51 protein-coding genes, 2 tRNA genes, 1 rRNA gene and 1 pseudogene (1 of these 55 only partly in view) are annotated in these 55,024 nt (G+C 73.5%); 18 read left to right on the forward strand and 37 right to left on the reverse strand.

The window, feature by feature from the left end; all coding sequences use genetic code 11:
* Positions 1–779, reverse strand: partial view of a glycogen/starch/alpha-glucan phosphorylase gene (locus SERN_RS13930; RefSeq protein ID WP_233251722.1) — the start only. Its footprint begins 1,696 nt before the window's first position; 779 of the gene's 2,475 nt are visible here — the first part of the coding sequence; it begins with the start codon at positions 777–779; the stop codon falls past the left edge of the window.
* Positions 780–1,029: 250 nt separating this feature from the next.
* Here SERN_RS13930 and SERN_RS13935 point away from each other — a divergent pair, with 250 nt between their 5' ends.
* Positions 1,030–1,917 carry a CPBP family glutamic-type intramembrane protease gene (locus tag SERN_RS13935; protein ID WP_408640876.1) on the forward strand — a complete coding sequence of 296 codons (888 nt, stop codon included), beginning with the start codon at positions 1,030–1,032 and terminating at the stop codon, positions 1,915–1,917.
* A gap of 37 nt (positions 1,918–1,954) precedes the next feature.
* Here the strand turns inward: SERN_RS13935 and SERN_RS13940 are convergent, their stop codons facing one another.
* From SERN_RS13940 to SERN_RS13960, 5 genes are all read right to left on the reverse strand, one after another.
* On the reverse strand, positions 1,955–3,019 hold the full coding sequence (locus SERN_RS13940) for a PHP domain-containing protein (RefSeq protein ID WP_135850761.1): 1,065 nt from the start codon (positions 3,017–3,019) through the stop codon (positions 1,955–1,957).
* A 15-nt stretch (positions 3,020–3,034) separates the two neighbouring features.
* Positions 3,035–3,436, reverse strand: coding sequence for an FKBP-type peptidyl-prolyl cis-trans isomerase (locus SERN_RS13945; RefSeq protein WP_135850762.1), 402 nt, complete (start codon positions 3,434–3,436; stop codon positions 3,035–3,037).
* A 53-nt stretch (positions 3,437–3,489) separates the two neighbouring features.
* On the reverse strand, positions 3,490–4,461 hold the full coding sequence (locus SERN_RS13950; RefSeq protein WP_135850763.1) for an acetylxylan esterase: 972 nt from the start codon (positions 4,459–4,461) through the stop codon (positions 3,490–3,492).
* A gap of 9 nt (positions 4,462–4,470) precedes the next feature.
* A complete protein-coding gene (locus SERN_RS13955; protein ID WP_135850764.1) occupies positions 4,471–5,199 on the reverse strand; it encodes a YitT family protein in 729 nt (242 codons plus the stop codon).
* Between the two features lie 115 nt (positions 5,200–5,314).
* Entirely contained in the window at positions 5,315–6,235 is a 921-nt protein-coding gene (locus SERN_RS13960; RefSeq protein WP_233251708.1) for a Bax inhibitor-1/YccA family protein, read from the reverse strand.
* A 313-nt stretch (positions 6,236–6,548) separates the two neighbouring features.
* Here SERN_RS13960 and SERN_RS13965 point away from each other — a divergent pair, with 313 nt between their 5' ends.
* From SERN_RS13965 to SERN_RS15895, 5 genes and pseudogenes are all read left to right on the forward strand, one after another.
* Complete coding sequence (locus tag SERN_RS13965; protein ID WP_135850766.1) at positions 6,549–7,487, forward strand: ABC transporter ATP-binding protein; 939 nt, start codon at positions 6,549–6,551, stop codon at positions 7,485–7,487.
* A complete protein-coding gene (locus SERN_RS13970) occupies positions 7,484–8,347 on the forward strand; it encodes an ABC transporter permease subunit (protein ID WP_135850767.1) in 864 nt (287 codons plus the stop codon). Before SERN_RS13965 ends, SERN_RS13970 begins: the two co-directional genes overlap by 4 nt.
* A gap of 14 nt (positions 8,348–8,361) precedes the next feature.
* Positions 8,362–9,717, forward strand: coding sequence for a sensor histidine kinase (locus SERN_RS13975; protein ID WP_135850768.1), 1,356 nt, complete (start codon positions 8,362–8,364; stop codon positions 9,715–9,717).
* A complete protein-coding gene (locus SERN_RS13980; RefSeq protein WP_135850769.1) occupies positions 9,714–10,385 on the forward strand; it encodes a response regulator in 672 nt (223 codons plus the stop codon). The genes SERN_RS13975 and SERN_RS13980 overlap by 4 nt, the downstream gene beginning before the upstream one ends.
* Before the next feature lie 75 nt (positions 10,386–10,460).
* A pseudogene (locus tag SERN_RS15895) lies at positions 10,461–10,844 on the forward strand (GNAT family N-acetyltransferase); the annotation flags it as partial.
* A gap of 71 nt (positions 10,845–10,915) precedes the next feature.
* Here SERN_RS15895 and SERN_RS13990 read toward each other — a convergent pair.
* From SERN_RS13990 to SERN_RS14000, 3 genes are all read right to left on the reverse strand, one after another.
* On the reverse strand, positions 10,916–12,805 hold the full coding sequence (locus SERN_RS13990; protein WP_233251709.1) for a bifunctional 3'-5' exonuclease/DNA polymerase: 1,890 nt from the start codon (positions 12,803–12,805) through the stop codon (positions 10,916–10,918).
* Positions 12,806–12,873: 68 nt separating this feature from the next.
* Positions 12,874–12,950, reverse strand: a tRNA-Leu gene (locus tag SERN_RS13995).
* 104 nt (positions 12,951–13,054) lie between these two features.
* Positions 13,055–14,461 carry an NAD(P)/FAD-dependent oxidoreductase gene (locus tag SERN_RS14000; protein WP_233251710.1) on the reverse strand — a complete coding sequence of 469 codons (1,407 nt, stop codon included), beginning with the start codon at positions 14,459–14,461 and terminating at the stop codon, positions 13,055–13,057.
* A gap of 149 nt (positions 14,462–14,610) precedes the next feature.
* On the opposite strand from SERN_RS14000, the gene SERN_RS14005 reads away from it, so the two are divergent.
* A complete protein-coding gene (locus SERN_RS14005; protein WP_135850771.1) occupies positions 14,611–14,883 on the forward strand; it encodes a DUF3072 domain-containing protein in 273 nt (90 codons plus the stop codon).
* Positions 14,884–14,925: 42 nt separating this feature from the next.
* On the opposite strand, the gene SERN_RS14010 is transcribed toward SERN_RS14005, so the two are convergent.
* Together SERN_RS14010 and SERN_RS14015 are read right to left on the reverse strand one after the other, a co-directional pair.
* Complete coding sequence (locus SERN_RS14010) at positions 14,926–15,426, reverse strand: aminoacyl-tRNA deacylase (protein ID WP_135850772.1); 501 nt, start codon at positions 15,424–15,426, stop codon at positions 14,926–14,928.
* 67 nt (positions 15,427–15,493) lie between these two features.
* Complete coding sequence (locus tag SERN_RS14015) at positions 15,494–16,441, reverse strand: Ppx/GppA phosphatase family protein (protein WP_269846160.1); 948 nt, start codon at positions 16,439–16,441, stop codon at positions 15,494–15,496.
* Positions 16,442–16,526: 85 nt separating this feature from the next.
* Between SERN_RS14015 and dinB the strand changes: the two genes are divergently transcribed.
* A complete protein-coding gene (gene dinB, locus SERN_RS14020; protein ID WP_233251711.1) occupies positions 16,527–17,786 on the forward strand; it encodes a DNA polymerase IV in 1,260 nt (419 codons plus the stop codon).
* Positions 17,787–17,820: 34 nt separating this feature from the next.
* Here dinB and SERN_RS14025 read toward each other — a convergent pair whose 3' ends face one another.
* The 9 genes from SERN_RS14025 to SERN_RS14065 form a co-directional block, all read right to left on the reverse strand.
* Positions 17,821–18,264 (reverse strand): DUF501 domain-containing protein, encoded by a 444-nt coding sequence (locus SERN_RS14025; protein WP_233251723.1) that lies wholly within the window; start codon positions 18,262–18,264, stop codon positions 17,821–17,823.
* 209 nt (positions 18,265–18,473) lie between these two features.
* Positions 18,474–19,229, reverse strand: a complete 756-nt coding sequence (locus SERN_RS14030) for an FtsB family cell division protein (RefSeq protein ID WP_135850775.1) — start codon at positions 19,227–19,229, stop codon at positions 18,474–18,476.
* Between the two features lie 182 nt (positions 19,230–19,411).
* Complete coding sequence (eno, locus tag SERN_RS14035; protein WP_135850776.1) at positions 19,412–20,689, reverse strand: phosphopyruvate hydratase; 1,278 nt, start codon at positions 20,687–20,689, stop codon at positions 19,412–19,414.
* Between the two features lie 179 nt (positions 20,690–20,868).
* Positions 20,869–21,615 carry a MazG family protein gene (locus tag SERN_RS14040; RefSeq protein WP_233251712.1) on the reverse strand — a complete coding sequence of 249 codons (747 nt, stop codon included), beginning with the start codon at positions 21,613–21,615 and terminating at the stop codon, positions 20,869–20,871.
* Entirely contained in the window at positions 21,612–22,283 is a 672-nt protein-coding gene (locus SERN_RS14045; protein WP_135850777.1) for a histidine phosphatase family protein, read from the reverse strand. The genes SERN_RS14040 and SERN_RS14045 overlap by 4 nt, the downstream gene beginning before the upstream one ends.
* Entirely contained in the window at positions 22,280–22,849 is a 570-nt protein-coding gene (locus tag SERN_RS14050) for a hypothetical protein (protein ID WP_135850778.1), read from the reverse strand. Before SERN_RS14050 ends, SERN_RS14045 begins: the two co-directional genes overlap by 4 nt.
* 39 nt (positions 22,850–22,888) lie before the next feature.
* A complete protein-coding gene (gene mfd / locus SERN_RS14055; RefSeq protein ID WP_135850779.1) occupies positions 22,889–26,584 on the reverse strand; it encodes a transcription-repair coupling factor in 3,696 nt (1,231 codons plus the stop codon).
* A gap of 167 nt (positions 26,585–26,751) precedes the next feature.
* The gene (gene pth, locus SERN_RS14060; protein ID WP_135850780.1) at positions 26,752–27,357 is read right to left on the reverse strand and encodes an aminoacyl-tRNA hydrolase; all 606 of its coding nucleotides are present in this window, start codon (positions 27,355–27,357) and stop codon (positions 26,752–26,754) included.
* 112 nt (positions 27,358–27,469) lie between these two features.
* The gene (locus tag SERN_RS14065) at positions 27,470–28,099 is read right to left on the reverse strand and encodes a 50S ribosomal protein L25/general stress protein Ctc (protein WP_135850781.1); all 630 of its coding nucleotides are present in this window, start codon (positions 28,097–28,099) and stop codon (positions 27,470–27,472) included.
* A gap of 304 nt (positions 28,100–28,403) precedes the next feature.
* On the opposite strand from SERN_RS14065, the gene SERN_RS14070 reads away from it, so the two are divergent.
* Entirely contained in the window at positions 28,404–28,991 is a 588-nt protein-coding gene (locus SERN_RS14070; protein WP_135850824.1) for a CYTH domain-containing protein, read from the forward strand.
* 18 nt (positions 28,992–29,009) lie between these two features.
* On the opposite strand, the gene SERN_RS14075 is transcribed toward SERN_RS14070, so the two are convergent.
* The 3 genes from SERN_RS14075 to SERN_RS14085 all read right to left on the reverse strand — a co-directional run bounded on the left by SERN_RS14075 (position 29,010) and on the right by SERN_RS14085 (position 31,715).
* Complete coding sequence (locus SERN_RS14075; RefSeq protein WP_135850782.1) at positions 29,010–29,990, reverse strand: ribose-phosphate diphosphokinase; 981 nt, start codon at positions 29,988–29,990, stop codon at positions 29,010–29,012.
* Positions 29,987–31,471, reverse strand: coding sequence for a bifunctional UDP-N-acetylglucosamine diphosphorylase/glucosamine-1-phosphate N-acetyltransferase GlmU (gene glmU / locus SERN_RS14080; RefSeq protein WP_233251714.1), 1,485 nt, complete (start codon positions 31,469–31,471; stop codon positions 29,987–29,989). The genes SERN_RS14075 and glmU overlap by 4 nt, the downstream gene beginning before the upstream one ends.
* Positions 31,472–31,643: 172 nt before the next feature.
* Positions 31,644–31,715, reverse strand: a tRNA-Gln gene (locus tag SERN_RS14085).
* Between the two features lie 174 nt (positions 31,716–31,889).
* Between SERN_RS14085 and SERN_RS14090 the strand changes: the two genes are divergently transcribed.
* The 4 genes from SERN_RS14090 (at position 31,890) to SERN_RS14105 (ending at position 35,491) form a co-directional block, all read left to right on the forward strand.
* Positions 31,890–32,486, forward strand: a complete 597-nt coding sequence (locus SERN_RS14090; protein WP_135850825.1) for a TetR/AcrR family transcriptional regulator — start codon at positions 31,890–31,892, stop codon at positions 32,484–32,486.
* Between the two features lie 70 nt (positions 32,487–32,556).
* The gene (locus tag SERN_RS14095) at positions 32,557–33,105 is read left to right on the forward strand and encodes a MarR family winged helix-turn-helix transcriptional regulator (protein WP_135850784.1); all 549 of its coding nucleotides are present in this window, start codon (positions 32,557–32,559) and stop codon (positions 33,103–33,105) included.
* Positions 33,102–33,662, forward strand: a complete 561-nt coding sequence (locus SERN_RS14100) for a gamma carbonic anhydrase family protein (RefSeq protein WP_199241622.1) — start codon at positions 33,102–33,104, stop codon at positions 33,660–33,662. The genes SERN_RS14095 and SERN_RS14100 overlap by 4 nt, the downstream gene beginning before the upstream one ends.
* A gap of 8 nt (positions 33,663–33,670) precedes the next feature.
* On the forward strand, positions 33,671–35,491 hold the full coding sequence (locus SERN_RS14105; RefSeq protein ID WP_135850785.1) for an ABC-F family ATP-binding cassette domain-containing protein: 1,821 nt from the start codon (positions 33,671–33,673) through the stop codon (positions 35,489–35,491).
* A 43-nt stretch (positions 35,492–35,534) separates the two neighbouring features.
* Here the strand turns inward: SERN_RS14105 and SERN_RS15900 are convergent, their stop codons facing one another.
* Positions 35,535–37,118 carry an FAD-dependent oxidoreductase gene (locus SERN_RS15900; protein WP_158292672.1) on the reverse strand — a complete coding sequence of 528 codons (1,584 nt, stop codon included), beginning with the start codon at positions 37,116–37,118 and terminating at the stop codon, positions 35,535–35,537.
* 84 nt (positions 37,119–37,202) lie between these two features.
* Here SERN_RS15900 and SERN_RS14115 point away from each other — a divergent pair, with 84 nt between their 5' ends.
* Positions 37,203–37,835: a helix-turn-helix domain-containing protein gene (locus SERN_RS14115; RefSeq protein ID WP_135850787.1), complete on the forward strand. Its 633-nt coding sequence runs from the start codon at positions 37,203–37,205 to the stop codon at positions 37,833–37,835.
* A 3-nt stretch (positions 37,836–37,838) separates the two neighbouring features.
* On the opposite strand, the gene rsmA is transcribed toward SERN_RS14115, so the two are convergent.
* From rsmA to SERN_RS14150, 7 genes are all read right to left on the reverse strand, one after another.
* Positions 37,839–38,717 carry a 16S rRNA (adenine(1518)-N(6)/adenine(1519)-N(6))-dimethyltransferase RsmA gene (gene rsmA, locus SERN_RS14120; RefSeq protein ID WP_135850827.1) on the reverse strand — a complete coding sequence of 293 codons (879 nt, stop codon included), beginning with the start codon at positions 38,715–38,717 and terminating at the stop codon, positions 37,839–37,841.
* Between the two features lie 147 nt (positions 38,718–38,864).
* Positions 38,865–40,190: a resuscitation-promoting factor gene (locus SERN_RS14125; protein WP_158292673.1), complete on the reverse strand. Its 1,326-nt coding sequence runs from the start codon at positions 40,188–40,190 to the stop codon at positions 38,865–38,867.
* A 251-nt stretch (positions 40,191–40,441) separates the two neighbouring features.
* Complete coding sequence (locus SERN_RS14130) at positions 40,442–41,530, reverse strand: G5 domain-containing protein (RefSeq protein WP_233251716.1); 1,089 nt, start codon at positions 41,528–41,530, stop codon at positions 40,442–40,444.
* A 137-nt stretch (positions 41,531–41,667) separates the two neighbouring features.
* Positions 41,668–42,582, reverse strand: coding sequence for a TatD family hydrolase (locus SERN_RS14135; RefSeq protein ID WP_135850789.1), 915 nt, complete (start codon positions 42,580–42,582; stop codon positions 41,668–41,670).
* Between the two features lie 2 nt (positions 42,583–42,584).
* Positions 42,585–44,417 carry a methionine--tRNA ligase gene (gene metG / locus SERN_RS14140; RefSeq protein ID WP_135850790.1) on the reverse strand — a complete coding sequence of 611 codons (1,833 nt, stop codon included), beginning with the start codon at positions 44,415–44,417 and terminating at the stop codon, positions 42,585–42,587.
* Positions 44,418–44,629: 212 nt separating this feature from the next.
* Positions 44,630–45,643 (reverse strand): hypothetical protein, encoded by a 1,014-nt coding sequence (locus tag SERN_RS14145; protein ID WP_135850791.1) that lies wholly within the window; start codon positions 45,641–45,643, stop codon positions 44,630–44,632.
* Positions 45,644–45,779: 136 nt separating this feature from the next.
* Positions 45,780–46,151 (reverse strand): DUF4406 domain-containing protein, encoded by a 372-nt coding sequence (locus tag SERN_RS14150; RefSeq protein WP_135850792.1) that lies wholly within the window; start codon positions 46,149–46,151, stop codon positions 45,780–45,782.
* A gap of 78 nt (positions 46,152–46,229) precedes the next feature.
* Between SERN_RS14150 and SERN_RS14155 the strand changes: the two genes are divergently transcribed.
* Positions 46,230–46,976, forward strand: coding sequence for a DeoR/GlpR family DNA-binding transcription regulator (locus SERN_RS14155; RefSeq protein ID WP_135850793.1), 747 nt, complete (start codon positions 46,230–46,232; stop codon positions 46,974–46,976).
* Positions 46,977–47,010: 34 nt separating this feature from the next.
* Here the strand turns inward: SERN_RS14155 and SERN_RS14160 are convergent, their stop codons facing one another.
* The 4 genes from SERN_RS14160 to SERN_RS14175 form a co-directional block, all read right to left on the reverse strand.
* On the reverse strand, positions 47,011–48,240 hold the full coding sequence (locus SERN_RS14160) for a PQQ-dependent sugar dehydrogenase (protein WP_135850794.1): 1,230 nt from the start codon (positions 48,238–48,240) through the stop codon (positions 47,011–47,013).
* A 60-nt stretch (positions 48,241–48,300) separates the two neighbouring features.
* On the reverse strand, positions 48,301–48,714 hold the full coding sequence (locus tag SERN_RS14165; protein WP_135850795.1) for a hypothetical protein: 414 nt from the start codon (positions 48,712–48,714) through the stop codon (positions 48,301–48,303).
* Between the two features lie 56 nt (positions 48,715–48,770).
* The gene (locus SERN_RS14170) at positions 48,771–49,325 is read right to left on the reverse strand and encodes a DinB family protein (RefSeq protein ID WP_135850796.1); all 555 of its coding nucleotides are present in this window, start codon (positions 49,323–49,325) and stop codon (positions 48,771–48,773) included.
* Between the two features lie 61 nt (positions 49,326–49,386).
* On the reverse strand, positions 49,387–50,574 hold the full coding sequence (locus SERN_RS14175; RefSeq protein ID WP_135850797.1) for an aminotransferase class I/II-fold pyridoxal phosphate-dependent enzyme: 1,188 nt from the start codon (positions 50,572–50,574) through the stop codon (positions 49,387–49,389).
* A gap of 71 nt (positions 50,575–50,645) precedes the next feature.
* On the opposite strand from SERN_RS14175, the gene SERN_RS14180 reads away from it, so the two are divergent.
* Positions 50,646–51,218 (forward strand): isochorismatase family protein, encoded by a 573-nt coding sequence (locus SERN_RS14180; RefSeq protein ID WP_135850798.1) that lies wholly within the window; start codon positions 50,646–50,648, stop codon positions 51,216–51,218.
* A gap of 7 nt (positions 51,219–51,225) precedes the next feature.
* Here SERN_RS14180 and rsmI read toward each other — a convergent pair whose 3' ends face one another.
* Positions 51,226–52,206, reverse strand: coding sequence for a 16S rRNA (cytidine(1402)-2'-O)-methyltransferase (rsmI, locus tag SERN_RS14185; protein WP_135850799.1), 981 nt, complete (start codon positions 52,204–52,206; stop codon positions 51,226–51,228).
* Between the two features lie 74 nt (positions 52,207–52,280).
* On the opposite strand from rsmI, the gene SERN_RS14190 reads away from it, so the two are divergent.
* Entirely contained in the window at positions 52,281–54,113 is a 1,833-nt protein-coding gene (locus tag SERN_RS14190; protein ID WP_158292674.1) for a dolichyl-phosphate-mannose--protein mannosyltransferase, read from the forward strand.
* A gap of 285 nt (positions 54,114–54,398) precedes the next feature.
* A complete protein-coding gene (locus tag SERN_RS14195) occupies positions 54,399–54,557 on the forward strand; it encodes a LuxR C-terminal-related transcriptional regulator (RefSeq protein WP_269846162.1) in 159 nt (52 codons plus the stop codon).
* Between the two features lie 181 nt (positions 54,558–54,738).
* On the opposite strand, the gene rrf is transcribed toward SERN_RS14195, so the two are convergent.
* A 5S ribosomal RNA gene (rrf, locus tag SERN_RS14200) occupies positions 54,739–54,856 on the reverse strand.
* Between the last annotated feature and the right edge of the window lie 168 nt (positions 54,857–55,024).

Raw genomic sequence — 55,024 nt, forward strand, 5'->3', positions numbered from 1 at the left:
TCGCCCGAGTTGAAGATCTTCAGGTCGAACGCGTCGGTGGCCTGGGCCCGCCAGAGGCGCAGGGTGTTGACGCGGCCGTTCTGGTAGCCGGGGACCATGTAGTTGTAGGGCACCGCGTTGACGTCCCAGGCCGGGATCCAGCGACGGCGCTCGACGCCGGCCTCGTCGGTGGTCGTCTCGACCGAGCCGCCGAACGAGATGAGGCGCGCGTTCTCGGGGTGCGGGAACTCCCACGGGGCGCCGAGCGCGAGCCAGGAGTCGGGCTGCTCGACCTGGCGGCCCTCCACGAACGTCTGGCGGAAGATGCCGTACTCGTAGCGGATGCCGTAGCCGATGCACGGCACGCTCATCGTGGCGAGCGAGTCGATGAAGCACGCGGCCAGGCGTCCGAGGCCACCGTTGCCGAGACCGGGCTCGACCTCCTGCGCGCGGAGGTCGGCGAGGTCGATCCCGCACTGCGCGAGGCCCTCGCCGACGATGTCGGTGAGGTCCGTGGCCAGCAGCGCGTTGCCGAGCTGCCGTCCCAGCAGGTACTCCGCCGAGAGGTAGGCGACGCCCTTGGCCTGGGTCTCGCGCTGACGGCGCAGCGTCTCCGACCAGCGGGCCATCAGGTAGTGGCGCACGGTGCGCGCGAGGGCGAGGTACTGGTCGTTGACCGTGGACCCCTGGAGCGAGACGCCCTGACCGAAGTTCAGCTCGCGCAGGAACTCGCGGACGAACCCGTCCACCGACGCCGGCGGCGAGTTCACGGTCGCGAGCGCGAGCGGGTGGGTGGCCACGAGGCCGGTGCTGGCGGGGGTCGGGGCGGCCCCGGTCACGGGGGCGCTCTCGGACACGGGGCTGCTGGTCTCGGACACGCAGTCACCGTAGCGAGTCTCGAGGGCCTTGGCACCTGGCCCACCAGCCCGCGAGATGTGGGGCAGGTCACGTTTTCGTTGGGGCTTGCAGCAAAACTTGCAGTCGATTTCCGTCCAGGTGTGACGCAGGTCACCTCGCGGTCGGGTCGGGATGACCGGGCAGACTGGGGGCATGAGCCCTCTCGCCCCCGACCTCGCGGCCGGCGGGAGCCTCCGTCGCCGTCACCCGTTCACCCTCGCGTCCGCCGGCACCCCGGTCACCCCCACGGGCCCGTGGGGCGTCGTCGCGATGGGCCTCGTGAGCGCGAGCGCCGTCGTCCTGCTCGTGCTCCTCGAGCGGCCGATCGGCTACGCCGTGCTGGTCGCCGGGGTCCTCCTGGCCGTCGTCGTGGACCGCGTGCTGGCCCGCACGCTCGCGATCGTGGCGCTCGCGCTCGTCGCCCTGTCCTCGATCTCGCTCGCCGCGGACCTGAGCAACGCGGGCATCGCACGGTTCGCCGTCGTGCTCGGATTCGCGGTGCTGGCACCCGCGCTGCTGGCGCGCCGGTACGTGGCGCGCGACGCCGTCGTCTTCCCCCTGCGCACGGGGCAGCCCTGGTCGCGGGCAGCGTGGCTCTACCTGATCTTCGTGGTCGTGGCCGGGTACCTGATCCTGCCCGCCTACTTCCTCGGTTCCGGGGCGTACCAGAACTGGCCCGAGATCACCTCGGCGGGCGAGATCGGTCGGCTGTTCTTCGGGGTCAACGCCGTCGGCATCTGGGACGAGCTGTTCTTCGTCTGCATCGTGTTCGCGCTCTACCGCCGGCACGTGCCGCTGTGGCTCGCCAACCTCATGCAGGCGGTCGTGTTCGTGTCGTTCCTGTGGGAGCTGGGCTACCGCTCGTGGGGGCCGCTCCTGACGATCCCGTTCGCGCTCATCCAGGGCTGGACGTTCGCGCTGACGAAGTCGCTGACCTACGTGGTCACGGTGCACCTGCTGTTCGACGCCGTCGTGTTCATGGTGCTCGTGCACGCGCACAACCCGCACCTGTTCGACATCTTCGTCACCGCGCCCTGGTAGGCGCGGGTCGCGGCTTCTCGCCCACGACGGCGGGGCGTCAGACCTCGCGCGTGCGCGTCCAGTGCAGCAGCCGCTCCAGCTCCCAGGTCGTGATGATCCTCTCGGCGGGCACCCCGCGTGCCGCGGCGCGCGAGTAGCCCAGCGCGAGCCAGTCGAGCTGACCCGGTGCGTGCGAGTCGGAGTCGATCGAGAACAGGCACTCGGCCTCGAGCGCCAGGTCGATGAGGTCCTCCGGCGGGTCGCGGCGCTCGGGACGGGCGTTGATCTCCACGGCCGTGCCGTACTCGCGGCACGCCTCGAAGACGATCTCGGCGTCGAACTGCGACGGCGGCCGCGTGCCCCGCGCCCCCTCGACCAGGCGTCCGGTGCAGTGCCCGAGGACGTCCAGGTGGGGGTTGGCGACGGCGCGCACCATCCGCCGCGTCATCGCGGCGGACTCCATGCGCAGCTCGGAGTGCACCGAGCCGACGACGACGTCCAGCTGCTCCAGCAGGTCGGGCTCCTGGTCGAGCCCGCCGTCGTCGAGGATGTCCACCTCGATCGCGGTCAGGACGCGGATGCCGACACCCTCGTCGGTCAGCGCCGCGTTGAGGTCCGCGATCTCCTCGATCTGGGCGCGGAGACGTTCGGGGCTGAGCCCGTTCGCGACGCGCAGCCGCGGCGAGTGGTCCGTGATCGCGACGTACTCGCGACCGAGCCGTGCGGCGGTGCGCACCATCTCCGCCAGGGGGCTGCCGCCGTCGGACGCGATCGTGTGGGTGTGGAGGTCGCCGCGCGCGTGCGCGAAGAGCGCGGCGCCGGCCTCGTCGTCCGGGCTCAGCGTGGGGGTGGCCTCCGCCCTGGCCTTGGCCAGCGCGTCGGGCACGCCGCCGCCGACGGCGGCGACGATGGCCTTGGCGGTCGAGGCGCCGATGTCCGGGATGCGGGTCCAGGCGGCCTGGCTCGTGCCGAGGTCGGCGACCCGGTCGGCCGGGAGCGCCTCGACGGCGTCGGCGGCCCTGCGGTACGCCTTGACGCGGTGGGTGTCGACCCGGGCGCGCTCGCGCCAGAAGGCGATCTCTCGCAGCGCCTCGACCGCCGAGCGGCCCGGGTCGTCACTCATGGTCGTGCTCGGGTCTCAGCGGGCGCCGAGGATGTCGACGACGAACACGAGCGTGTCCGTGCCGCCGATGCCGGCCGCGGGCATGCCGCGGTCGCCGTAGCCCAGGTGCGGCGGGATGGAGACCAGCACGCGGGAGCCGATCTGCTTGCCGACGAGCGCGTCGTCCCAGCCGGCGATGACCGCGCCGACGCCGATCGGGAACTGGATCGAGGAGCCGCGGTCGTAGGAGTTGTCGAACATCGCGCCGTTCCAGACCTGACCGTAGTAGTTCACGTCGATGGACTGGCCGGCCTGGACCTCCTCGCCCGTGCCCTGCTCCAGGACGACGACGGCGAGCTCCTGCGGCGCGGCGTTCTCGGGGAACTCGAGGACGGGCTTGTCGCCGAAGGTGCCGGAGGCGGAGGGAAGGTGGGACATGGTGTGCCTTTCGGGCGGGAACGGTTGCCGCTCCACCCTAGTTCGCACGGCCCTCAGCGCAGCAGGTCGGCCAGGAACGCGCGCTGGCGCGCCCAGCGCAGCTGCTCCCCGCCCTCGTGCCCGTTGAACCGGTAGACGTCGATCTCGCTGCCGGCCGGGTGCCCGTAGTGGTTGAACGCCGCGAACACCGTCGACGGCGGGCACGTGAGGTCCATCAGCGCGGCCGAGAACAGCCCGGGCGCGCTGGCCGTGCGACCCAGCGTGGCGACGTCGAGGTAGGACAGCGTGCGCATCACGCGAGCCTCCGCCCCGCGGTGGGTGCGGAGGTGGTCGGCGACCTCGCGGTAGGGGTAGGCGTCGGTCAGGACGACGGCGCGGGCCAGGTGGCTCATGAACGGCACGTCGGGCATCGCCGCGAGCAGTCCGGGGACGAGCCCCGCGACGGCGAGCGCCGTCGCCCCGCCCTGCGAACCGCCGAGGACGGCGACACGCTCCGGATCGACGCCGGCGACCGTTCGCACGGCGTCGACGGCGCGCACGCCGTCCGTGAACAGCCGGCGGTAGAAGTGGTCGTGGGGGTCGTCGATGCCGCGCGTCATGAACCCCCCGACGCCCCGGCCGGCGGGGGCAGGATCCGGCGTCGACCCGCCCGTGCCCCACGTCGAGCCCTGACCGCGGTTGTCCATCACGAGGTGGCCCCAGCCGGCCGCGGCCCACGCGAGGCGCTCGTGCGGCAGCCCGCGACCGCCGCCGTAGCCGACGTACTCGACGACGGCGGGGACGACGTCGTCACCGACGGGCCGCACGTACCAGCCCTTGATGCGGTGGCCGCCGAAGCCGGAGAAGGTCACGTCGTAGGCGTCGACGGCGCGCAGGCCGGTGTCCACGAGCGTCAGCTCGACGTCGACGTCGAACCCGCGCGCCTCGGCCAGCGTGCTCGACCAGAACTCCTCGAGGTCGTCCGGGACGTCGAGCTCCGGCCGGTAGCGCGCGAGCTGGTCCTCGGGAAGGTCGAAGTGGGCCACGCGACAACCCTAGGTGCCGAGGTAGCGCCCCGGCTTGTGGTTCAGCACCAGGACCAGGCTGAGGACGACGGCGCCCGCCGCCGACAGCAGGACCGTCTGCGGCGCGACGACCGTCAGGGCGAGCAGGACGACGGCGACGTCGAGCCCCATCTGCACGTAGCCGGCGCTCCAGCCGAGCCGCTCCTGCAGCGTGAGCGCGAGGATGTTGAACCCGCCCAGGCTGGCGCGGTGGCGGAACAGCATCAGCAGTCCGACGCCGGCGAGGAGGTTGCCCGTGAGGATCGCGTAGACGGGGTGCAGCGCGAGGCCGATCGTGTCGGCCAGGCCCGCGAACGGGTGGAGCGAGGCGAGCACGGCCGCGAGCGCCACGGCCGTCGCGCTGCGGGCCGTGAACCCCCAGCCCTTGGCCCGCAGGGCGAGCAGGAAGAAGGGGATGTTGACGGCGAAGAACAGCACCCCGAACGGGATCGGGAGCGCGTAGCTCAGCAGGAGCGCGAGCCCGGCCGTCCCGCCGGTCACGGCGTCGACGGCCTGCAGCAGGTTGAGGCCGAGCGAGGCGATGAACGCGCCCGTCAGGATCCCGAAGACGTCCTCGACCACGCTGTGGCGCAGCACGACGCCGGCCTCGGCGTAGGGCGAGGTCGCGGCGCGGGGGGTGGGGGCGCCGGGATCGGTCGGATCGGTGGGGAGGTCGACCGGGTCGGGGGTGGTGACCGGGTCGGAGGATGCGGTGGGCATGGCTCCAGCCTCGCACCCCCGTGTGTCCGGCGCGGGTCGGAACGACGACGGCCGGCCCCCGAGGGGACCGGCCGTCGTCGATCTGTCGTGCTGTCGCCCCGGGGGGCGAGGTGCGTCAGTCGCCGCGCAGGATGGCGAGGAGACGCAGGAACTCGAGGTACATCCACACCAGCGTGACCGCGAGGCCGAAGGCCGCCGACCAGGCGTAGCGCGCGGGGGCGCCGCGCATGACGCCCTTCTGGATGCCGTCGAAGTCGATGACGAGCGTGGCGGAGGCGAGGATGACGGCCGCGACGCCGATGAGGATGCCGAGCGGACCCTGACGCAGACCCCAGCCGTCGAGCACACCCGTGAACATCAGGACCAGGTTCACCAGCGAGAAGATCATGTAGCCCACCAGCGACACCATCACGATGCGCTGGAACTTGGGCGTGTTGCGGACCTTGCCGCTCTTGAAGAGCAGCAGGACGGCGGTGAACGTCGCGACGGTGGCCAGGACGGCCTGGACGACGATGCCGGGGTAGCGGGCCTCGAAGACGCTGCTGATCGCACCCATGAACAGGCCCTGGAAGGCGCCGTAGGCGAGGATCAGCGCGGGCGACGGCTCGCGCTTGAAGGAGTTGACGAGCCCGAGGACCAGGCCACCGATGAGGCCGATGATCATCAGGCCGACCTGGAGGCCGGGCATCCCGAGCGCGGCAGGCGCCCACCAGGAGAAGGCGCCGAACAGCACGATGGTGCCGAGCACGAGGCCGGTCTTCATGATGACGTCGTCGTAGGTCAGCCGACCGGTCTGCGCGGCCGAGGCCGCGGGCATCCGGTAGGAGTTCTCGAGCTGGTCGGCCCCGGGGACGGGCGGCAGCGTCTGCGTGCCCGACGGCGTGCCGTAGGACTGCTGGCCGTACGCGTTCGCCTGGCCGTAGCCCTGCTGCTGGCCGGCCTGCGGGACCGCGGGGACGCCGAGCGAGGCGCGCTGCTTGCGCGCCTTCTCACTCTCCCCGAAGTAGGGGTCGTTGCTGAAGTACGGGTTGCTCACGCGAGCGCTCCTCGGATGTGGGCAGAGACGGAATGCTGGAGACATCAGGTAGAACGCTCCAGATGGGTGCCATGTTCCCAGAGGTGGGGCCGCGAGAACAGCCGGGCCCCGCCGTCGGGACGGAAGCTCAGGGTCCGGAGGTGGTAGGCCTCCCTCCCGTGAGGGAACGTCTCATCCCTGCGGGTGAGAGCGGCGCGTCGAAGTTCCGCCCGTCGGCTGCGGCGCCGAGCACCCGGTCCCCGTAGCGTCGAGGCAAGACCGGTCCAGCACTCGTCGCCGACGCGGCGGACCACACCGAGAAGGAGACCACCCGATGATCGAGGCGGAGAACCTCAGCAAGCGGTACGGGGCGAAGGTCGCCGTCAACGGCATCTCGTTCCGCGTCGAGCCCGGCACCGTGACCGGGTTCCTCGGCCCGAACGGGGCCGGCAAGTCCACCACGATGCGCATGATCGTCGGGCTCGACGCCCCGACCTCCGGCCGCGTCACCGTCAACGGCAAGTCCTATGCGGACCACGCCGCGCCGCTCCACGAGGTCGGCGCGCTCCTGGAGGCCAAGGCCGTCCACACCGGCCGCAGCGCCCGCAACCACCTGCGCGCCCTCGCCGCCACCCACGGCATGGGTGACACGCGGGTCGACGAGGTCGTCGAGATGACCGGCCTCGGCGCCGTCGCGAGCAAGCGGGTCGGCGGCTTCTCGCTCGGCATGGGCCAGCGGCTCGGCATCGCCGCCGCGATGCTCGGCGACCCCCGCACCCTCATCCTCGACGAGCCGGTCAACGGCCTCGACCCGGAGGGCGTGAAGTGGGTGCGCACGATGGTGCGCTACCTGGCCGACGACGGTCGCACCGTCTTCCTGTCCTCGCACCTCATGAGCGAGATGGCGATCACCGCCGACCACCTCATCGTGATCGGCCGGGGCTCCATCATCACGAGCGGCCCGGTGCAGGACGTCATCGACGCCACCTCCGGCACCTCGGTCACGGTCCGCTCCCCCGGCGCCTCGCAGCTCGCCGAGCTGCTCGCGGGCGCCGGTGTCAGCATCACCGCCGCCGAGCCCGGCGTCATCACGGTGCGTGGGCTCGACGCCGCGACCATCGGCGAGACCGCCGCCCGGAACGGGGTCGCGCTCCACGAGCTCACCCCGGTCCGCGCCTCCCTCGAGGAGGCCTTCATGACCCTCACCGCCGGCGAGGTCGAGTACCACTCCGGCGGCACCGAGTCCGCCACCCAGGACGGAGCCGCAGCATGAGCACCACCACCGCCACGAACCCCTCCGCGAAGGTCGCGACGCCGGCACCCGCCGCTCGCGGACGCGTCACCTTCCTCCACCTGCTGCGCTCGGAGTGGATCAAGCTCGTCACCCTGCGCTCCACGGGCTGGACGCTCGGCCTGACCCTCCTCGGGATGGTCGGTGTCTCGGTGATCTTCGCCGCGTCGGCCTCCGCGTTCGCCTCGGACACGGGCATCCCCCTGGACGGCATCGGCGCCTCGGCGATCACGTTCGGCTACTTCATCGGTCAGATCACCGTGGCCGTGCTCGGAGCGCTCGCCATCTCGGGCGAGTACTCCACCGGGATGATTCGCTCCACGATGGCGGCCGCGCCCCGTCGTCTCGACGTCGTCGCCGCCAAGGCGACCGTGATCGGCGTCGTCGTGTTCGTCACCGGCATCCTCGGCACGCTGCTGTCCTACCTGGTCACGCTGCCGCTGCTTCCCGACGGCGCCGGGGTGTCCTTGGGCGAGGGCGAGACCTGGCGCGTCATCGCCGGTACGGGCGCCTACCTCGCCCTGATCGCGCTGCTCTCGTTCGGCATCGGTGCGATCGTGCGCAACTCGGCCGGTGCGATCTCCGCGGTGCTCGGGGTGCTGCTGATGCTTCCGCTCGTGTTCCAGATCCTCTCCGGCTTTGGCCAGGACTGGGCCACCGACGTCATGACGTACCTGCCGGGGGTTGCCGGTGAGCGCCTGATGACGGTCGCCGGTGCCAGCGAGGCCATGAGCACCGGCATGTCGACGCTGTCGCCCACGGTCGGTGGGCTCGTCCTCGCCGGCTACGTCGCCGTCGTCCTCGGCATCGCGCTCACGCTCGTGAAGAAGCGCGACGTCTGAGCCGGACTCTCCCCATGACGAGCGAGGACGTCCGGACCCCGGCCGCACCCCAGGTGCCGCCGGGGTCCGGCGCGCCTCCCCACGCCCCGGCGGCCCCGATCGAACCCACGCCGGAGTTCACCGAGCTGACGGCGCGGCGCCTCGGCCCGGTCCGCGCGTTCTTCGTCCGGCACCCGGTGGTGATGGACGTCCTGGTCATGGCGTGGTTCGGGGTCCCCGCGATCTTCTCGTTGCTCCTCGCCGGCGTCGACGCGCCGGGGGGTCGACTGACCACGTCCCGGCTCGTCACCGCGATCGTCTGCTCGCTCGCCACCGTGGTGGTGCTGTGGTGGCGCCGCCGCGCTCCCGTCGTCGCCCTCGTCGTCATCACGGTGCTCGCCGTGATCGCCGCCGTCGTCACCTACAACACCAGCGGCCTGGAGCTCGCCGTGGCGTTCGGCGTCTACGCCGTGGCCGCCTCCGGTGGTCCGCGCCGTGCGTGGCCGGCCTTCGGCGGCGCGACCCTCGTGGTGGTGGCCGCGGTCGTCTGGGGAGGCGCAGCGCTCGACGCGGTCACGATCAGCGCCGAGGACGGCGTCGAGATCACGGCGCTGACCTACCAGATCACCGGTGCCTCGGTCGTCGTCATGTTCAACCTCGTGGCGATAGCGATCGGCACGAGCGTCCACAACCGCCGCCAGCACGTCGCCTCCATCATCGATCGCGGCAACCGCCTCGCGCTCGAACGGGACCAGCGCGAGCAGATCGCGGTGGTGGACGAGCGCAACCGCATCGCACGGGAGCTCCACGACGTCGTCGCCCACTCGCTCACCGTGATGATCACGCTGTCCGACGGCGCGGCAGGCATCGCCGAGCGCGACCCGACGCGCGCCCGCTCGACCATGCAGGACGTCTCCGAGACCGGCCGGGCGGCGCTCGCCGACATGCGACGCGTGCTGGGCGTGCTGCGCACCGACAACCTCGGGGCGTCGCTCGAGCCGAGCCCCACGCAGGGCGTCGACGACCTGGTCTCCCAGTTCCGCGGCGCCGGGCTGCGCGTCGAGCTCGTCCGGGCCGGCGGCCCGCTGCCCGCCGATTCCGGTCTCCGCCTGGCGGTCTACCGGATCGTGCAGGAGGCGCTCACGAACGTGCTGCGCTACGCACCGCTCTCCCCCGCCGTCACGGTCGGGCTCGACCGGACCCCGTCGGCCGTCGTCGTCGACGTGAGCAACCTCGCCGGCCCGGGCAACCACCCGCAGGGCGGCGGCAGCGGCCGCGGTCTCATCGGGATGCGCGAGCGGGTCGCGGTCTTCGGCGGCACTCTGGAGGCCGGCGCCACGCCGCAGGGCTGGCGGGTCAGGGCGCTCCTGCCCTGGGAGGATGAGGCGTGATCCGCGTGCTGCTCGTCGACGACCAGGCCCTGCTGCGCACGGGCTTCCGGCTGGTGCTGGAGACCGCCGACGACGTCGAGGTCGTCGGCGAGGCGGCCGACGGCGTCGCCGCCGAGCAGATGGTGGCGGCGCTGCGCCCCGACGTCGTGCTCATGGACGTGCGCATGCCGCACCGCAACGGCATCGACGCGACGGCCGCCATCACCGCCTCCCACCCCGAGACCCGCGTGCTCATCCTGACCACGTTCGACCTGGACGAGTACGCCTTCTCCGGACTGCGCGCGGGCGCGAGCGGCTTCCTGCTCAAGGACACGCGCCCCGCCGAGCTCATCGACGCGATCCGCGTGGTCGCGGGCGGCGAGGCCGTGGTCTCGCCGCGCATCACCCGGCGGATGCTCGAGCTGTTCGGCGAACGACTGCCGTCGGGCGTCGGCGAGGGTGCGGGGCCGGCCGAGCACCCGGCGCTGGCGACCCTGACGCCCCGCGAGCACGAGGTCCTCACCGCCATCGGCCACGGCCTGTCCAACACCGAGATCGCCACGCAGCTCGTCGTGTCCGAGGCGACCGTCAAGACGCACGTGGGCAACGTCCTGGCGAAGACCGGGTCGCGCGACCGCGTGCAGGCCGTCGTGCTGGCCTACTCCACCGGACTCGTCCGGCCCGGGTAACGTGCACGGATGGACCGGACGCCGCACATCGGGGTGCGCGAGATCACGCCGTCGGACGGCGACTTCCTCGTCGACATGGTGCTCGAGTCGGCGAACTGGGAGGGCGACGCCGTCTCCAGGCGCGCCGTGCTCACCAGCCCTGGCCTCGCTCGCTACGCCAACGGCTGGGGGCGACAGGGCGATCTCGGGCTGATCGCGTTCGACCTGGACGGTCCGCGCGGGCTCCAGATCCCCGTCGGCGCCGCGTGGATCCGCTACTTCCCCAGCACCGAACCCGGTTACGGGTTCGTCGAGCCGGGAGTGCCCGAGCTCGCGATGGCGATCATCCCGGGTCGACGGCGGCTGGGGATCGGTCGCGCGCTGCTCGGCGCCCTGCTGGTGCGGGCGCGCGAGGGCGGCGCGCGGCGTCTCAGCCTCTCGGTGGGGCGCGGCAACCCGGCGCAGCACCTGTACGAGCAGGCCGGCTTCGTCGCCCTGCCCGACGCCGCGACCACCTCGACCACCGCGCTCACCATGGTCGTGGCGCTCGATCACGAACCGGTCGCGGATCCGGGGACCGGCGCGACGGCGGTGCCGACCCCCTCGTCGACCAGCGCGCCGACCTCGGTGTCGGCAGCACCCTCGGCGTCCGCGTCCGCCCCCGCGTCGACCGACTCGGCGTAGGTCCGCGCCACCACGACGTCGAGCGGCACCAGCGGGCGGGGCTCACGGCCGTCTGCCGTCGGCGGGGGGCGCAGGTGCGGGAACAGGAGCGCCGACGCCTGGACCGCGGCGCGCTCGACGGCGTCGACCACGTGGACGGCGAGGGTGTCGGGCGTGTGCACGACCAGCTCGTCGTGCAGGAAGAACGCCAGGTGGGGGGCGCCGTCGCCCGTCGGCAGGCGCCGCAGCGACTGCCGCACGCCCGCCATCCAGGACAGCGCCCACTCCGCCGCGGTGCCCTGCACCACGAAGTTGCGGGTGAACCTGCCCCACTCGCGCGCCCGGGACCGGGCGCGCGACTCGTCGGCCGCCCCCGCGTCGATCCCCGAGGCCGCACCCTGCGCCTCGCGCCAGGCCGCGGAGGTCGGCGGCGAGCTGCGGCCCAGCCACGTGGTCACGACACCGCCGGCCTCGCCCGTGCGCGCGGCGCCGTCCACGAGGCCGAGCGCGCGCGGGTAGGCGCGGGCGAGCCGCGGCACGAGCATCCCGGAGGTGCCCGACGTCGAGCCGTACAGCGCCCCGAGCATCCCGACCTTGGCGTGCGCGCGGGTGTCCACGGCGCCGGCGTCCACGAGCCCCTGGTAGAGGTCGCCCCGGGCCCCCGCGGCGAGCAGCGCGGTGTCCCCCGCCATCGCCGCGAGGATGCGGGGTTCGAGCTGCGCGGCGTCGACGATCACGAGCGACCAGCCCGGATCGGCCACGACGGCGGAGCGGATCACCTTGGGCAGGGACAGCGCCCCGCCGCCGCGGGAGGACCAGCGCCCCGTCACGACGCCGGAGGGCACGTAGTCCGAGCGGAACCGGTCCGCCCTGACCCACGTGTCCATCCAGTGCCAGCCGTTGGCCGAGGCGAGACGCGCGAGGCCCTTGTACTCCAGCAGCACCGCCACGACCGGGTGGTCGCTGCCCTGCAGCTCCCACTTGCTGGTGGAGGAGACGTCGAGACCGTTGCGGCGCAGCTCGCGCAGCAGGTGCGGCTGGGAGTCGGGGTTGAGGCGAGGCGCGTCCAGGATCGTGCGGATCTCGCCGGCCAGGCGCTCGAGGGTGGCCGGGCGGACACCGGGGCGCGGCCGCGGACCTAGCAGCCGGTCGAGCGTGGCCTCGTGCTCGGCCCGCGCGAACGGGAGCCCGTCGTGGCGCAGCTCGACGGCGGCCAGCGCGCCGGAGGACTCCGCGGCCAGCAGGAGCCGGAGGCGGTGACGGCGTTCGGGATCCGTGACCGCGGCCAGGGCGCGGAGCTGCCTGGCGTGCTCGGCGACGACGTCGCGGTGCGGCGGTCGGGCGCCGTCACCGGTGTCGACGGCGCCGACCGTGTCGAAGAGCGTGTCGCCCCGGTCCTCCAGGGGCGAGACGGCGGCGGCGGACCCCAGGTCGCCGTCCCAGTCGTCCCACGCGGGGTCGCGGTCGGGCCACGTCCCTGACCTGACCTCCGGCGGGACCGCGCTCGAACCCCGCAGGATCGATCGGGCCAGCCGCAGGTCCCAGCAGCGCGAGACCCGCACGCCTGCGGCGATCAGGGCCGGGTGGTGGCGGAACGTGGAGTCCCAGACCCAGCGGACGCCCTCGGGCTCGGCCTCGAGGTCGGCGACGACGCCCGGGAGGTCGGGTCGCGCGACGATGCGGGGCGCGGCGGGGGCGGCGTCGTCGCCGCCGGCCGCGAGCGGGGTGACCAGGTGAAGGGCACCGTCGCGCTCGAGGAGGAGAACGTCGCGGGCCACGTCGCAAGGGTGCCACGGGCCACCGACACCGCTGTCACACCTGACGCGGCCACCTCCGCACGGTGCGGTGGTGCCCCCGACGGGACTCGAACCCGCACTGTGCCGGGTTTAAGCCAGCTGCCTCTGCCAGTTGGGCTACGGGGGCTGGACGAGCCTAACCGCGCCCGGTGCGAGGACCGAGGACGACGAACGGCGGGGCCCACCGTGAGGTGGGCCCCGCCGTCGTGGCACGCGGGTGCGGAGCCTGGGTCAGCTGCCGGAGATCGCCGGCGGCTTGGGAAGGTTCTCGCGGCTGGGTGCGGCGCCCGACGCGGCGAGGAACTCCGCGCGCGGCGTGGTCACGCCCCCGAGGGCGACGGGCTCGCGACGGAAGAGCAGCGCCGTCGTCCAGTCCAGCATGATGCGGACCTTGCGGTTCAGCGTCGGCATGGCGAACAGGTGGTAGGTGCGGTGCATGAACCACGCGACGGGGCCGCGGAGCTTGATGCCGAAGATCTGCGCGACGCCCTTGCCGAGGCCGAGCGAGGCCACCGTGCCGAGGTTCGCGTGCACGTACTCCACGGTCGGCTCGGCGCTGAGGAAGTGCACGATGTTGTCGCCGAGGTGCTTGGACTGACGCACGGCGTGCTGAGCGGTCGGGGCGCAGAACTTGCCGTCGCCCTGGGCGATGTCGGGCACCGCGGCGCAGTCGCCCGCGGCCCAGGCACCGGCGACGACCTCGCCGTTCTCGTCGATGACGCGCAGGTGTGCGTCGGTGATGACGCGGCCCATCTTGTCCAGCGGGAGGTCGCTGGACTGGAGGACCGGGTTGGCCTTGACACCGGCGGTCCACACGATGGTGTCCGAGTCGAACTCCTCACCGGTGGACAGGACGACGTGGCCGTCGATGCAGCTGTTGAGGAAGGTCGAGAGCTTCATCTCGATGCCGCGCTTGCGCAGCTGCTCGAGCGCGTAGCCGCCGAGCTCGTCACCGAGCTCGGGCAGGATGCGGGCGGTCGCCTCGACGAGCACGAAGCGCAGGTCGTCGGGCTCGATGGAGTCGAAGTCGCGCGTCGCGGCGCGGGCCATGTCCTCGATCTCGCCGAGCGCCTCGATGCCGGCGAAGCCGCCGCCGACGAACGTGAAGGTCAGCATGCGCTTGCGCGTCTCGGGGTCCCACGTGGAGGACGCCTGGTCCATGAGGCCGAGCACCTGGTTGCGGAGCGCGAACGCCTCCTCGACCCACTTGAAGCCCATGCCGACCTCGGCGAGGCCCGGGATCGGGAGCGTGCGGGCCACGGTGCCGAGGGCGAGCACGAGGTGGTCGTAGCGCACCCAGTACGGCTCGCCGTTGGCGGGCGTGACCTCGACGGCGCGCTCGCCGTGCTGGATCGTGGTGACGCGGCCGTTGATCACCGTGGTGCCCTTGAGCTCGCGACGGTGCGGGGCCACCACGTGGCGCGGCTCGATCGAGCCGGCCGCGGCCTCGGGGAGGAAGGGCTGGTAGGTCATGTACGAGCGCGGGTCGACGACCACGATGGCCACCTCGCGCCGACCCATCTGCTTGCGCAGCCGGATCGCCGTGTAGAGACCGACGTACCCACCACCCAGGATGAGGATGCGGGGCGTCTTGCGTCCGCTGGCGGCGCGCTTGGTACCTGTCGTCGAGGAAGTCACCCCTCGATTTTAGGGGGACCTCACAACCCGGGTACAGGCCGGCGCTTGTGTCCCTCCCCACAACCGTGCGCGACGGCGTCGCGCACCCGGCCCGCAGCGCTCGAAAACCAGTTCGAGAGGATGTCGGCGCCCGGGCGTACGGTCGTGGCATGAGCGACAACATCGAGTCAGAGACCACGACCACCACGTCCGAGACCACCGAGACGCTGGGTTCGTCCGAGCCCGTCGAGAACCCGTCGCTGGAGAAGGATCCCAGCGACTGGACCACCGGCGGCGAGCCGATGACCGACTCCCAGCGCAGCTACCTCGACACCCTGGCCCGCGAGGCGGGCGAGGAGATCACCGCCGACCTCACGAAGGCCGAGGCGTCCGAGCACATCGACCGCCTCCAGGGGAAGACGGGCCGCGGCCAGGGTTCCTGACCACCCCTGCCGCCACGCCGATCGACACCCGCACCGCCCCCGTCACCTCGACGGGGGCGGTTCTGGTTCCGTGACGTCGGCCCGGGTGGCGCCGATCGCGGCGACGAGGGCGTCGCCGTCGAGCGAGATGCCGACGCCGTGCCCGCCGCCGCCGAGCGAGATCGGTCCCCGGACGCGCTCGTCGGCGACGACGGGCCACGCGGTGGACGACCCGAGCGGGGTGATCGTGCCGCGCTCGTACCCCGTCGCCGCCTTCGCGGTCGCGGCGTCCGGCATCGAGAGCCGGCTGACGCCCAGCAGGGTGCGGAGCTTGGGCCACGAGATGGTGCGGTCCCCCGGCACGAGGACGAGCAGGTAATCGCCCTCGCCGCGCCGCACGACCATCGTCTTGATCAGGCTGCCGGGTTCGACACCGCGGGCCGCAGCGGCCTCGGCGAGCGAGGACACCCGGCCGTGCCGTCGGATCTCGTGCGGGATCCCCAGTGCCTCGACGGCCTCGCGGGCGCGGCGTTCGCCGTCGGTCTCGATCGTGTCGTCCGCCATGGGCCCACGGTAGTCCGGCGGGTCGAGGCCGACCCGATGGATCACCGTGGCCGACCGTCGCGGCGGGTCAGCGCAGACCGAGCGCGATCCCGTCGAGGATGTCGTGCTCGCTCGTGACGACCTGCAGGAGCGCTCCCCCGGCCTCCTGCACCTCGGAGAACACCCGGGAGACGACCTCGAACCAGATGAGCGCGCCGGCGCCGATGACGTCGATGCGCCCCGGGTGCACGTAGGGCATGGCCGCCCGCTCCTCGCGCGTCGCCGCCAGCAGGTCCTGCGCGGCGGCGAGCACGACGCCGGTGGGCTGCGCGGCGCCGTCGATCGCCGCGCGGTCGTAGGCCGGGAGCCGCATGGCGTGCGCCGTCGTCGTGGTGATCGTGCCCGCGACGCCGATGAGCGTGGCGGTGCGCCCGAGCGGGACGACGGCGGCGGCACGCTCGAGCGCCTCCCGCGCGTCGATCGCCGCGGCGTCGATCTCCGCCTGCGTGGGCGGGTCGGTGTGGAGGTGGCGCTCGTGGAGCCGGACGGAGCCGATGTCCAGGGAGATCGCCGCCTCGGGCTCGTCGACGCCGAGGACCAGCTCGGTCGACCCGCCGCCGAGGTCCACCACGAGGTAGGGACCGGGGTGACGGTCCGCGATCACGCTCACGGCCCCCGTGAACGACAGCCGCGCCTCCTCGACACCCGAGACGACCTCGGGATCGATGCCCAGCGCCTCGCGCACGCCGGCGACGAAGGCGTCGCGGTTGCGCGCGTCGCGGGTGGCCGACGTCGCCACGAAGCGCACGCGCTCCGCCCCCAGCTCGGCGATGGTGGCGGCGAACTCGCGCGTCGCGGCGAGCGTCAGCTCGAGCGCCTCGGCGTCGAGCTCGCCCGTGCGGTCGACGCTGCGCCCGAGCCGCGTCACGCGACCCTCCCGCACGATCTCGACCGTGCGGCCCACGCCGGGTTCCACGTCCGCCACCAGCAGCCTGATGGTGTTGGTCCCGCAGTCGATGGCAGCTACCCGAGTCACGACCGACACCCTACGTCGGGGCGCCGACATCGCCACGTCTCGCCCGCCGTGCCGAGATGTCGGCGGGGTGTGCGAACGTGTGTTCGTGTCCACCGAGCCGACGTCCGACCGCGCGAGCATCCTGCACGCCGATCTCGACTCCTTCTACGCCTCGGTGGCGCAGCGCGACTCCCCGCGGCTGCGGGGCCGCCCGGTCGCCGTCGGCGGCGGTGTCGTGCTCGCGGCGAGCTACGAGGCCAAGCGTCGCGGGGTGACCACGCCGATGTCGGGCAGGGCCGCGCGCGCGATGTGTCCCGGCCTCGTGATCGTCCCACCCGACTTCCCGGCCTACACGGCCGCGAGCCGCGCGGTCTTCGAGATCTTCCGCCGCACCACGCCGCTGGTGCAGGGCGTCTCGATCGACGAGGCGTTCCTCGACGTCTCGGGCCTGCACCGCATCGACGGCTCCCCCGTCGAGATCGCGGCCCGGCTGCGGCGCCAGGTGGCGCAGGAGGTCGGGCTGCCGATCACCGTGGGCGTGGCTCGCACGCCGTTCCTGGCGAAGGTCGCGAGTCAGGTGGCCAAGCCCGACGGTCTCCTCGAGGTCCCGCCCGACGGCGAGGACGCGTTCCTCCACCCGCTCCCCGTCCGGCGGCTGTGGGGGGTGGGCGAGGCGACGGCGGCGCGGCTGAACTCCTTCGGGCTGCAGACCGCGGGCGACCTCGCAGCCCTGCCGGAGCACGTCCTGGTCGGGCTGCTCGGGGGCTCCGGGGGCAGGCACCTGCACAACGTCGTCCACGGTCGGACGACGACGGCGCTGACCCTCGGCACGCGCCGCGCCTCGATCGGCGCGCAGCGTGCGCTCGGGCAGGGACCGCACCCGGCCGAGCAGGTCCACGCCGCGCTCCTCGGGCTCGTCGACCGCGTCACCCACCGCCTGCGCGACGCCGACAAGCTCGCGAGCACCGTGGTCGTCCGGCTGCGGTTCGGGGACTACACCAAGGCCTCGCGATCCCACACGCTGATGCAGCCGACGGCGTCGACGGCCCGGCTGGCCGAGGCCGCCACGGGGCTCCTGGGATCGGCGTCCGCCGTCGTGCGCGCCAGGGGTCTCACCCTCGTCGGGGTCGCTCTCACGGGGCTGGTGACCGACGTCGTCGAGCAGCCGGAGCTGTCGTTCGACGTGGTCCCGGCCGGGTCCGGTCGGACGATCGCCGTCGGCGCGCGCGACACCAGGCTCCTGGACGCCGCCGTCGACGGACTCGGGGCGCGGTTCGGATCGGGCGCGCTGACGCGCGGGAGCCTCCTGAGCACGGGCGAGGGCTTCAGCGCCCCGCTCCTGCCGGAGGGAGGTGAGGAGCCCTAGCGCCGCGTCGGCGGGATCGGCCGGGTCGGCGGGGTCAGCAGGTGCAGCGGTCGGGCGACCAGGAGGACGCCATGCGGTCGAGGGCCTCGTCGCCGAACGGGTTGACGCCCCGGCCGCGCGCGAGGCTGTGGCCCACCAGCACGTGCAGGCACTTGACCCGACCGGGCATCCCGCCGGCGGAGATCCCGGCGATCTCCGGCACGTCCCCGAGCTCTCCGCGTGCGGCGAGGTAGTCCTCGTGCGCGGCCCGGTAGGCGGCGGCGAGCTCCTCGTCGTCCTCGAGCCGCTGCGTCATCTCGGTCATGAGACCGGAGGCCTCCAGCGTGGAGACAGCCGAGACAGCTCCGGGGTGGGTGAGGTAGTAGGAGGTCGGAAAGGGCGCCCCGTCGGGCAGTCGCGGCGAGGTGCGCACGACGGTCGGGCGGCCGCAGCGGCACCGGGCGGCGATCTCGACGACCCCGCGCGGCTCCCGACCCAGCTGCCCGGCGACGGCGTCGAGATCGGCGGGGTCGACGGGCGGGAGCGAGGCGAGCGGCGACGTCGACCCGCTCGGGACGGCGCCGCGGCCGTCGGCTCCGGGGATGTCGCGATGGGCGCGCGGGACCGCGGGCGTCGCCGGGGTCGGTTCGGTGGTGCTCACGCGCCCATTCTCGCGCACGCCCGGCGGCGAGGGACGTCGCTCGCGGGTCAGCCGGTGGCGCCGTCGGCAGCGGGGCCGGCGTCGGGTGCCGGGGTCTCGGCGGGCGCACCGGGGACCGGCGTGGTCGCCGGCGCCTCGGGCTCGGGGTCGGCTGCGGCCTCCTGCGCCGCGCCCGCGACCTCGACCGAGGTCCACACCGTGGCGTACCAGGGCGGCGTCGCCGTCGAGGCGTAGGGCGAGGAGGCCTGGTCCTGAGCACGAAGATCGCCCATCGGGTCCTCCCCCGTGACGGTCTCGGGGTCGGTGACGCTGTAGGCGGTCTCGCCGGGCGCGACGAGGCCGAACCGGTCGGCGGCCTGGGACTTCACGTAGTCCGGGTCGGACCACCGCGTGAGCTCGGCCTGGAGCGCCTCGGCCCTGGCGTTCGTCTCGGCGAGCGCCGCGTTGACGTCGCGCAGCTGCTCCTGCTGCGTGACGTAGGCGCGCAGGGTCGGGGCCAGCACGATGAACGCGACCAGCAGGACGAGGGCGAATCCCGCGGTCCGCAGCGTGATCTGGCGCGGCTCACCCGGTTCGCCACCACCGCGTCCACGGCCGCCACCGCTGCCGCCTCGCCCGCCGCCGACCCGGCCGCCGCGGCCGCGAGCAGCACCCGCGGAGCCGCCCGACGACGTCGACCCCGCCCGCGAACCGGCGCCACCACGGGACGCCGCGCCGCCGCGGCCGGCCGGACGGGACGTGGCGCGGGGCGCCGTACCGGCGCGCGCGGACGCGACGCGGGCAGCTGCGGGACGGGCACTCACCTCGTCATGGTGCCCCACGGCGTCGACGATCCGGCCGAAGCCGCGCCGTCACGGCGCGTCCTCCGCACGTGAGCAACGTCGCGCCGACCGACCGGTGGCGGGGACGGCGACGGGCCCCGGCCCGCCGCTGGTGCGGCGGGCCGGGGCCCGTCTGCTGCTGGTGCTTCGTGTGCTGCTGCTGCTCAGCCCAGGCGGGGGAACGCGGAACGGCCCGCGTACACCGCGGCGTCGCCCAGCTGGTCCTCGATGCGCAGGAGCTGGTTGTACTTGTTGATGCGCTCGCCGCGGGCGGGCGCACCCGTCTTGATCTGGCCGGCGTTCGTGGCGACGGCGAGGTCGGCGATCGTCGTGTCCTCGGTCTCGCCGGAACGGTGGCTGATCATGGCGGTGAAGCCGCTGCGCTGCGCGAGCGTGACGGCGTCGAGCGTCTCGGTCAGCGTGCCGATCTGGTTGACCTTCACCAGGAGCGACGTGGCCGACTTCTCGGCGATGCCGCGGGCCAGGCGCTCGGGGTTGGTCACGAAAAGGTCGTCACCGACGACCTGCACCTTGTCGTTGACCTGCGTCACGAGCTGGCCCCAGGAGGCCCACTCGTCCTCGCTCAGCGGGTCCTCGACCGAGACCAGCGGGTAGTCCGCCACGAGCGCCGTGTAGTAGGCGATCATCTCGTCGGGCGTCTTGGAGCCGCCCTCGAACGCGTACGCGCCGTCGGCGAAGAACTCCGTGGCGGCGACGTCGAGCGCGAGCCCGAGGTCCTTGCCGGGCTCGAAGCCCGCCTTGGTGATGGCCTCGAGGATGAGGTCGAGGGCCTCACGGTTGGAGCCGAGGTTCGGCGCGAAACCGCCCTCGTCGCCCAGGCCCGTGGCCAGGCCGCGCGACTTCAGCACGGACTTGAGGGAGTGGTAGACCTCGGCGCCCCAGCGCAGGGCCTCCTTGAAGGTCGGCGCGCCGTAGGGGGCGACCATGAACTCCTGGATGTCGACGTTGGAGTCGGCGTGCGACCCACCGTTGAGGATGTTCATCATCGGGACCGGCAGGACGTGCGCGTTCGGGCCGCCGATGTAGCGGTAGAGCGGCAGGTCAGCGCTGTCGGCCGCGGCGCGGGCGACGGCGAGGGAGACGCCGAGGATCGCGTTGGCGCCGACCTTGCCCTTGTTCGGGGTGCCGTCGACGTCGAGCATGATCTGGTCGATCTCGCGCTGGTCCGCGGCGTCGAAGCCGAGCACCTCGGGGGCCAGGACGTCGAGGACGGCCTCGACGGCCTCCTGAACGCCCTTGCCCAGGTAGCGGCTCTTGTCGCCGTCACGGCGCTCGACGGCCTCGAAGGCGCCGGTCGAGGCGCCGGAGGGGACGCCCGCGCGAGCGGTCGTGCCGTCGTCCAGGCCGACCTCGACCTCGATGGTGGGATTGCCGCGCGAGTCAAGGATCTCGCGGGCGTAAACGGCCTCGATCGTGGCCATAGATGCTCCTCGGGTAGGTCCATCGTGGGACCGGTGGACGTGTCGTCCAGCGGTCCGGAGCTCGCCCGGTGACGGGCTAGCTGCCCGTACCTCAGCCTAGAGGATGCCGTGCCGCGATGAGACGGGACGTTCGGTCCCCGGACCGGGCTGGCCCGACGGGCGGGCCGGTGGGTCCGGCGTCAGCGGCCGGCGGCGCGGACCTGCGAGGCGACCGCACGCACCTGGGTGCGCAGCGCCGACTCGGCGTCGACCCCGAGCGCCCGCGCCCGCGCCACGACGGCGAGCAGCTCCGCCCCGATGTCGGCGGCCGCCACCGCGGCGGCGTCGAACGGGTCCGCCTCCTGGTCGGGCCCGACGGCGACGCCCGCGCGCTCGGCGCGGCCCAGCACCTTCTGGGCGCGCATCAGCGCCGGCAGCGTCTCGGGCACGCCGTCCATCACCGAGGCCGGCACGGACCCGCCGGCCGCTCGCTCGGCCGCCTTGACGTCCTCCCACATGGCGAGGACCGCGTCGGCGTCCCGCGCGTCCGCGTCGCCGAAGACGTGCGGGTGGCGTCGACGCATCTTGGCGGTCAGTCCCGCCGCGACGTCGGCGACGTCGAAGGCGCCGTCGGTCCGCTCCTGCGCGATCCGCGCCTGGAACAGGACCTGCAGGAGCAGGTCACCGAGCTCGTCCGCGAACGCGGCGGCCGCGGCGACCGTCGCCTCGGGGCTCGAGCTCGCGTCGAGCTGCTCCAGCGCCTCGGCGGCCTCGGCCACCTCGTGCGCCTCCTCGATGGCGTACCGCGCCAGGCTCGCATGGGTCTGCTCGGCGTCCCAGGGGCATCCGCCGGGCGACCGCAGGCGGTCCATCACGGCGACCGCCTCGAGCAGTGCCGCCGCCGTGCGGTCGAACGCCTCGGGGGCGGGTCCGGCCCACCCGGTCACGGCAGGACGTTCCAGTGCACGAGCGAACGGGCGCCGCGGTCGTAGCCGAGCACGCAGCGGGCGGCCGTGCCGAGCACCAGCCGCTCGGCGACCTCCGGGTGCAGCTCGAGCCACGCGGCCGTGAGGATGCGCAGCAGGTGGCCGTGCGCCACGAACAGGACGTCGTGCCCGTCGCGCAGCACGGGTTCGGCCCTGGCGATCACGCGCGCGGCGCGCGCCGCGACCTCCTCGACCAGCTCGCCGTCGCCCGGATCGGGGTTGCGCTGCTCCGCGGGCAGGTCGTCGAGACCCGAGACGGTCAGCGGGACGCGGACGCCGTCGGTCAGCGCCGCCCACCGACGGCCGAGCGCATCGCTCACCTGCGTGCGCGTGAGGCCCTCGACCGGTCCGTAGTCCCACTCGGCCAGATCGGGGTCGATCTCCGACCCGCCGTAGCCGGCCAGCTCGGCCGTCCGGCGCGCGCGGCCGAGCGGGGAGGTGAGCACGAGCGCGAACTCGCGCCCGTGCAGGGCGGCGCCGGTCGCGCGCGCCTGGGCCTCGCCGTCGGCGGTCAGGGGGACGTCGCTGCGGCCCGTGTGCCGGCCCGCGCTGCTCCAGGCGGTCTCACCGTGCCGGACCAGCACCAGCTCGCCCGGGGCGGTCGATCCCGACCGTGCGTCGTGGCTCACGGCGTCGCGGCCTCGGCGTCGGTGACGACGTCCGAGCCCGGCGTGATCAGCCACGGCCACGCGGCGGGCGTCACCTGACCCGCGTCCCAGGTGCCGAAGCGGGGGTTCAGCTCGACGTCGAGCGCGGCCAGCCGGTCGCCGACCTCGGTCGAGGCGGCGGCGTCGGCCTGGAGCGCCTGGCGCGTGAGCGCGATGCGGGCGAACTGGACGAGCTCCGGGGAGTACTCCCACGGCTCGAGCGAGCTCTGGGCGGCCGCGCCGTCCAGCAGCTCGATCGCCTGGTGGTCGGAGGCCGCGGCGCCGGCCTCGGCGCCGACCTCCTCGATGGTCGGACCCTGCACGAACGTCGCGAGCGCCACCGACGGCGCCACCGGAGCCGCGTCGGGCGTCGAGGCGGTCAGGCGCTCGAGGTCCTCCACGAGCGTGGCGAGCTGCGCGTCCGTGATGCGCTCACCGTCCACGGTCGCGGCCGTCCCCGGTCGGCCGCAGCCGCTCAGCAGCAGCGCGACGGCGAGCGGGACGACGGCGAGACGGGCGACGCGCGTGCGAGTGACAACCGTGCGCACAGCAACCTCCGGTGGTGGCGGGCAGAGCTCGTGGCGATCCTAGCCGCGGGAGGCCGCGGAGCCGACTGCGACGGCCGCCGCCGCGGACACGTCCGCGCCGACGACGCCCTTGAGCACGGCCGTCACCCAGTCGATGATCGCGCCGTCGCGCTGCACCTCTCCCCCGAGACGCGCGGTCATCGGCGCCGGCACGAGGATGGTGCGGATGGCGGGCTTGAGGATCGAGCGCGGGTAGAGCCGCTTGAGCCGCAGCTGCGCCGACTCGGGCAGGTCGACCGGGGCGAAGCGGATGAACTGCCCCTGGATCGTCACGCCCGCGACCCCGACCGACCGCGCCAGCGTCCGCAGGTCCGACACCCGGAACAGCAGCTCCACGCTGGTCGGCACCGGACCGTAGCGGTCGGTGAGCTCGTCGCGGACGGCGGCGACGTCCGCGGGCCCCGCGGCCGCGGCGATCTTCGTGTACGCCTCGAGGCGCAGGCGCTCGTGCGGCACGTAGTCGTGCGGGATGTGCGCGTCGATGGGCAGCTCGATCGTGACGTCCGCGAGCTCCTCCACCTCTTCGCCGCGGTAGCGCATCACGGCCTCGGAGACCATGCGGATGTACAGGTCGAACCCGACGCCCGCGATGTGGCCCGACTGCTCGCCGCCCAGCAGGTTGCCGGCGCCGCGGATCTCGAGGTCCTTCATCGCCACCCTCATGCCGGCGCCGAGGTCGGTGTTGGCCGCCAGGGTCGCGAGCCGGTCGTGAGCCGTCTCGGTCAGCGGCTTCTCGGGCGGGTAGAGCATGTAGGCGTACGCGCGCTCGCGGCCGCGACCCACGCGGCCGCGCAGCTGGTGGAGCTGGCTGAGCCCGAGCACGTCGGCCCGCTCGAGGATGAGCGTGTTGGCGTTGGAGATGTCCAGGCCGGTCTCGACGATGGTCGTGGAGACGAGGACGTCGGAGCGCTTCTCCCAGAAGTCGAGGATGACCTGCTCGAGCTGCTGCTCGTTCATCTTGCCGTGGGCGACGGCGATCCGCGCCTCGGGCACGAGCTCGGCCAGGTGCGCGGCGGTCCGCTCGATCGACTCGACGCGGTTGTGCACGTAGAAGGTCTGCCCCTCGCGCAGCAGCTCGCGCCGGATCGCCGCGGTGATCTGCTTGTCCTCGTACGGTCCGACGAACGTCAGCACGGGGTGGCGCTCCTCCGGCGGGGTCGCCAGGGTCGACATCTCACGGATCCCGGTGACCGCCATCTCGAGCGTCCGCGGGATCGGGGTGGCGCTCATGGCGAGCACGTCCACGTTCGTGCGCAGCTGCTTGAGCGTCTCCTTGTGCTCGACGCCGAACCGCTGCTCCTCGTCGATGACCACGAGGCCGAGGTCCTTGAAGTGCACCTCGCCCGTGATGAGTCGGTGCGTGCCGATGACGATGTCGACCTTGCCGTCACGCACGCCCTCGCGCACGGCCCTGGCCTCGGCGGCGGTCTGGAAGCGCGACAGCCCGGCGACCGTCACGGGGAAGCCCGCGTACCGCTCGGTGAAGGTCTGCAGGTGCTGCTGCACCAGGAGCGTGGTGGGCACGAGGACGGCGACCTGCTTGCCGTCCTGCACGGCCTTGAACGCCGCCCTGACGGCGATCTCGGTCTTGCCGTAGCCGACGTCACCGCAGATGAGGCGGTCCATCGGGACCGTCTTCTCCATGTCGGCCTTGACCTCGTCGATGGTGACGAGCTGGTCGGGCGTCTCGATGTAGGCGAACGCGTCCTCGAGCTCGCGCTGCCAGGGCGTGTCCGGACCGAAGGCGTAGCCCTCGGTCGCCATCCGCGCGGAGTAGAGGCGCACGAGCTCGCCGGCGATCTCCTTGACCGCCTTGCGCGCGCGGGTCTTGGTGTTGGCCCAGTCGCTCCCGCCCATCTTGGACAGCGACGGCGCCTCGCCCCCGGTGTACTTCGTCACCTGGTCCAGGGCGTCGGTGGGCACGTACAGCCGGTCACCCGGCTGACCCCGCTTGGACGAGGCGTACTCGATGACCAGGTACTCGCGCGTCGTGGTGCTGCCCGCGCCGCCGGCCGAGCGCTGCACGAGCTCGATGAACCGGCCGACGCCGTGCTGCTCGTGCACCACGAAGTCGCCGGCGCGCAGCGCGAGCGGGTCGACGACGTTGCGACGGCGGGGTGCGAGCTTGCGAGCCTCGCGCGTCCCCACGCCGGCCCGGCCCGTGAGGTCGGACTCGGTGAAGATGGCGAACCGCGCGTCGGGGGCGACGTAGCCGCGACCGATGACCGCCGTCGTGACGTGCACGACGCCGGGCTCGACCTCCTCGGTGAGGTCGGCGACCAGGCGGGAGGCGACACCCGCGCCGGCCAGCTGCTCCGACAGACGGCGGGCGGGGCCCGCCCCCTCGGTGACGAGCACGAGCCGCCAGCCCTGGCGGGTGAGGTCCGCGACGTCGGAGATCGCTCGCTCGACGTCGCCGCGGTAGCCCTCGACGTCGCGCGCCGCGAGCCGCAGGGTCGTCACGTCGGCCTCGTGCGTGCGCTCGGGGTCCAGGCCCTCGGGCGCGTCGAGGTCGGACAGGTCGGCGTCGCCGCCGAACAGCGTGAGGGTCCACCAGCCGAGCCCGCGCCGCGCCGCGACGTCGCGGGCGTCCTCGAGCGTGAGGAAGCTGGCGGCGGACAGGTTCAGCGGGACGGAGCCGCCGGCGGCCGCGGACGTCCACGCGGCCGCGAGGAACTCCTCGGTCGTGGCGACGAGGTCGTGCGCGCGGCGGCGGATGCGCTCGGGGTCGGCCAGCACGAGCAGCGCGTCGTCCTGGACGAGGTCGAGCACCGGCACCATGCGGTCCACGAGAGCCGGTGTCAGCGACTCCATGCCCTCGACGGCGATGCCCTCGCCCAGCTTCTCCAGCATGTCGGTCGCCCCGGGCAGCGCGTCGCGCAGCTCGAGCGCCCGCTCCCGCACCTGCGGCGTGAGCAGCAGCTCGCGGCACGGCGGCGCCCACAGCCCGTCCTCGGCGATCTCGAGGCTGCGCTGGTCGGCGACGGCGAACCAGCGGATCTCCTCGATGTCCTCGCCCCAGAAGTCCAGCCGGAGCGGGTGGTCCTCGGTGGGCGGGAAGACGTCGAGGATGCCGCCGCGCACGGCGAAGTCGCCGCGCTTCTCGACCATGTCCACGCGCGTGTAGGCGGCCGCCGCCAGCGCGTCGACGAGCGACTCCATGCTGCGGGTCTCGCCCTGGCGGGCGCTGACGGGCTCGAGATCGCCGAGGCCCTCGACGACGGGCTGCAGCAGGGCACGCACCGGGACGACGAGGGCGCGGATCGGTCCGGCCTGCGCCCGGGCCGTCTCGGCGAGGTCGTCGGCGCCGACGCGCGAGGTGCCGCCCGGGCCGAGGCCCGATCCCGCCGTCTCGGGGTGGGCGAGGCGACGGAGCACGGCGAGCCGGCGCGCGACGGTGTCGCTGCGCGGGCTCAGCCGCTCGTGCGGCAGCGTCTCCCACGCCGGCAGGACCGCGACGTCGTCGGCGGGGACGTAGGCCCGCAGCGCGGCGGCGAGCTCGTCGGCGTCGCGCCCGGTCGCCGTCACGACGACGAGCGGACGGGGCCGCTCGGCGTCGAGCAGGGTCGCCAGCAGAGGTGCCCGCGCGCCCGAGGGCGCGACGATCTCCAGATCCCCACCGGCGCCGACGGCGAGCGTGGCCGCGGGGACGGCGGGGTCCTCGGCGAGGATCGGGAGGGTGGCGGTGAGCTTCATGCGCGTCCTTCTGCAGGCGGTGCAGGGTGGATGGGTGAGCGCCGCGCGGGCAGCACGACGTGCCCGGAAAGCACCACGCCCGGGGGCGCGGCAGCCGTTCCGGCAACCGCGACCAGTCTACGTTTCGCCACCGACATCAGCGGTGTCGGGCCCTGCGGCGGGGCACCTCAGTCCTTCGTGTTCCAGGTGTTCTGGGAGGGCAGGAGGCCCTGCGTCACGACGTCGCCGACCGCGTCGGCCGCGAGCTGGAGCGTGACGCCCAGCTCCTCGCGCTGCGCGGACGGGAAGTCGCTGAGCACGTGGTCGGCGGGGTCCTGGCGACCCGGGGGGCGTCCGACGCCGACGCGCAGCCGGGCGTAGTCGCGCGTCCCGATCGAGGAGCTGATGGAACGCAGACCGTTGTGGCCGCCCTCCCCGCCGCCGCGCTTGAGGCGCAGCTGGTGCTCGGGGATGTCGAGCTCGTCGTGCACCACGAGGAGGTGCTCGGCGTCGACGTCGTAGAACTGCATCAGCGCGGCCACGGGCCCGCCCGAGGTGTTCATGTAGGTCGCGGGCCGCGCGAGGATCACGCGGGGTCCGGGGATCCCGCCGGGCAGCGTGCCCAGGCGGCCGTCGAGGACGGCGGCACGCGCCTTGTGCTGCGTGAAGGACCCGGCCATCCGCGAGGCGAGCACGTCGAGCACCATGACGCCCACGTTGTGACGGTTGCCCTCGTAGGTGCGGCCGGGGTTGCCCAGGCCGACGACGAGCCACACTCCGGGGGAGCTGTTCACGGGATACCTCTCGGGTGGCCGCAGACGCGGTGGGGGCGGTGGGGTCGGCGGGGGAACGCCGACGGCGCCCGGGCAGTGGCCCGGACGCCGTCGCGGTGGTGCGAGGTGAGGCTCAGGCCTCGTCGGACTCCTCGGCAGGAGCCTCGTCGGAGGCGGCGTCGGTGCCCAGGGCGTTCTCGGCCTCGAGCTCCTCGAGCTCCTCCTCCAGGTGCGGGACGGAGATGACGACGACGGGCGTCTCGGGGTCGACCTCGGTCGTCGTGCCCTCGGGCAGCTGCAGGTCGGAGACGCGCACGACGGTGCCGTCCTCGAGACCCTCGACCGAGACGACGATGTGCGTCGGGATGGCGATGGCGAGCGACTCGACGGCGAGCGACTGCAGCTCGACCGAGTGGATCGTGCCGGGAGCGGACTCGCCCTCGGTCACGACGGAGACCTCGACGTTGACCTTCTCGCCACGGCGGAGGAGGAGGAGGTCGATGTGCTCGATGTCGTTGGTGACGACGTCCTTCTGGACGCTCTTCACCAGCGCGGTCTCGGAGTTGCCGTCGAACGACAGCTCGAGGAGCGCGTTGGAGGTCGCCTTCAGGATGAGGAAGGTCTCGTGGGAGGGCAGCGCCAGGTGGACCGGGTCGGTGCCGTGGCCGTACAGGACGGCGGGGATGAGGTTGGCGCGGCGGGCGCGGCGGGCGGCGCCCTTGCCGAACTCGGTGCGGAGCGTGGCGTTGATGGCCTCGGCCATGGTGATCCTCCTGGAGCGTGACGTTCTGCTGATGGGGGCCGTCGGCGAGGAGGCGGGCGCGGTCGAGCGCAGCAGGACGACGCCCTGTCAGGAGCGGCCCAGCCGCGTCGATCACGGATCCGTCGGGATCCCTCGCCGAGGCAACCTGTCGATCTTACCCGATCCGCCGGGCAGCCTCCGCGGCTGGAGTCCCGGTGTGGGTGAGGATGGGGGCGTGCCCACGCCCCGCGACACCCCCCGCGACTCTCCCGACGACACCGAGGACCTCCAGGCCGCGCAGGACTTCGAGTTCGAGCGCCGCTTCCTGGTCACCGACTTCCCCGCGCACCTGCGCGACGCCCCGACGCTGATCGTGCAGTCCTACTACCTGGCCGACGCCGGGTACGCGCTGCGCGTCCGGGTCCAGGCGAACGGGCTCGAGGCGCACGTCGACGGTGCGTCGTCCCCGCTGGACGTGCTGGACGAGCACGCGTCGGCGATGTCGATGGGGAGCGTGACGGTCAAGGGCCCCTCGGTGGGCGGAACCCGCTACGAGTCCGAGCGCCAGGTGGACCCGGGGGTCGCCGTCGAGATGATCCGCCGGGGCGGCATGGCGATGGCCAAGACGCGGTACTCGGTCTGGGCCGGGGGCGACGGCTGGTCGGTCGACGTGTTCGGCGGTGCGAGCTCGCCCCTGATCGTGGCGGAGTGCGAGCGCTCCGGTCCGGTCACGGACCTCGAGATCCCGGCCTTCTGCGTCACCGAGCTCACCGACGACCGCCGGTTCTCCAACGAGTCGCTCGCGAACCGACCCTACGGTGAGTGGTCCACGGCCTACCTGGCGGAGCTGGCCGAGGCCGGTCCGGAGATGCGCGCCGACTTCGGCACGAACGCCCGGCTGCTGCCGGACTGAGTCGTCCCCGGACCGAGCTCAGGCGTTGCCGTCGAACAGCGACGTGACGCTGCCCTCGTCGAACACCTCGCGGATCGCGCGGCCCAGGAGCGGGGCGATCGAGAGCACGGTGAGGTTCGCGAACCGCTTCTCGTGCGGGATCGGGAGGGTGTCGGTGACGACGACCTCCTGCGCGCCGCAGTCCGCCAGCCGGCGGGCGGCGGGGTCGGAGAGCACCCCGTGCGTCGCGACGACGGTGACGTTGCGGGCGCCGTTCTCCTTGAGAACGCGCACCGCCTCGGCGATCGTGCCGCCGGTGTCGATGAGGTCGTCGACCAGCACCGCGTCCATACCGGCCACGTCGCCGACGACGCGGTTCGCCACGGCCTGGTTCGGGCGCGTGATGTCGCGGGTCTTGTGGACGAACGCGAGCGGGCAGCCGCCGAGCTTGGCCGCCCACTGCTCCGCCACGCGGATGCGACCGGCGTCGGGCGAGACGACGACGACGTTGCCCAGGTCGACGCGCGTGCGGACGTAGTCCACGAGCGTCGGCATCGCGAACAGGTGGTCCACGGGGCCGTCGAAGAAGCCCTGCGTCTGCGCGGCGTGCAGGTCGACCGACATCAGGCGGTGGGCGCCGGCCGTGCGGAACAGGTCGGCCATCAGGCGGGCCGAGATCGGCTCGCGCCCCTTGTGCTTCTTGTCCTGCCGCGCGTACGGGTAGAACGGCATCACGGCGGTGATCTGCTTGACGGACGCACGCTTGAGCGCGTCGACCATCAGCAGGTGCTCCATGACCCACTGGTTCACGGGGGCGGTGTGGCTCTGCAGCACGAACGCGTCAGCGCCGCGCACGCTCTCGGCGAACCGGACGTAGATCTCCCCCGAGGCGAAGTCGTAGGCCGTGGTGGGCACCAGGTCCACCTCGAGCTCCGCGGCCACGCGCTCGGCGAGCTCGGGGTGTGCCCGACCGGAGATCAGAACGAGTCGTCGTTCCCCGAATGTTGTGATGCCGCTCATGCGGTGGCGCCCTTCGTGTTGCTGTCCTGCCCCGGCGCCGACGGGACGTCGGCTCCGGAAGTCTCGTCATCGGCGTGCGGCTGCGCCTGCGCGGCGAGCGCCGTCTCGGCGGCGACGGCGGAGCGCGAGCCGGGGCGGCGCCGCACCACCCAGCCGCTCACCGTCCGCAGCTGACCGCGCTCGACGGCGAGGTCGCCCGGCGCCACGTCCCGAGTCACGGTGGAGCCCGCGGCGACGAACGCCCCGGCCCCGATCTCGACCGGTGCGACCAGCACGCTGTCGCTGCCGACGAACGCGGCCTCGCCGATCCGCGTGCGGCTCTTGGTCACGCCGTCGTAGTTGGCGACGATGACGCCGGCGCCGACGTTCGCGCCCTCGCCGATCTCGGCGTCGCCCACGTAGGAGAGGTGGGGCACCTTGGCGCCGGCGCCGATGCGGGCGTTCTTGGTCTCGACGAAGCCGCCGATCTTGCCGCGCTCGCCCAGCTCGGTGCCGGGGCGGAGGTAGGAGAACGGGCCCACCGTGGCGCGGTCGCCGATCGTCGCGCCGAGCACGTGGCTGCGCACCACGCTCGCGCCGACCCCGACGCTCGCGCCGTCCAGCGTGCTGTCGGGTCCCACGGTGGCGCCGGTGGCGACCGTCGTCGTCCCCAGCAGCTGCACACCGGGGAGCACGGTGACGTCGCGCGCCAGCTCGACCGTGACGTCGATCCAGGTCGAGGCCGGGTCGACCACGGTCACGCCCTCGCGCATCCAGGCCGTCACGGTGCGACGGTTGAGCTCGGCCCCGAGGGTGGCCAGCTGCACGCGGTCGTTGACGCCCTCGACGATGATCGGGTCGTCGGTCTCGATGGCCCGCACCGGGCCGCGGGCCCGCGCGATCGCCAGCACGTCCGTCAGGTAGACCTCGCCCTGGGCGTTCGACGTGGCCCCCGAGGTGGGGTCCTGCAGCTGCTCGAGCGCGTCGCGCAGCACGGCGGCGTCGAACGCGTAGACGGAGGTGTTGATCTCGTCGATCGCGCGCTCGTCCTCCGAGGCGTCCCGGTCCTCCACGATGCGGAGCACCGATCCGTCGGCGTCGCGCACGATCCGGCCGTAGCCGCCGGGGTCGGGCACGCGCGTGGTCAGCACGGTGACGGCGTTGCCGTCGCCCGCGTGCGCCGCGAGCATCTCGCCCAGCGTGCCGGCGTCGAGCAGGGGGACGTCGCCGGCGAGGACGACGACGGCGCCCTCGACCGGCTCCTGCGCGTCGAGCGCGGCGAGCGCGCACCACGCGGCACGTCCGGTGCCCTTGATCTCGTCCTGGTCGGCGACGACGACGGCGGGGTCCAGCGCCAGCGCGTGGGCGGCGACCGCCTCGCGCTCGTGGCGCACGACGACGGCGAGGCGCTGCGGCTCGAGGCCGCGGGCCGAGGTGAGCACGTGTCCCAGCAGGCTGCGGCCGCCGATGGCGTGCAGGACCTTGGGGGTGGACGACCTCATCCGGGTGCCTTCACCGGCAGCGAGGACGATGACGGCGGCAGGGCTCGGGTGGGTCACGACCGGGATCTCCCCTGGGGTGCGGCAGGCGGGCGGCCCAACTCTAGCCCTCGCCGTCGGTCCGTCGTGACGGCGGCCGGGGATCCGCCGTCGTCCCACCGGTGGGCGATGACGGCTCCGCCCCCAGGATTCGAACCCGGACCACACGGCACCAAAGGCCGGCGTGCTGCCGTTACACCAGGGCGGATCGCGCGCAGCCGACGTCGAGGAGCCGCTCGCTCCGCCGATTCTGCCGCATCGCCCCGGGACCGTCTGTGCCAGACGGCATGATGGACCCGTGGAGATCGAGAGCGCCCCCGTGCCCGAGCACGAGTCCTCGGCTCCGCTGCGCCCGCGTCCCCGCCGTGCCGCGCGGGCCAGGATGACGGCCCGCGAGCGCCGCGAGCAGCTCCTCGACGTCGGCCGCGCGCTGTTCGCCGAACGCGGTTTCGAGGCCACGAGCGTGGAGGAGATCGCGGCCCGCGCCGACGTCTCCAAGCCGGTGGTCTACGAGCACTTCGGCGGCAAGGAGGGTATGTACGCCGTCATCGTCGACCGCGAGGTGGAGCGGCTCACGGTCGTCCTGACCACGGCGCTCGCCCCGACGCGCCACCCCAAGGTCATCGTCGAGTCGGCGGCGCTGGCGCTCCTGGACTACATCGAGTCGAACACCGACGGCTTCCGCATCCTCGTGCGGGACTCCCCCGTCGCCCAGGCGACCGGCACGTTCTCCTCCCTGATCGGCGACGTCGCGACCCAGGTGGAGCACCTGCTCGCCGACCAGTTCTCCTCGCGCGGCCTCGAGACCGACGCCGCGCCCATGTACGCGCAGATGCTCGTCGGCATGATCGCGCTGACCGGGCAGTGGTGGCTCGAGGCCCGCTCCCCCGACAAGCGCGAGGTCGCGGCCCACCTGGTCAACCTCGCGTGGAACGGGCTCGGTCAGCTGCAGCCGGGGCCGACGCTCCACAACCGCTGACGCGTCCGACCCGTCGCAACGGTCTCTCCCCGGTCGAGAATCTCGACGTCGAGAGGTTAGGCTGCCCTCCATGAACGCCGACCAGGGCTCCCCCTCGGGGCACAGCGACGAGGTCGACCTCATCGTGCGCGCCTGGAGCGAGGAGATCCCGGGGCTCGACGTCGAGCCCATGCACGTCTTCTCGCGCCTGCACCGCCTCGCCCGCCACGTGCAGGACATGCGTCGCGACGCGTTCGCCGAGCACGGCCTCGCGCTGTGGCAGTTCGACGTGCTCGCGGCGCTGCGCCGGGCCGGCGACCCGTTCGAGCTGACCCCCGGCCGGCTCGTCACGGAGACCCGCGTCTCCTCCGGCACGATGACCAACCGGATCGACCGGCTCGCCGAGCGTGGCCTGGTCGTGCGGCGCGGCTCGCCCGGGGACCGTCGCATCGTGCTGGTGCGCCTCACGGACGCCGGGACCGCCGCCGTCGACGGTGCCGTGACCGACCTGGTCGCGCGCGAGCGGGAGCTGCTCGAGACGCTCGCGGCCGGTGGCGCCGACGACCTCGCAGAGCTGCTGCGCAGCATGCTCAGCCGGTACGCCGGCACCCCCACCCCCGCCGAGGAGCCCGACGCGTGAGCACCCCACCGCTGCTTCTTCCCCTGGGTGACCGCGAGCCTCGCGTCTCGCCGACGGCGTGGCTCGCGCCCGGCACCGTCCTCGCCGGCGACGTCACGATCGGTGCGGGCTCCAGCCTCTGGTACGGCGCCGTCCTGCGCGGCGACTGCTCGCGCATCGTGATCGGTGAGCGCACCAACCTCCAGGACGGTGTCGTCGTGCACGTCGACGACGTTTCCCCCACGATCGTCGGCGACGACGTCTCGGTGGGTCACCGCGCCGTCCTGCACGGCTGCGAGATCGGCGACGGCGCCCTCGTCGGCATGGGCGCGACGGTGATGTCGGGCGCCGTGGTCGGCGCGGGCGCGATGGTGGCGGCCGGCGCGCTCGTGACGCCGGGCAAGGTCGTCCCGCCCGGCGTGCTGGCCGCCGGGGTGCCCGCCAGGGTCGTCCGCGACCTCACGGACGTCGAGAGGGCCCACCTGGTGCACAACGCGGCGCACTACCTCGAGCTCGTGGCGGACCATCGCTCGGCGCTCGGCCACGGCTCGGGCGCAGGAGAGCCCCCGATACACTGAGCCCCAACATGGCACACCTCCTCGGCGCCGAACAGCTGCGCCTCAAGTTCCCCAACCGCATCGTTCTCGACGGCGTCTCGCTCGGTCTCTCCGACGGCGACAACGTCGGCCTCGTGGGCCGCAACGGTGACGGCAAGTCCTCCCTGATGCGGCTGCTCGCCGGCAGGAACGAGCCGGACTCCGGCCGCGTGACGGTCCGCCGCGGCGTGACCGTCGGGATGCTGGACCAGACCGACGCGCTGGACCCCGACGAGACCGTCGGCCACGCGATCGTCGGCACCGCGGCCGAGCACGAGTGGGCCCGCGACCCCCGCATCCGTGACGTCATCACGGGCCTCGTCAGCGACGTGCCGTGGGACCAGCTGATCTCGGCCCTCTCGGGCGGGCAGCGCCGTCGGACGGCGCTCGCCGCGCTCCTCGTGCGCGACCTCGACGTGCTCCTGCTCGACGAGCCCACCAACCACCTGGACGTCGAGGGCGTGACCTGGCTCGCCGGGCACCTCAAGGCGCGGTTCGCGGGCGGGCAGGGCGCGTTCGCCGTCGTCACGCACGACCGGTGGTTCCTGGACGAGGTCACGACCACGACGTGGGAGGTGCACGACGGCATCGTCGAACCCTTCGAGGGTGGTTACGCCGCGTACGTCCTGGCGCGCGTGGAGCGCGACCGCCAGGCCTCGACCATCGCGGCCAAGCGCGCGAACCTCATGAAGAAGGAGCTCGCCTGGCTGCGCCGCGGCGCGCCCGCGCGGACCGCCAAGCCGAAGTTCCGCATCGACGCCGCCAACGCGCTGATCGCCGACGAGCCGCCCGTGCGCGACACGGTCGCGCTGACGCGGATGGCGACCTCGCGACTGGGCCGCGACGTCGTGGAGCTCGTGGACGCGAGCGTCACCTACGACGGCGAGCACGACGTCCTGCACGACATCTCCTGGCACCTCGGCCCCGGCGACCGCGTCGGCATCCTCGGCGGGAACGGCGCGGGCAAGTCGACGCTGCTGGGTCTCGTCACGGGTGACCTCGCGCCGACGTCGGGCAGGGTCAGGCGCGGCAAGACGGTCAAGGCCTCGTGGCTCTCGCAGGACCTGCACGAGCTGACCGACCTTGCGAACCAGCGCATCACCGACGTCATCGCGCCCTACCGCGTGGCGTTCACGTCCGCCTCCGGCGACGACCTGACGCCCGGCCAGATCCTCGAGCGGCTCGGCTTCACGTCCGCTCACCTGGCGACCCCGGTCAAGGACCTGTCCGGCGGGCAGAAGCGCCGGCTGCAGCTCGTCCTCGTGCTGCTCGGCGAGCCCAACGTGCTGGTGCTCGACGAGCCCACCAACGACATGGACACCGACATGCTCGCCGCGATGGAGGACCTGCTGGACGGCTGGCCCGGCACGCTGCTCGTGGTCTCGCACGACCGGTACCTGCTCGAGCGCGTGACCGACAACCAGTACGCGGTGCTGGGCAGCCCCGACGGCGGCACCCTGCGTCACCTGCCCGGCGGCGTGGAGGAGTACCTCGCGCTGCGGGCCGCGGGTGCCGGGTCGGGCGCCGCCCGGCCGGGTGCGCCCGGGGGGCCCGGGGCACTGACGGCCGGCGGCGGAGCCGGGTCGAGCCCGGCGTCCGGAGCCGAGCGCCACGCCGCCCGCAAGGAGCTCGCCTCGATCGAGCGCCGCATGGAGAAGCGCTCGGGCGACGCCGCGAAGGTGCACGACTCGATGGCCGCGCACGACCCGTCGGACTACCCCGGCCTGGAGAAGCTCGCCGCCCAGCTGCGGGAGATCCAGGCCGAGGTCACCGAGCTCGAGGAGCGGTGGATGGAGCTCGCCTCCGACTGAGGCGGCCCCGCGGGGCGCCGGGTGCCGGCCGTGACCCCGCGCGTCAGCCCAGGCGTCGCGCGACCACCACGTTGTCGCCCAGGTCCCAGGTCTCGCCGTCGCGCACGACCTCGCGCCGACGCACCTCTGCTGTCTCGACCACCCAGCCGTGGTCGGGCAGGCCGAGCGTGGCGAGCTCGTCGTCGAGCGTGGGCATCGCGTGGTGACCCGGTCCGTGGTGGCCCTGATCGCCGTCGGCCGGCGGGACGCGCGGGGTCATGCTCGCGTGCGAGACGAGCACCAGCCGCCCGCCCCGTTCGACCGCGCCCATCGCGCGCCGCAGCACCTGCTCGCGCGGGAACGCCTCCCAGTCCTGGAGGAACTGCGCACTGACAAGGTCGTAGGTCTGCTGTGGCTGCCACGCCACGAGGTCGCCCTGCACCCAGGTGACCCCCTCGACGCCGCGCTCCTGCGCCGCCGCCCGACCGCGCTCCAGCGCCGTCGCCGAGATGTCGACGGCGGTCACCTCCCACCCGCGCCCCGCCAGCCACAGCGCGTCGCCGCCCTCGCCGGCCCCGAGGTCGAGCGCGGCGCCGGGCTCCCACGCCGCGGCCACGTCGCCGAGGCTCGCGTTGACGTGGCCGGTCCACTGCGGGGCCGCGCTCTCGCCGTAGCGCTCCTCCCACCGACGCTCGCGGTCGGCGGCGAGGGCCCGCGCCTCGGCGACGTCCAGCTCGAGGAGCTCGGAGTTGATCATCACCCCGGCCTGGAAGCCCTCCGCGATGGCCACGGGGACGGTCGCGGCAGGGTTGACGACGTTGCCCGCGGCGTAGAGCCCGGGCACGCTGGTGCGGCCCATCACGGCCTGCACGACGGTGAACCCCTGCGGCGCCTCGACCGTCTCGGCGCCGGCGCCCACGAGCAGGGCGTCCAGCGGTTGCATCGTCGACCCGGTGAAGATCGCCTCGACAGGGTGGTGACGACCGCCGGCGACGACGGCGCGCACGGCGTCGTCCGTGACGACCACCTCGGTCACGGGCTCGGCCACGACCCGTACGCCGCGCGCCGCGAAGCCGGCCAGCGTCTCGGCGTCGAGGTCCCCGGCCAGGTGGCTGAAGAACGTGACGTCCGGGCTCCACTGCCGCAGCATCGTGGCGTGGTGCACCCCCATGGCGCTCGTGGCGACGACGCCGAGCGGCCGCCCGGCCACCTCGGCCCCGTGGCAGTACGGGCAGGCGTTGACGTCACGGCCCCAGCGCTCGCGCAGGCCGGGGACGGCTGGCAGCTCGTCGACGAGGCCGGTGGCCACGAGCACCGCCCGCGCGGCGAGCGTCCCGCCGTCGGTGTGCACGCGAAACAGGCCGTCCTCGCCGCGCAGGTCGAGCCCGGAGACCGCGGCGGGTCGCACCTCTCCCCCGTACGAGGCGACCTCGCGGCGGCCGATCTCCAGCAGCTCCAGCGGCGACCGGCCGTCGTGGCCGAGCACGCCGTGCATGTGTCCGGCGAAGCGGTTGCGCGGCTGCGCACCGTCCAGCACCAGCACGCGGCGCTGGGCGCGCGCGAGGGTGAGGGCGGCGCTGAGGCCGGCGGATCCCCCGCCGACGATGACGACGTCCCAGGGGGTGGGGTGCTGCTCGGTGTTCTCCATGACCCAAGCATGCATGGCAGGATGTCGAGCCAGCAAGCGCGTTTGCGGAATCAGCAAACGTTCCCCGACGCCAGGAGGCGATCGATGACCGACCCGCGCATCGACGAGATCGGCCCACGCCTGCGGGCCGCGCGCACGGACGCCGGCCTCACGCTCGAGGCGCTGGCCGAGCGTGCCGGCATCTCTCCCAGCACGCTCTCCCGGCTGGAGAGCGGCAAGCGGCAGGCCAACCTCGAGCTGCTGCTCCCGCTCGCGCGCGAGCTGCGGCTCGGGCTCGACGAGCTCGTCCCGCCGGCGGTGCCGGACCCGCGCGTGCGCCGCAAGGCTCACACGCGCGACGGCGTCACGATGGTGCCGCTCGCCCCGGAGGGCTCCCCGGTCCAGACGGTCCGCATCACGTTCGAGCCGGGTCCGCCGCCGCCGAGCCTGCGCACCCACGACGGCTACGAGTGGCTGTACGTGATCAGCGGCCGTCTCCGCCTGCAGCTCGCCGAGCACGACCTGGTGCTCGGTCCGGGCGAGGCCGCCGAGTTCGACACCCGCACCCCGCACGCCCTCAGCTGCTACGGCGAGACCTCGTGCGAGCTCGTCGCGATCTTCAACGCCGCGGGCGAGCGGATCCACACCCGGGCGGCGCCGCGATCGCGGGTGCCCCGGTCCGCGACCACGGAGGAGGGTGGGAGCCACGACGACCGCAGCGGCCCCCAGGAGGACTGACGGTCAGCGGGCGACGCCGGGCTCCGCGGCGGCGATCGCCGCGAACTGCGTCACGGTCAGCCGCTCGCCGCGCAGGGTCGGGTCCACCCCGGCCGCGCGCAGGATCGCCTCGGCCCGCACGGGCGAACCCGCCCAGCCGGCGAGCGCGGCGCGCAGCGTCTTGCGGCGCTGGGCGAACGCCGCGTCGACGACGGCGAACGTCTCCTCGCGGGTCGCCTCCCCCGCCGGCGGATCCCGCCGCACGAGACGCACGAGGGCGGAGTCGACGTTCGGCGTCGGCCAGAAGACGTGGCGTCCGACCGACCCGGCGCGCGTCGCCTGCGAGTACCACGCGGCCTTGACCGACGGGATCCCGTAGGTCTTCGACCCGGGCGGCGCGGCGATGCGGTCGGCGACCTCGGCCTGCACCATGACGAGCACCTCGGCCACGTCGGGGAAGCGCTCGAGCATCGTCAGGAGCACCGGGACGGCCACGTTGTACGGGAGGTTCGCGACCAGCCGCGTGGGGGCGACGCCGTCGATGCTCGGCAGCTCGGTGACCTCCAGCGCGTCGGCGCGCACGACCGTGAGCCGGTCGAGGACCTCGGGCGCCTGCGCCGCCACGGTGGCGGGCAGCCGCTCCGCGAGCAGGGGGTCGATCTCGACGGCGACGACGCCGGCCCCGACCTCGAGCAGGCCGAGCGTCAGCGACCCGAGCCCGGGTCCGACCTCGACCACGACCTCGCCCGGCTGGACGCCCGCGACCCGCACGATGCGGCGCACGGTCCCCGGATCGGTGACGAAGTTCTGGCCGAGGGTCTTGGTGGGGCGGACCCCGGTGAGGCCGAGGAGGTCGCGCACGTGCGCCGTCGTCAGCAGCTCGACGGCGGGGTGCTCAGGGATCGTCACCGCACGAGCCTAACGAGGCTCGCCGGGCCGACGGACCACCGGCCCGTACCGATCGCGCGACGGCGCACGCACGGTGGCGCAGCACGACGGCGGGGCCCACCGCACCGGTGGGCCCCGCCGTCGTGGATCGAGCCGTCGGAGCTACAGCAGCCCGAGCTTGCGGGCGCACGCGGGCCACTGGCCCCAGCCCGACCGGGCCTGGAGCGCCTGGGCGCGCTCGGTCTGCTCGCTCGCGGAGGCCTGCGACGGGAGGCCCGAGCCGCCCATGGCCTGCCACGTGGCGACCGAGAACTGGTACAGGCCGTGGTACTTGCCGTTCGAGCTCACGATGCTGGCGTTGCCGCCGGACTCGCACTGCGCGAGCTTGCCCCAGACGTCGCCCGTGGCGACGGGGGCGGGAGCCGGAGCGGGGGCGGGGGCAGCAGCCGCGCCCCCGGACGAGCCGGAGCCGCCCGAGGACGACGAGCCGGAGCCGGAGGACGTCGCGGCCGGGCGCGGCGCCACCACGACGGGCTTGGGCTTGCTACCGATCGCGGTGACCTTCTCGACCATCTCGACCGTGACGGCCTCGCTGGTCAGCTCGGCGGACACCTCGACGCCGTCGCGCGTGGTGACGGCGTAGCGACGCTCGATGTTGCCGTCCACACCCTCGGTGGTGACCGCCGTGCGACCGACCAGCAGCGAGGAGTCGTCCTCCTCGCGGGACGTGAAGGGCACGGCCTCGTTCTCGACGCGCTCGGTCACGGCGACCCTGACGATCGTCACGACGGACGTGCCGTCGGTCTCGCTCGTCACGGTGATCTCGTCGAGGTCGGCCAGCGTGATCCCGAGGGTCTCGAGCGCCTCGGCGAGCGTGGTGCCCGGCTCGAGGTCGAGGTTCTGCGAGCCGCCGTCGACGTTCAGGACGGTCTGCTGCGAGAGCGGGAGGTCCATCTCGCTGCGGCCGGAGGAGCGGGAGACGGACATCTGCACGTCGCGGCCCTCCAGGCCGAAGGCGGCGAGCGCGGCGCCGGCGTCGTCCGCGGTGGTCCACAGCACGTCGTCCTGACCGTCCACCACGATGTCGACGGGAACGGCGCGCAGCACGGTGACGTTCTCCCCCTGGCGCAGCGGCTCGTCGAGCGCCGGCACGACCTCGTCGTGCTCGCCCAGCGTGACGTCGTTCTCCTCGAGGAAGCCCGCGACGCTGCCGCGGAAGGAGCTCGAGGCGACGACGTCGCCGTCGACGTCCAGCTCGACCACCTTGTGGGCGTGGGCGGCGACGGCGCCACCGGTGCCCAGCACCGCGACGAGCGCGGCGGCGACCACGCCCGCCACGAGCCGGCCGCGGCGTCGGCGCGGCGCGAGCTCGGTGAGGGTGGCGTCGGGCTGCGAGGTCGCGGCGGCCTCGGTGTCCGGCGTCACGGAGCTGTCGGTGTCTTCGGCGTCGCCGACGGCGGGCACGGTGGGGTCGATCGGATCGGTCACGGGGCTCCAGAGCTGGCGCGGTCCGGCGTCGCGAGGTGCCCGGGATGCGGGGCGGGACGGCGACTGGCCGGCGGGCACGGGCCCACCGGTCGGCGGCCCTGCCGTCACCGTAATCGAATCGTTACCGTCGGTCGAGGCCGGGTGAGAGGGTTCACATCGGCCCGGCACCTGGCCTGACGACCCCTTGTGGCCCGCTTGTCCTGACGCTGTGCAGCGCTTGACCGCGTGCTAGCGGGACGCTGACCGAGGACTCAGTACCAGTTGCGGCGCTTGGAGTGGTCCCAGGCACCGCAGGGGTTGCCGTAGCGGCCCTCGATGTAGTTCAGGCCCCAGGTGATCTGGGTGGCCGGGTTGGTGCGCCAGTCGTCGGCGACCGAGGCCATCTTGCTGCCGGGGAGCGACTGGGGGATGCCGTAGGCGCCGGAGCTGCGGTTCTGCGCCAGGTGGTTCCAGTTGCTCTCCTTCTGCCACAGCGAGTCGAGGCAGATCCACTGGTCCTCACCCCAGCCGCGCGAGGCGACCTGCTCCTGCGCGATCGCCCGGCTCGTGCCCGGGTCGACCGGGGTGGCGGGCGCCGCGGGGGCGGGGGCGCCGGCGGAGCCGGAGCCGGACGACCCGGTGGAGCCGGAGCCCGACGAGGTCGCGGCGGGGGTCGGCTTGCGCGTCCCGACCTCGACGATCTCGGTCACGGGCTCGGCCGAGCGCACGGAGACCACGGTCCTGCGCGCAACCTCGGCGCCGTCCACGACGGTGATCTCGGAGGTGACGCGGTCGTCACCGTCGACGCCCTCCTGCACCACCCGGGTCTCGCCCTCGAGCAGCTCGGAGGTCCGGCGCTCCTCCGTCTCGTGCGGCGTGAGGACCTGCTCGGTGACGTACTGCGTGCCGCCGCGGCCGATGAGGACCTGCGCGCCGGGCTCGGGGGCGGCGGCCAGATCGGCGGAGACCTGGTCATCCCAGCCGACGACGATGCCGGCCTCGGCGAGGGCGTCGGAGAGCGTGGACGCTGCCGAGGTGACCTCGACGGTCGCGCCGTCGACCACGACGGTGAACGTGACGCCGTCCACGAGGGACGCGCGGCTCTGCGAGCGGGAGGCGGGGGCGACGTGCTGGAGCTGCTGGGTGGCGAGGTCGGAGACCAGCGGGACGTCGGCGCTGGAGGCGCCCTCGGGGACGTGCGCCTCGGCCGCGGCGACCTCGACGGTGGCGGCCTCCTGGGCGAGCTGCGCGGCGGCGTCGTCACGCACCTGGCCCACGACGACCGTGCCTGTCCCGGCGACGAGCGCGCCCAGGATCACGGTGTACAGGCCGTACTTGACCCCGCGACGTGCTGTGCTCACCCGGTGCTCCTCATGGATCGACGACAGGGTTCGGACCACGGTAACGGAATGGTCACGACGCCGCGACCACGCTCGGCGTGGCGTGGCCGACATGCCGGGCTGTCCGTCAGATCAGGCGCTCGGCCGGCCGGTGCGCATCACCAGGGCCCGTAGAGCTCCACGGCGGTCGCGGTCGTGACCGCGGCGACGTGCTCCACGCTCTCCCCGCGCACGCGTGCCACCTCGCGCGCCGTGTGCGGCAGGAGGTAGGGACCGTTCGGGCGTCCGCGGAAGGGGTGCGGCGTCAGGTAGGGCGCATCCGTCTCGAGCAGCAGGCGGCTCAGCGGTGCGACGCGGACGGCGTCGCGCCCGTCGTCGTTGGCCTTGAAGGTCACCGGACCGGCGATCGAGAGGTACCAGCCCTGCTCCGTGCAGACGCGCGCCATCGCGGCGTCGCCCGAGAAGCAGTGGAAGACGGTGACGTCGGGGGCACCGTCGGCCAGCAGGATCTCGATGACCTCGGCGTGCGCCTCGCGGTCGTGGATCTGCAGCGGCAGCCCCAGCTCCTTGGCCAGCGCGACGTGCGCGCGGAACGACTCGCGCTGCACCTCGCGGGCGCGCTCGCCCCCGCGGTAGAAGTCCAGACCCGTCTCGCCGACGGCGCGCGTGCGACCCTCGCGCGCCGCGCGGACGACGGCGTCGATCGCGTCCGCGAGCGACGTCGCGTGCCTCGGCTGCGGGTCGGGCTCGAGCCCGTCGGGGGCCACCTCGTGCACGCCGGCGTGCAGCACGGCCTCGTTGGGGTGGATGGCGACGGCGAGCAGCACCTCCGGGTGCGCGCGCGCCAGCTCGAGCCCGGGCTGGAGAGCGTCGAGGTCGCACGCGACCTGCACGAGCCGGGTGACGCCCGCGGCGCGTGCCCACGCGATCTCCTGCTCCGCCGTCGGGACCTGCTCCCCCGCGGGCAGGACGTCGACGGCGCTGCCGAGGTGGGTGTGGTTGTCGACGAGCTCGACCCCCTCACCCAGCGGGTCGGGGGCCGGTGGCCAGCCCCGCTCGCGCGTGCGGGCCATCCTCAGCCCTGCAGCCGCTCGACCTCGGCCTCGATGGCCTCGTCCGTCAGCTTGGTGAAGACCGGCGCCGGCTTGGGGACGGTCGTGCCCGGGACGACCGGCTCGCTGCGCCAGGCCGCGAGGTCGGTGCCGAGGCGGTAGTCGCCGGTGATGACGGGGTAGTGCCGGGTGTCGTCGTCGAGGTCGGTGACCTCCTCCAGCCGCGGCATCGGCGCGAGGCGTCCGGTGCCGCCGAACGCCTCGTGCACGGCCTGGGAGCTGTGCGGCAGCACCGGGGACAGGAGCACGGAGCAGTCGGCCACCGCCTGGACGCACGTGTGGAGCACGGTCGCGAGGCGGTCGCGGTTCTCCTCGCCCTTGAGCGTCCACGGCTGCTGGGCGGAGACGTACCGGTTGACGTCGCCCACCACGCGCATCGCCTCGCCGACGCCGGCGCGCAGGCGCTGCGAACCGAGGAGGCTGCCGACGCCGTCGAACGCCGCCCGCGTGGTCGCCAGCAGGGCCCTGTCCTCGTCCGTCTGCTCGACGGGGGCCGGGACCTCGCCGAAGTTCTTGTGCACGAGGGTGGCCGTGCGGTTGACGAGGTTGCCCCAGCCCGCGACGAGCTCGTCGTTGGTGCGGCGCTGGAACTCGGGCCACGTGAACTCGGAGTCGCTCGTCTCCGGACCGGCGGCCGCGATGAAGTAGCGCAGCGCGTCCGGCTGGAAGCGGGCGAGCATGTCGCGCACGAGGATGACGTTGCCGCGGCTGGTGGAGAACTGCGCGCCGCCGACGTTGAGGTACTCGCTCGAGACGACCTCGGTCGGCAGGTTGAGCTCGCCGAACAGGCCGGGCTCGCCGCCGCGCGACCCCTTCCCGCCGTAGGCCAGCAGCTCCGCCGGCCAGATCTGCGAGTGGAAGGTGATGTTGTCCTTGCCCATGAAGTAGTACGACCTCGCGGCGGGGTCGTTCCACCAGGCGCGCCACGCCTGTGCACCGGACGAGTCCATCCGCCCGTCCCCACCGGCGGCGATGTCCTGGCGGCGGGCCCACTCGATGCTCGCGCTGAGGTAGCCGACGACGGCGTCGAACCAGACGTACAGACGCTTGCTCGGGTTGTCGCTCCAGCCGTCGAGCGGGACCGGGATGCCCCAGTCGATGTCACGCGTCATGGCGCGGGGGCGGACGTCCTTGAGCAGGTTCTGGCTGAAGTTCAGGACGTTCGGACGCCACGCGGTGCGGGTGCCGAGCCAGGAGGCGATCGCATCGGCGAGCGCGGGCAGGTCGAGGAAGAAGTGCTCGGTCTCGACGAACGTCGGGATCTCGCCGTTGATGCGGCTGCGCGGGTTCTTCAGCTCGCTCGCGTCCAGCTGGTTGCCGCAGTTGTCGCACTGGTCGCCGCGAGCGCCGTCGTAGCCGCAGATCGGGCAGGTGCCCTCGATGTAGCGGTCGGGCAGCGTGCGGCCGGTGCTCGGCGAGATCGCGCCGCTCGTGGTCTGCTCGACCATGTAGCCGTTCGCGTGGACCTGGCGGAACAGCTCCTGCGCCACGGCGTAGTGGTTGCGCGTCGTGGTGCGGGTGAACAGGTCGTAGGTGAGCCCCAGCTGCGTGAGGTCCTCGGCGATGACGCGGTTGTACCGGTCCGCGAGCGCCTGCGGCGAGACGCCGGTCTGCTCGGCCTGCACGAGGATCGGCGTGCCGTGCTCGTCGGTGCCGGAGACCATCAGCACGTCGTTGCCCGCCATGCGCGAGTAGCGGCTGAACACGTCGGAGGGGACGCCGAACCCGGCGACGTGACCGATGTGCCGCGGGCCGTTGGCGTAGGGCCAGGCGACGGCGGAGAGGATGTGACTCACGGGCACCGAGTCTAGTTGGGCGGCGGGGGCGCCCGCGCGGGCGTCCGGCTGAGCTGGTCCGGCGGCCGGTCGGTGGCTGGGCCAGCTGGTTCGGCGGCCGGGCGGTGCTCCCGCAGCGGCGCCGCCGTCCCTTCGGCCGGTGCGGCCGTCCCTTCGGCCGGTGCGGCGGTCCCTTCGACAGGCAGCCCCCGGCAAAGCCGCAGGTCACAGCCCTAGCCGGTCGTGGCAGTCGCAGCTGGACCGGCCGAAGGGACAGCCGCACCGTCCGACGGGACGCCCCCGATCCGCCCACCCGTCACCCCCACCGCCTTCCGGGCGCGCCAGCTCGACCGGTTCTCCCCGCGAGCGGCCACCTCGCGCAGCTGGTGGATCACCGCGGGTGGCACGGACCGTAACGGCTGGTGCGGGTGGTGGCGCAGCGCGGCGACGTGGAGCGCCACCTCGGCCACCACGGCGACCGCATCCGCGTCCTCGAACGCGAACCGGAGGACGACCAGGCCGAGCCGGGCGGCGGCGCGGTCGCGTCGGCGGTCGGCCCGGTACTGCTTCCGGTCACCGTGGTAGGCGAACCCGTCGATCTCCACGATCACGCAGCCCTCGACCAGCAGATCGACCTCGCCGATCCCCGGAATCCGAGCACCGGCGACCACGTGCAGCCCGGCCGCGCGCAGCGCGAGGCGGACGCGCGTCTCGACGGCGGACCGGCTCGCCAGGTCGACGTCGGTCGCCAGGTCCGCGGCGAGACCGGACCGCACGGCGGCGACGCGTCGCAGGACATCCTCGAGCAGCTCGGGGCCGCGGGTCCTCGCGACCAGCTCGAGCGTCGCAAGCGCCTCCAGGTAGGGACGGCACAGCATCGCGCGGACCAACGCGTCGGGGAGCGGCTGCACGTACGCGCCACCGTGGTCGGCCACGTCCTCGAAGTGCCGGACGCCGGGACCGCGCCGTCGAACGCGATGGTGCGACGGAACCGCATAGTGCAGCACCGAGGCGTCACCGGGGACGTCGCACCCGTGGCTGCGGAGGGCGGACACGCAGGCGAGCCGACCGCCGAGCGCCACCGCCCGGGTGGTGTGCGGATCCGCCTCGGGCAGCGCGTACCACCCGCGCGCCGGCGATCTCAGCTCGCCGCGCTCGACCAGCAGGCGCAGCTGACGCTTGGTCAGGCCGAGCTCGTTCCCGCGGGCGAGGCCGTGGCGCTGTCGGAGGACCGAGAGGTGTCGCATCGCCGAAGGGTGGCAGCAGGGGTCCCCGCGTGCCGCCGCCTGTGGACAGGGCTCGGCGGACGGCACCCCTGGGGACAGTCCCTCTCGTGGTAGATCTGCCGAGGCCGCAGTCGCCGAACGACGACCCGGCAGGCGCTCAGTCCCCCGCGTACCCCGGCAGCTCCGTCACGGACGTGTACACCGGGATGCCCCGCCGGTGCGCGATCGCGACGTCGTTGTCGGCGCCGGCGGACTCCCCGGGCAGACGCAGCACGCCGTCGCAGTGCTGAAGGAGACGCGACGCCGTCTCGTACATGACGTCCTCGCCCCCGAGGTCGACGCCCGCCAGCTCACGCTCGCGCAGGATCGGGAGGGCCACCCACTCGCCGATCATCGGCACGTGGCCGGCACGGTAGATCGGGAGGGACGCGGCCTCGAGCGCCGCGAGGTTGGCGGCGATGCGGGCGGGGTCGCCGTCCGTCCCGGAGCGGTAGGGGCCGGCGATGAGGATGAGCTGGGGGCATGTCATGGCCCCAGTGGACCACAATCGTGCAGAACCGTGCAAGACTCGGAACGAACAAGGCCAATGACACTGCGAGGATGACCTGTGCTCACCGCCGAACGACGTGCCCACCTCCTGTCCGTCCTCGCCCGCGACGGCAAGGTGCTCGCCAAGGTCGTCGCCGCGGACCTCGGCCTGTCGGAGGACACGATCCGTCGAGACCTGCGCGACCTCGCGGAGGAGGGTCTCCTGCAGCGCGTCTACGGCGGCGCGCTCCCGGCCGCTCCTGCCGCCCAGCCCTACCTGGCGCGGACCACCCTCGCCACCGCCAGCAAGGAGCGGGTCGCGCGCACCGCCGTCGCCCTGATCGAACCGGGCGCGACGGTCGTGCTCGACGGCGGGACCACCGCCCTCGCGCTCGCGCGCGCTCTCCCGGCCTCGCTGCGCGCGACGATCCTCACGCCCAGTCCGAGCGTCGCCGTCGCGCTCGCCGAGACCACCGCAGTCGAGATCGTCATGCTCGGCGGCGTCGTGCACCGCCACTCGCTCGTGGTCGGCGGTGCGCTGGCGGCCGAGCAGATCGCCCGCGTGAGGGCCGACGTGTTCCTGCTCGGCGTCACGGGTGTGTCGGCGGCGGCAGGCCTGACCACCGGCGAGGTGGAGGACGCGGCGACCAAGCGCGCCCTCGCGGCCCGCAGCGCGCAGACCTGGGTGCTCGCGAGCGCCGAGAAGATCGGTGCGGCCTCGGCGCACGACGTCCTGCCGCTGGCCGAGGTCGCCGGGGTCGTGTCCGACGGCGAGGACCACCCCGAGCTCCGTGCCCTAAGGAGGGCGGGGGTCACGGTCCTGTAGCCGTGGTCGGACCACGCGCCGCGCCGCGCCGCGGTCAGTACGTCACGCGCACGAGGCGGTCGTCCTCGGGCCCGGGGTCTCCGCGGCCGTCGGTCGCGTTCGTCAGCACCCAGAGCTCCCGCTCCCCCGCCGCGACGACGGCGCGCAGCCGACCCAGCTCGCCGGTCAGGAAGTCCCGCGGCTCCGCCGCAGCGGCCCCGTCCGCGCCCGTCGGCACGAGCCACAGCCGCTGCCCCTGCAGCCCGGCGAGCCACACGCCCTCGGGGGTCACGGCGAGCCCGCTCGGGCTGGCGACGTCGGTCGCCCACGTCGCGACGGGCGCCACCAGCTCGGCGAGGGTCGCCTCGTCCGCGCCGCCCGCGACGTCGTCGCCCTCCACGAGGGGCCACCCGTAGTTGCCGCCCGCGACCACGCGGTTCACCTCGTCGAGGGTGTTCTGCCCGAACTCGCTCGCGTACATGACCCCGTCCGCGCTCCACCCCAGGCCCTGCACGTTGCGGTGGCCGAGCGAGAACACGGGTGAGCCCGGCTCGGGGTTGTCCGGCGCCGGCTCGCCGTCGAGCGTGACGCGCAGGATCTTGCCGCCGAGAGAGTCGGGGTCCTGCGCGCGGTCGGGCTCCCCGGCGTCACCCGTGCTGACGTACAGCAGGCCGTCCGGCCCGACGGCCACCTGACCGCCGTTGTGCGTCCGGGCTCGGGGAATCCCTTCCACGACCGGGGTCAGGTCGCCCAGCTCGGTGCCGGTCAGGGTGCCGCGCAGCACCGCGTTGTCGTCCTGCCCCGTCCGGTAGAGCACCACCTCGACCGACGCCTCGGTCCCGCCCGGGAGGACGGCCACCCCGAGCAGGCCGCCCTCGCCGCCCGGCGCGGTCTGCTCGGCGAGCTGGTCGGCGCCGGCACCGGTCACGTCCAGCACCTCACCGTCGGAGCTCACGACGACGGCGCGCGCCTCGTCCCGCAGCGTCACCAGGGCGCCGCCGTCGGGCAGCACCGCCAGCCCCCACGGGGCGGCGAGACCGGTCGCGAGCGTCGCGGTGACCGTCACCTGCTCGACCGGCGCCGCCGTGGCCGCGGCCTCGGGTGCCGACGACGTCTCGGTGGGAGCGGTGGTGGCGCCGTCGTCGCTCGGCGCGACGGCGGGCGGCTCGGACGGTCCGGTGGACGTCGGCGCCCCTGTCGTCCCCTCGTCGTCCGAGGGCGCGCACGCGGCGGTCAGCCCCAGGGCGGCGACGGCGAGCAGGGCTGTCGTGCGGCGTCGGCTCATCCCCCATGGTCACCCGCGACCGCGCCGCGGCGCCAGGAGACCGATCCGGCTCCGGGCGCGTCAGACCGTGAAGACCTCGATCACCAGGGTGGTCCTGCCGTCCTGCGTGGTCGCCTCGACGGTGCGGTGGACCCCCTCGTCGTCCGCGACGCCGTCCCAGTCGTCCTCGCTCGCGGCGACCGGGTCCTCCGCGCCCTCGGGCAGCAGCAGGGTGGCGCCCAGGTGCCAGTCCTGGAAGCTGTCGTAGGTCGACTCCACGACCTCGGTTCCCTCGGGCAGGTCGAGACCGCTGACGTCCTCGATCGTCTCGAGCGGGATGTCGGTGCAGCCACCCCGGTCGCACGACGCCGTGGTCTCGGTCGAACCCGCGTCCCCCGAGCATCCGGCGAGCAGCAGCACGGCGAGTCCCCCGGCCGCGAGCGCTCTCACGGCGGCGGCCACCCGCCCGGCCACCCGACTCCTCGCGTTGGTCACGCAGTCATCCTGCCGCACCAGCGCGGCCGAGCGTCCACCCGGCCGCCCGTCTCCCCTCACCCCATCGTCTTCGCGCCGTCGATGGTCTCCCTGATGATGTCGGCGTGACCGGCGTGCTGCGCCGTCTCGGCCACGATGTGCGTCAGCACGCGCCGCGAGGTCCAGCGGGCACCCGGCTCGAACCAGGGCGCCTCGGGGAGCGGCTGGGTGCCGTCGAGGTTCGGCAGCGCGAGCACGGCCGCCGTCGTCTCGTCCGCGCACCGTTCGTAGTCGGCGAACAGTCCGGCGAGCGTGTCGCCGTCGAGCATGTGGTGGCCCGCCCACCAGTCACCCTCGGCCGCCGCCACGTCGCGGCCGGTCATGAACGCGACCCAGCCGCGCTCCGTCGACGTGACGTGCTTGATCAGGCCGCCGATGTGGAGCTCGCTCACGGTGGGGGTGAGCGCGGCCTGCTCGTCGGTCAGCCCCTGCGCGGTGGTGGTGAGGAACCACCGGTGCCTCGCCAGGCTCTCGAGGAGGTCGCCCTTCTCGCTGCCCGGGGGCTGCGGAGCAGGGTCGCCCGCGGCGGTGGAAGGCGTGGTGGGCGTGGTGGCAGTGGCGTCGTCGCTCATGGGTGGAGCCCCTCTCGTCCCGGTGGTGGGCCCAACGTAGACCCGGCCACCAACAGGCGGCTCAGCCCTGCAGGCGCGTGAGCCCCCGCTTGATCGACCGGGTCGCCTGCCCGATCCGGTGCTCGTTCTCGATCAGCGCGAACCGCACGAAGTCGTCACCGCCCGCCCCGAACCCGACCCCGGGCGAGACCGCGACGTCGCACTCGCGCATGAGGTGCGTGGCGAACTCGATGGAGCCCATCTCCGCGTACGGCTCGGGGATGCGCGCCCACGCGAACATCGTGCCGCGCGGCCGGTGGATCTCCCAGTTCGCCCGCGCCAGCCCGTCGACCAGCGCGTTGCGGCGCGACTCGTAGATCCGCGAGAGCTCGGCGGGGTACTCGTGAGCCTCGTTGAGGGTGACGGTCGCGGCGATCTGGATCGGCTGGAACGTGCCGTAGTCGAGGTAGCTCTTCAGCTGCGTGAGCGCCGCGATCACGTCGGGGCGGCCGACCATGAACGCCACGCGCCACCCGGCCATCGAGAAGGACTTCGTCAGCGAGTACAGCTCGACCGCGACCTCCTTGGCCCCCTCGCACTGCATGATCGACGGCGGCTCCCACCCGTCGAAGCACATGTCGGCGTAGGCCAGGTCGTGCACGAGGGCGACGTCGCGCTCGCGCGCCCAGTCCACGAGGCGCTGCATGTCGGCCAGCTCGACGGTCGTCGTCGTCGGGTTGTGCGGGAAGGACAGCACCACGACGCGCGGCTTGGGCGCGCCCATCTCCCACGCCTCGATGACGCGGTCGACGTAGCCGCTGCCGTCGTCGCCGTCGCCGACGGGGACCTGCAGGGTGGAGGCGCCCGCGAAGTACGGGCCCCAGATGTGGATCGGGTAGCTCGGCGTCGGCACGATCGCGGTGTCGCCCGGCTGCAGCAGCACCCACATCAGGTGGCTGAAGCCCTCCTTGGCACCGATCGTGGAGATGATCTCGCGCTCGGGGTCCAGCGTGACGCCGAACCGGCGCTGGTACAGGTCGGTGACGGCCTCGCGCAGCTTGGGGATGCCGCGCGAGGAGGAGTACCGGTGGTTGCGCGTGTTGTGCGCGGCCTCGGCCAGCTTGTCGACGGCGATCTGCGGGCTGGGGAGGTCGGGGTTGCCGAACCCGAGGTCGACGACGTCGCGCCCGGCTCGCCGCGCCTCGATCTTCAGACCGTCGATGATCGTGAAGACGTACGGGGGCAGACCCTGGATGCGGCGGAAGTCCATGCGCGCACGGTACTCGCCCCGCGCGCCCGGGTGCCCTACCGAGCCACGGGATGAGCGCCTAGCCTGGAGGCATGACCCGAGCTCTGATCGTCGTGGACGTCCAACCGACCTTCTGCGAGGGCGGCGCCCTGCCGGTGGCCGGTGGCAACGCCGTCGCGGAGGCCATCGCCGCCTTCGCGGAGACCCGCCGGGGCGACTACGCCCTCGTGGCGACCACGCAGGACTGGCACATCGACCCGGGGGCGCACTTCAGCGACGACCCCGACTTCATCGACACGTGGCCGCCGCACGGCGTCGCCGGCACCGACGAGGCCGAGCTGCACCCCGTGCTCGCGGGCCTGAACCCGGACATCAGCGTGCGCAAGGGCCAGTACGCCGCGGCCTACTCCGGCTTCGAGGGCACGGACGAGGCCGGCGTCGGCCTGGGCGACCTGCTCGTCGCTGCGGGGGTGGACGCGGTCGACGTCGTCGGTCTCGCCGAGTCCCACTGCGTGCTGCGCACGGCGCTCGACGCGCTCGACGAGGGCCTCTCCGTCCGTGTCCTGACCGACCTCACCGCGCCGGTCACGGCGGAGCAGGGCGAGTCCGCGCGGGACCTGATGGCCGACGCCGGCGTCGTGCTCGAGCCGAGCACCGCCGCCTGAGGCGCCCTCAGCGCGCGGCGAGCGCCGCCTCGTAGACGTCGCGCTTGGGCAGACCATGACGCAGGGCGACGGCGGAGGCCGCGTCCTTGAGCCGCTCCCCCGCCGCGACGGACTCGAGCACCTCGGGTGCGACGTCGGCCGCCGTGACCGTGCGCGCGCTCGCGCTCACCCCGGCGAGGACCACGGTGATCTCGCCGCGGACGCCGTCGGCCGCCCACGCGGCGACCTCGGCCAGTCCCCCGCGGCGGACCTCCTCGTACGGCTTGGTCAGCTCGCGGCACACGGCCACCTCGCGGTCGGCGCCGAAGATCTCCGCCATGTCGGCCAGCGTCGCGGCGATGCGGTGGGGCGACTCGAAGAAGACCATCGTGCGGCGCTCGTCGGCGAGCTCGGTGAAGGCCCGACGGCGTTCGCCCCCCTTGCGCGCGACGAACCCCTCGAAGCAGAACCGGTCGCTCGGCAGTCCGGAGACGGCGAGGGCCGTCAGCACCGCCGAGGGACCGGGCAGCGCGGAGACGCGCACACCGGCGGCCTGGGCCGCTGCCGCGACCCGGAAGCCGGGGTCGGAGACGGACGGCATCCCGGCGTCGGTCACGACCGCGACCGTCGCGCCCGCCTGCGCGCGCTCGACGAGCTCGGCCGCCCGCTCGCGCTCGTTGTGCTCGTGGTAGCTGACGACGGCGCCGCTCGGGTGCACGCCGATGCGTCGCAGGAGCTGGCGGAGCGTCCGGGTGTCCTCGGCCGCGACGACGTCCGCCTGCGCCAGGAGGTCTTTCAGGTTCTCGGTCGCATCACGCGAGCTGCCGATGGGGGTCGCGGCCAGGACGATGCGTCCGAGGCCCCGCCAGCGGGCCGCCGCCGCGGGTGTGTCGTCGGGGCCCGGCTCCTCCTGCCCGGGCTCCTCGGCGCCGTCGAGCTCGAGGTCGTCCGGTTCGATCGCGTCGTCCACCGGCTCGCCGTCGGGGAGGGTGGATCCGTCGGTGCTCATCACCCCATTCTCCCCGGCTGCGCGCACGCCGCGCTCCCGCGCCTGTCGCGGTCGCTCGACCTAGACTCGGCCGGGTGACCGACGCTCCGCGCCCCGAACCGACGCTGCCCGGAGAGCCCGGCGGACCGCCCCCGCGCGACCTCGACGTCGATCCGCAGACCTCCCCCGCACCGCGGTCGTCGTCGCCCGCGCCGGAGGTGAGCGCCGCGCACGACGCCGAGGCCGCAGCCTGGGAACCCGGTACTGCCGTCTCCGTCGCGACCGACGGGCCTCCGACGTCGGAGATCACGGCGCCACCCGAGCCTCGCACGACGGCGGAGCACCTCGCCGTCGTGCTTCCGCGCCTCGTCAGCACGGTGGAGGGCAGCCGCCTGTGGGGCTGGATCGCCGCGCTCGCGGTCACGGCCGTGGCCGCCGTGCTGCGCCTCGTCGCGCTCGACCGGCCAGCCCGCATCGTGTTCGACGAGACCTACTACGTGAAGCAGGCCTACTCGCTGCTGACCCTGGGGTACGAGGGCGACTGGGCGGACGAGCAGGACGAGGCGTTCGCGTCCGGGGACTACTCCGGCCTGTCGACCGAACCCGACTACGTGGTGCACCCGCCGCTCGGCAAGTGGCTCATCGCCATCGGGATGAGGCTGCTCGGTACCGAGTCGATGGCCGGCTGGCGCATCTCGGGCGCGGTCGCCGGGATCATCGGCGTCCTCCTCGTGGCGCGCATCGGACGCCGCCTCCTCGGATCGACGCTCCTCGGCGCGACGGCGGGCCTGCTGCTCGCCGTCGACGGCATGCACCTGGTGATGAGCCGCACCGGCATCCTCGACATCTTCGTCTCGACCCTCGTGCTGGCGGCGTTCGGCACGCTGCTGCTGGACCGTGACCAGTCCCGACGGCGGCTCGCCGCCAGGGTCGCCGACGACCTCGCCGCCCACGGGCGCCTCAGGGACCCCTGGGGGCCACGACTCGGCGTGCGCTGGTGGCTCGTGGCGACCGGCGTCCTCCTGGGCATGACGTGCGGCGTGAAGTGGTCGGGCATCTACGCCGTGGCCGTCTTCGGACTGCTCACGGTGGCGTGGTCCGTCTTCGCGCGACGCTCCGCCGGCGTGCGCCTGTGGGCCGGTGCCGGGCTCGTCCGGGACGGCATCGCCAGCTTCCTCACCCTCGTGCCGGCCGCTGTCGCCGCGTACGTGGCCTGCTGGTTCAGCTGGTTCGTCAGCGACAACGCCTACAACCGGCACTGGGCGGAGAACGTCAACGCGGTCGCGGCGACGCCGGAGCGCACCTGGATGCCGGACACGCTGAACTCCTGGTGGCAGTACCACCTGCAGATGTGGAGCTTCCACCGAGGGCTGGACTCGGAGCACACGTACTCCAGCCACCCCGCGGGCTGGCTCCTGCAGCTGCGCCCGACGTCGTTCGCGTGGCAGCGCCTCACCGATGCCGACGGGGTGGAGACCGGCGACGTCGAGGTCGTCCTCGCGGTCGGCAACCCGATCGTCTGGTGGGGCGGAGCGATCGCCCTGCTCGTCGTCCTCTGGTGGGCGCTCCGCCGCCGCGACTGGCGCGCCTGGGCGATCCTCGCGGGCTACGCGGCGATGTACCTGCCGTGGTTCACGTACTCGGCACCGTTCGCCAACCGGACCATCTTCACCTTCTACACCGTGGCGTTCGCGCCGTTCGTGGCGCTCGCCCTGGCCTATGCGCTCGGGAAGCTCCTCGCTCCCCCGGGCGCACCGGCACGGGAGCGACGTCGCGGCTACTGGATCCTGGGTGGTGTGGTGGGCCTCGCCGTGCTCGTGGCGGCATTCTTCTACCCGATCTGGATCGGGCAGCCCGTGCCCTACGACTACTGGCGCCTGCACATGTGGGTTCCGGACATCTCGTCCCTGCGCATCGGTTGGGTCTGACCGCGCGAATCCTCGCGCTGCCGGACCAGGGTCGAGATCGGCGGGGCACCCCGTCCGGGACATGGGCCCCTGATGTCCCGGGACGGTGGCCCTCCACCCTGGTGCCATGCGCACCTCACACCCCACCGTCGTGGCCGCCGTCGTCGCCCCGCTGCTGTTCGTCACGGGGCAGGCACTGCCCCCCGTCCTTGAAACCGACGTCCCCACGGCGTTCGCCCTGATGATCGAGCACTGCGACCAGCTGATGCTGTCGCGGCTCCTGACGATCGCGGGGACAACCACCGGATCCCGGTGGTGCTGGGCATCTCCAACAAGACCGTGCGCAACGTGCTCTCGGCCGTCCTGCTCAAGCTGGGCGCGTCCTCACGCGCGGAGGCGGTAGCGATCTCCCGCGATGCGGGCGTCGGTGGCGGACGTACCGCGCCCGGATCGACGCGCGCGTGAGCCGCGGCGCTGGTGGACCACCATTCCGAGCGCGGACGGACGGTACGGCCCAGAACGCAGGAAAGCCCCACACCGGTGGGTGTGGGGCTGTGGGTGAGGGTGCCGACGGTGTTGGGGGGGGTGTTGTGGGTGTGCGAAAGGCCCCACACCGGGGGGTGTGGGGCCTTTCGGCTTAATGGGTGTTCGGCGGTGTCCTACTCTCCCACCCCGTCTCCAGGGCAGTACCATCGGCGCTGAGGGGCTTAGCTTCCGGGTTCGGAATGGTGCCGGGCGTTTCCCGCCTCGCTATGGCCGCCGTAACTCTATGGAACTATCAACACAAACCCTCCCAACCAGGGCGCATCACCCGTGAGGGGTGTGCCTGGTTGGGGTGTGCTGGTGGTTCGGGAACCGCACAGTGGACGCGTCGCAACAATTTTGAGCTTGTTGGTGTGGTGAAGTGATCGGCTTATTAGTACCGGTCAGCT

The sequence above is a fragment of the Serinibacter arcticus genome, from assembly GCF_004786095.1.
GTDB lineage: Bacteria > Actinomycetota > Actinomycetes > Actinomycetales > Beutenbergiaceae > Litorihabitans > Litorihabitans arcticus.

Excerpts from the sequence above, each read along its gene's own strand:
- SERN_RS13935 (WP_408640876.1), top strand. The coding sequence starts at position 1,030 with ATGAGCCCTCTCGCCCCCGACCTCGCGGCCGGCGGGAGCCTCCGTCGC.
- SERN_RS13940 (WP_135850761.1), bottom strand. The coding sequence starts at position 3,019 with ATGAGTGACGACCCGGGCCGCTCGGCGGTCGAGGCGCTGCGAGAGATC.
- SERN_RS13945 (WP_135850762.1), bottom strand. The coding sequence starts at position 3,436 with ATGTCCCACCTTCCCTCCGCCTCCGGCACCTTCGGCGACAAGCCCGTC.
- SERN_RS13955 (WP_135850764.1), bottom strand. The coding sequence starts at position 5,199 with ATGCCCACCGCATCCTCCGACCCGGTCACCACCCCCGACCCGGTCGAC.
- SERN_RS13965 (WP_135850766.1), top strand. The coding sequence starts at position 6,549 with ATGATCGAGGCGGAGAACCTCAGCAAGCGGTACGGGGCGAAGGTCGCC.
- SERN_RS13970 (WP_135850767.1), top strand. The coding sequence starts at position 7,484 with ATGAGCACCACCACCGCCACGAACCCCTCCGCGAAGGTCGCGACGCCG.
- SERN_RS13975 (WP_135850768.1), top strand. The coding sequence starts at position 8,362 with ATGACGAGCGAGGACGTCCGGACCCCGGCCGCACCCCAGGTGCCGCCG.
- SERN_RS14005 (WP_135850771.1), top strand. The coding sequence starts at position 14,611 with ATGAGCGACAACATCGAGTCAGAGACCACGACCACCACGTCCGAGACC.
- SERN_RS14010 (WP_135850772.1), bottom strand. The coding sequence starts at position 15,426 with ATGGCGGACGACACGATCGAGACCGACGGCGAACGCCGCGCCCGCGAG.
- eno (WP_135850776.1), bottom strand. The coding sequence starts at position 20,689 with ATGGCCACGATCGAGGCCGTTTACGCCCGCGAGATCCTTGACTCGCGC.
- mfd (WP_135850779.1), bottom strand. The coding sequence starts at position 26,584 with ATGAAGCTCACCGCCACCCTCCCGATCCTCGCCGAGGACCCCGCCGTC.
- SERN_RS14065 (WP_135850781.1), bottom strand. The coding sequence starts at position 28,099 with ATGGCCGAGGCCATCAACGCCACGCTCCGCACCGAGTTCGGCAAGGGC.
- SERN_RS14075 (WP_135850782.1), bottom strand. The coding sequence starts at position 29,990 with ATGAGCGGCATCACAACATTCGGGGAACGACGACTCGTTCTGATCTCC.
- glmU (WP_233251714.1), bottom strand. The coding sequence starts at position 31,471 with ATGAGGTCGTCCACCCCCAAGGTCCTGCACGCCATCGGCGGCCGCAGC.
- SERN_RS14090 (WP_135850825.1), top strand. The coding sequence starts at position 31,890 with ATGACGGCCCGCGAGCGCCGCGAGCAGCTCCTCGACGTCGGCCGCGCG.
- SERN_RS14095 (WP_135850784.1), top strand. The coding sequence starts at position 32,557 with ATGAACGCCGACCAGGGCTCCCCCTCGGGGCACAGCGACGAGGTCGAC.
- SERN_RS14105 (WP_135850785.1), top strand. The coding sequence starts at position 33,671 with ATGGCACACCTCCTCGGCGCCGAACAGCTGCGCCTCAAGTTCCCCAAC.
- SERN_RS15900 (WP_158292672.1), bottom strand. The coding sequence starts at position 37,118 with ATGGAGAACACCGAGCAGCACCCCACCCCCTGGGACGTCGTCATCGTC.
- SERN_RS14115 (WP_135850787.1), top strand. The coding sequence starts at position 37,203 with ATGACCGACCCGCGCATCGACGAGATCGGCCCACGCCTGCGGGCCGCG.
- SERN_RS14135 (WP_135850789.1), bottom strand. The coding sequence starts at position 42,582 with ATGGCCCGCACGCGCGAGCGGGGCTGGCCACCGGCCCCCGACCCGCTG.
- SERN_RS14145 (WP_135850791.1), bottom strand. The coding sequence starts at position 45,643 with ATGCGACACCTCTCGGTCCTCCGACAGCGCCACGGCCTCGCCCGCGGG.
- SERN_RS14150 (WP_135850792.1), bottom strand. The coding sequence starts at position 46,151 with ATGACATGCCCCCAGCTCATCCTCATCGCCGGCCCCTACCGCTCCGGG.
- SERN_RS14160 (WP_135850794.1), bottom strand. The coding sequence starts at position 48,240 with ATGAGCCGACGCCGCACGACAGCCCTGCTCGCCGTCGCCGCCCTGGGG.
- SERN_RS14170 (WP_135850796.1), bottom strand. The coding sequence starts at position 49,325 with ATGAGCGACGACGCCACTGCCACCACGCCCACCACGCCTTCCACCGCC.
- SERN_RS14175 (WP_135850797.1), bottom strand. The coding sequence starts at position 50,574 with ATGGACTTCCGCCGCATCCAGGGTCTGCCCCCGTACGTCTTCACGATC.
- SERN_RS14180 (WP_135850798.1), top strand. The coding sequence starts at position 50,646 with ATGACCCGAGCTCTGATCGTCGTGGACGTCCAACCGACCTTCTGCGAG.
- rsmI (WP_135850799.1), bottom strand. The coding sequence starts at position 52,206 with ATGAGCACCGACGGATCCACCCTCCCCGACGGCGAGCCGGTGGACGAC.